Origin of the sequence: Nannocystis sp. RBIL2, assembly GCF_026626745.1 — a bacterium.
In the GTDB taxonomy this organism is placed as follows: domain Bacteria; phylum Myxococcota_A; class Polyangia; order Nannocystales; family Nannocystaceae; genus Nannocystis.
This window is the reverse complement of record NZ_JAPNJW010000001.1, coordinates 2,905,896-2,962,395: the sequence shown is the minus strand read 5'-3', so window position 1 is coordinate 2,962,395 and position 56,500 is coordinate 2,905,896. Positions and strand designations below refer to the sequence as shown.

Annotated in this window: 53 protein-coding genes and 1 pseudogene; 22 read left to right on the top strand and 32 right to left on the bottom strand. The window is 69.3% G+C overall.

From position 1 onward, the window contains the following. Window positions 1-128: 128 nt before the first annotated feature. The 3 genes from OV090_RS11570 to OV090_RS11560 form a co-directional block, all read right to left on the bottom strand. Window positions 129-587 carry a hypothetical protein gene (locus OV090_RS11570; protein WP_267703648.1) on the bottom strand — a complete coding sequence of 153 codons (459 nt, stop codon included), beginning with the start codon at window positions 585-587 and terminating at the stop codon, window positions 129-131. Between the two features lie 442 nt (window positions 588-1,029). After that, window positions 1,030-1,314: a hypothetical protein gene (locus tag OV090_RS11565; protein WP_267703647.1), complete on the bottom strand. Its 285-nt coding sequence runs from the start codon at window positions 1,312-1,314 to the stop codon at window positions 1,030-1,032. Between the two features lie 52 nt (window positions 1,315-1,366). Next, a complete protein-coding gene (locus OV090_RS11560; RefSeq protein ID WP_267703646.1) occupies window positions 1,367-2,782 on the bottom strand; it encodes an inorganic phosphate transporter in 1,416 nt (471 codons plus the stop codon). A 286-nt stretch (window positions 2,783-3,068) separates the two neighbouring features. Between OV090_RS11560 and OV090_RS11555 the strand changes: the two genes are divergently transcribed. Together OV090_RS11555 and OV090_RS11550 are read left to right on the top strand one after the other, a co-directional pair. Continuing rightward, window positions 3,069-3,935, top strand: a complete 867-nt coding sequence (locus OV090_RS11555; protein WP_267703645.1) for a hypothetical protein — start codon at window positions 3,069-3,071, stop codon at window positions 3,933-3,935. Further along, on the top strand, window positions 3,932-4,315 hold the full coding sequence (locus tag OV090_RS11550; RefSeq protein ID WP_267703644.1) for a hypothetical protein: 384 nt from the start codon (window positions 3,932-3,934) through the stop codon (window positions 4,313-4,315). Before OV090_RS11555 ends, OV090_RS11550 begins: the two co-directional genes overlap by 4 nt. A gap of 70 nt (window positions 4,316-4,385) precedes the next feature. Here OV090_RS11550 and OV090_RS11545 read toward each other — a convergent pair whose 3' ends face one another. The 6 genes from OV090_RS11545 to OV090_RS11520 form a co-directional block, all read right to left on the bottom strand. Then, complete coding sequence (locus OV090_RS11545; RefSeq protein WP_267703643.1) at window positions 4,386-6,065, bottom strand: hypothetical protein; 1,680 nt, start codon at window positions 6,063-6,065, stop codon at window positions 4,386-4,388. A gap of 120 nt (window positions 6,066-6,185) precedes the next feature. Beyond that, complete coding sequence (locus OV090_RS11540; RefSeq protein ID WP_267703642.1) at window positions 6,186-7,415, bottom strand: ABC transporter permease; 1,230 nt, start codon at window positions 7,413-7,415, stop codon at window positions 6,186-6,188. Continuing rightward, window positions 7,412-8,146, bottom strand: coding sequence for an ABC transporter ATP-binding protein (locus OV090_RS11535; RefSeq protein WP_276604434.1), 735 nt, complete (start codon window positions 8,144-8,146; stop codon window positions 7,412-7,414). Before OV090_RS11535 ends, OV090_RS11540 begins: the two co-directional genes overlap by 4 nt. A gap of 13 nt (window positions 8,147-8,159) precedes the next feature. Then, window positions 8,160-9,704 carry an efflux RND transporter periplasmic adaptor subunit gene (locus OV090_RS11530; protein WP_267703641.1) on the bottom strand — a complete coding sequence of 515 codons (1,545 nt, stop codon included), beginning with the start codon at window positions 9,702-9,704 and terminating at the stop codon, window positions 8,160-8,162. A gap of 115 nt (window positions 9,705-9,819) precedes the next feature. Continuing rightward, entirely contained in the window at window positions 9,820-10,077 is a 258-nt protein-coding gene (locus tag OV090_RS11525; RefSeq protein WP_267703640.1) for a hypothetical protein, read from the bottom strand. Between the two features lie 39 nt (window positions 10,078-10,116). Continuing rightward, the gene (locus OV090_RS11520; protein ID WP_267703639.1) at window positions 10,117-10,908 is read right to left on the bottom strand and encodes a hypothetical protein; all 792 of its coding nucleotides are present in this window, start codon (window positions 10,906-10,908) and stop codon (window positions 10,117-10,119) included. Between the two features lie 188 nt (window positions 10,909-11,096). Between OV090_RS11520 and OV090_RS11515 the strand changes: the two genes are divergently transcribed. Both OV090_RS11515 and OV090_RS11510 read left to right on the top strand, forming a co-directional pair. Next, window positions 11,097-11,540, top strand: coding sequence for a hypothetical protein (locus OV090_RS11515; RefSeq protein WP_267703638.1), 444 nt, complete (start codon window positions 11,097-11,099; stop codon window positions 11,538-11,540). A 455-nt stretch (window positions 11,541-11,995) separates the two neighbouring features. Further along, entirely contained in the window at window positions 11,996-12,520 is a 525-nt protein-coding gene (locus OV090_RS11510) for a DUF1993 domain-containing protein (protein ID WP_267703637.1), read from the top strand. Window positions 12,521-12,632: 112 nt separating this feature from the next. Here the strand turns inward: OV090_RS11510 and OV090_RS11505 are convergent, their stop codons facing one another. The 3 genes from OV090_RS11505 to OV090_RS11495 form a co-directional block, all read right to left on the bottom strand. Continuing rightward, window positions 12,633-13,241, bottom strand: coding sequence for a hypothetical protein (locus OV090_RS11505; protein WP_267703636.1), 609 nt, complete (start codon window positions 13,239-13,241; stop codon window positions 12,633-12,635). A 430-nt stretch (window positions 13,242-13,671) separates the two neighbouring features. Beyond that, entirely contained in the window at window positions 13,672-14,274 is a 603-nt protein-coding gene (locus OV090_RS11500) for a TetR/AcrR family transcriptional regulator (RefSeq protein WP_267703635.1), read from the bottom strand. Window positions 14,275-14,350: 76 nt separating this feature from the next. After that, window positions 14,351-15,664: a prolyl oligopeptidase family serine peptidase gene (locus OV090_RS11495; RefSeq protein WP_267703634.1), complete on the bottom strand. Its 1,314-nt coding sequence runs from the start codon at window positions 15,662-15,664 to the stop codon at window positions 14,351-14,353. A 907-nt stretch (window positions 15,665-16,571) separates the two neighbouring features. On the opposite strand from OV090_RS11495, the gene OV090_RS11490 reads away from it, so the two are divergent. Beyond that, complete coding sequence (locus tag OV090_RS11490; RefSeq protein WP_267703633.1) at window positions 16,572-17,795, top strand: PAS domain-containing protein; 1,224 nt, start codon at window positions 16,572-16,574, stop codon at window positions 17,793-17,795. A 445-nt stretch (window positions 17,796-18,240) separates the two neighbouring features. Continuing rightward, window positions 18,241-19,488, top strand: coding sequence for an adenylate/guanylate cyclase domain-containing protein (locus OV090_RS11485; RefSeq protein WP_267703632.1), 1,248 nt, complete (start codon window positions 18,241-18,243; stop codon window positions 19,486-19,488). A 103-nt stretch (window positions 19,489-19,591) separates the two neighbouring features. Here the strand turns inward: OV090_RS11485 and OV090_RS11480 are convergent, their stop codons facing one another. The 6 genes from OV090_RS11480 to OV090_RS11455 all read right to left on the bottom strand — a co-directional run bounded on the left by OV090_RS11480 (window position 19,592) and on the right by OV090_RS11455 (window position 27,097). Further along, complete coding sequence (locus OV090_RS11480) at window positions 19,592-20,185, bottom strand: hypothetical protein (RefSeq protein ID WP_267703631.1); 594 nt, start codon at window positions 20,183-20,185, stop codon at window positions 19,592-19,594. Between the two features lie 298 nt (window positions 20,186-20,483). After that, the gene (locus OV090_RS11475; protein ID WP_267703630.1) at window positions 20,484-21,056 is read right to left on the bottom strand and encodes an NAD(P)H-dependent oxidoreductase; all 573 of its coding nucleotides are present in this window, start codon (window positions 21,054-21,056) and stop codon (window positions 20,484-20,486) included. Between the two features lie 119 nt (window positions 21,057-21,175). Then, a complete protein-coding gene (locus OV090_RS11470) occupies window positions 21,176-21,805 on the bottom strand; it encodes a hypothetical protein (protein WP_267703629.1) in 630 nt (209 codons plus the stop codon). Window positions 21,806-22,233: 428 nt separating this feature from the next. Beyond that, the gene (locus tag OV090_RS11465; RefSeq protein ID WP_267703628.1) at window positions 22,234-22,377 is read right to left on the bottom strand and encodes a hypothetical protein; all 144 of its coding nucleotides are present in this window, start codon (window positions 22,375-22,377) and stop codon (window positions 22,234-22,236) included. 369 nt (window positions 22,378-22,746) lie between these two features. After that, on the bottom strand, window positions 22,747-25,215 hold the full coding sequence (locus tag OV090_RS11460) for a VIT domain-containing protein (protein WP_267703627.1): 2,469 nt from the start codon (window positions 25,213-25,215) through the stop codon (window positions 22,747-22,749). A gap of 481 nt (window positions 25,216-25,696) precedes the next feature. Then, entirely contained in the window at window positions 25,697-27,097 is a 1,401-nt protein-coding gene (locus OV090_RS11455; RefSeq protein ID WP_267703626.1) for a hypothetical protein, read from the bottom strand. A gap of 192 nt (window positions 27,098-27,289) precedes the next feature. Here OV090_RS11455 and OV090_RS11450 point away from each other — a divergent pair, with 192 nt between their 5' ends. The 4 genes from OV090_RS11450 to OV090_RS11435 all read left to right on the top strand — a co-directional run bounded on the left by OV090_RS11450 (window position 27,290) and on the right by OV090_RS11435 (window position 30,950). Further along, entirely contained in the window at window positions 27,290-27,850 is a 561-nt protein-coding gene (locus tag OV090_RS11450; RefSeq protein ID WP_267703625.1) for a hypothetical protein, read from the top strand. Window positions 27,851-28,149: 299 nt separating this feature from the next. Then, window positions 28,150-28,839 carry a sigma-70 family RNA polymerase sigma factor gene (locus tag OV090_RS11445; protein ID WP_267703624.1) on the top strand — a complete coding sequence of 230 codons (690 nt, stop codon included), beginning with the start codon at window positions 28,150-28,152 and terminating at the stop codon, window positions 28,837-28,839. Next, entirely contained in the window at window positions 28,836-30,341 is a 1,506-nt protein-coding gene (locus OV090_RS11440) for a protein kinase (protein ID WP_267703623.1), read from the top strand. The genes OV090_RS11445 and OV090_RS11440 overlap by 4 nt, the downstream gene beginning before the upstream one ends. Window positions 30,342-30,398: 57 nt before the next feature. After that, on the top strand, window positions 30,399-30,950 hold the full coding sequence (locus OV090_RS11435; protein ID WP_267703622.1) for a hypothetical protein: 552 nt from the start codon (window positions 30,399-30,401) through the stop codon (window positions 30,948-30,950). On the opposite strand, the gene OV090_RS11430 is transcribed toward OV090_RS11435, so the two are convergent. Continuing rightward, window positions 30,884-31,210 carry a hypothetical protein gene (locus OV090_RS11430; RefSeq protein WP_267703621.1) on the bottom strand — a complete coding sequence of 109 codons (327 nt, stop codon included), beginning with the start codon at window positions 31,208-31,210 and terminating at the stop codon, window positions 30,884-30,886. The genes OV090_RS11435 and OV090_RS11430 overlap by 67 nt on opposite strands. A gap of 160 nt (window positions 31,211-31,370) precedes the next feature. Between OV090_RS11430 and OV090_RS11425 the strand changes: the two genes are divergently transcribed. After that, window positions 31,371-31,493 (top strand): hypothetical protein, encoded by a 123-nt coding sequence (locus tag OV090_RS11425; protein WP_267703620.1) that lies wholly within the window; start codon window positions 31,371-31,373, stop codon window positions 31,491-31,493. 431 nt (window positions 31,494-31,924) lie between these two features. Next, window positions 31,925-32,830 carry a phosphatidylserine decarboxylase gene (locus OV090_RS11420; protein ID WP_267703619.1) on the top strand — a complete coding sequence of 302 codons (906 nt, stop codon included), beginning with the start codon at window positions 31,925-31,927 and terminating at the stop codon, window positions 32,828-32,830. Window positions 32,831-33,102: 272 nt separating this feature from the next. On the opposite strand, the gene OV090_RS11415 is transcribed toward OV090_RS11420, so the two are convergent. Beyond that, window positions 33,103-33,231: a hypothetical protein gene (locus OV090_RS11415; protein ID WP_267703618.1), complete on the bottom strand. Its 129-nt coding sequence runs from the start codon at window positions 33,229-33,231 to the stop codon at window positions 33,103-33,105. Window positions 33,232-33,402: 171 nt separating this feature from the next. On the opposite strand from OV090_RS11415, the gene OV090_RS11410 reads away from it, so the two are divergent. Together OV090_RS11410 and OV090_RS11405 are read left to right on the top strand one after the other, a co-directional pair. Further along, the gene (locus OV090_RS11410; RefSeq protein WP_267703617.1) at window positions 33,403-34,128 is read left to right on the top strand and encodes a hypothetical protein; all 726 of its coding nucleotides are present in this window, start codon (window positions 33,403-33,405) and stop codon (window positions 34,126-34,128) included. 719 nt (window positions 34,129-34,847) lie between these two features. Beyond that, window positions 34,848-35,261: a hypothetical protein gene (locus OV090_RS11405; protein ID WP_267703616.1), complete on the top strand. Its 414-nt coding sequence runs from the start codon at window positions 34,848-34,850 to the stop codon at window positions 35,259-35,261. A gap of 559 nt (window positions 35,262-35,820) precedes the next feature. Here the strand turns inward: OV090_RS11405 and OV090_RS11400 are convergent. The 3 genes from OV090_RS11400 to OV090_RS11390 form a co-directional block, all read right to left on the bottom strand. After that, window positions 35,821-36,342: a hypothetical protein gene (locus OV090_RS11400; RefSeq protein ID WP_267703615.1), complete on the bottom strand. Its 522-nt coding sequence runs from the start codon at window positions 36,340-36,342 to the stop codon at window positions 35,821-35,823. A gap of 215 nt (window positions 36,343-36,557) precedes the next feature. Beyond that, window positions 36,558-37,076, bottom strand: coding sequence for a tyrosine-type recombinase/integrase (locus OV090_RS11395; RefSeq protein ID WP_267703614.1), 519 nt, complete (start codon window positions 37,074-37,076; stop codon window positions 36,558-36,560). Next, entirely contained in the window at window positions 37,042-37,287 is a 246-nt protein-coding gene (locus OV090_RS11390) for a hypothetical protein (RefSeq protein ID WP_267703613.1), read from the bottom strand. Before OV090_RS11390 ends, OV090_RS11395 begins: the two co-directional genes overlap by 35 nt. Window positions 37,288-38,359: 1,072 nt before the next feature. Between OV090_RS11390 and OV090_RS11385 the strand changes: the two genes are divergently transcribed. The 4 genes from OV090_RS11385 (at window position 38,360) to OV090_RS11370 (ending at window position 41,197) form a co-directional block, all read left to right on the top strand. Further along, complete coding sequence (locus OV090_RS11385) at window positions 38,360-38,695, top strand: hypothetical protein (protein WP_267703612.1); 336 nt, start codon at window positions 38,360-38,362, stop codon at window positions 38,693-38,695. 260 nt (window positions 38,696-38,955) lie between these two features. Further along, on the top strand, window positions 38,956-40,212 hold the full coding sequence (locus OV090_RS11380) for an iron-containing redox enzyme family protein (protein WP_267703611.1): 1,257 nt from the start codon (window positions 38,956-38,958) through the stop codon (window positions 40,210-40,212). Beyond that, window positions 40,209-40,637, top strand: coding sequence for a Rieske 2Fe-2S domain-containing protein (locus tag OV090_RS11375; RefSeq protein WP_267703610.1), 429 nt, complete (start codon window positions 40,209-40,211; stop codon window positions 40,635-40,637). Before OV090_RS11380 ends, OV090_RS11375 begins: the two co-directional genes overlap by 4 nt. Further along, on the top strand, window positions 40,634-41,197 hold the full coding sequence (locus OV090_RS11370; protein WP_267703609.1) for a GNAT family N-acetyltransferase: 564 nt from the start codon (window positions 40,634-40,636) through the stop codon (window positions 41,195-41,197). Before OV090_RS11375 ends, OV090_RS11370 begins: the two co-directional genes overlap by 4 nt. 1,503 nt (window positions 41,198-42,700) lie before the next feature. Here OV090_RS11370 and OV090_RS11365 read toward each other — a convergent pair. From OV090_RS11365 to OV090_RS11355, 3 genes are all read right to left on the bottom strand, one after another. Beyond that, window positions 42,701-43,945, bottom strand: a complete 1,245-nt coding sequence (locus tag OV090_RS11365; protein ID WP_267703608.1) for a hypothetical protein — start codon at window positions 43,943-43,945, stop codon at window positions 42,701-42,703. Between the two features lie 96 nt (window positions 43,946-44,041). Further along, window positions 44,042-44,920 (bottom strand): DDE-type integrase/transposase/recombinase, encoded by an 879-nt coding sequence (locus OV090_RS11360; RefSeq protein ID WP_267701424.1) that lies wholly within the window; start codon window positions 44,918-44,920, stop codon window positions 44,042-44,044. A gap of 83 nt (window positions 44,921-45,003) precedes the next feature. Continuing rightward, window positions 45,004-45,327, bottom strand: coding sequence for a transposase (locus tag OV090_RS11355; RefSeq protein ID WP_267701425.1), 324 nt, complete (start codon window positions 45,325-45,327; stop codon window positions 45,004-45,006). A 1,138-nt stretch (window positions 45,328-46,465) separates the two neighbouring features. Here OV090_RS11355 and OV090_RS11350 point away from each other — a divergent pair. Then, window positions 46,466-48,376, top strand: coding sequence for a DUF4215 domain-containing protein (locus tag OV090_RS11350; RefSeq protein WP_267703607.1), 1,911 nt, complete (start codon window positions 46,466-46,468; stop codon window positions 48,374-48,376). Window positions 48,377-48,437: 61 nt separating this feature from the next. On the opposite strand, the pseudogene OV090_RS50630 reads toward OV090_RS11350, so the two are convergent. The 3 genes and pseudogenes from OV090_RS50630 to OV090_RS11325 all read right to left on the bottom strand — a co-directional run. After that, window positions 48,438-49,006: pseudogene (locus OV090_RS50630) on the bottom strand (radical SAM protein); the annotation flags it as partial. Between the two features lie 537 nt (window positions 49,007-49,543). Then, the gene (locus OV090_RS11330; protein ID WP_267703603.1) at window positions 49,544-49,672 is read right to left on the bottom strand and encodes a hypothetical protein; all 129 of its coding nucleotides are present in this window, start codon (window positions 49,670-49,672) and stop codon (window positions 49,544-49,546) included. 803 nt (window positions 49,673-50,475) lie between these two features. Continuing rightward, a complete protein-coding gene (locus OV090_RS11325; RefSeq protein ID WP_267703602.1) occupies window positions 50,476-51,072 on the bottom strand; it encodes a TetR/AcrR family transcriptional regulator in 597 nt (198 codons plus the stop codon). Window positions 51,073-51,311: 239 nt separating this feature from the next. Between OV090_RS11325 and OV090_RS11320 the strand changes: the two genes are divergently transcribed. After that, window positions 51,312-52,328 carry an NAD(P)-dependent alcohol dehydrogenase gene (locus OV090_RS11320; RefSeq protein WP_267703601.1) on the top strand — a complete coding sequence of 339 codons (1,017 nt, stop codon included), beginning with the start codon at window positions 51,312-51,314 and terminating at the stop codon, window positions 52,326-52,328. Between the two features lie 95 nt (window positions 52,329-52,423). Here OV090_RS11320 and OV090_RS11315 read toward each other — a convergent pair whose 3' ends face one another. Then, a complete protein-coding gene (locus tag OV090_RS11315; RefSeq protein WP_267703600.1) occupies window positions 52,424-52,789 on the bottom strand; it encodes a hypothetical protein in 366 nt (121 codons plus the stop codon). 4 nt (window positions 52,790-52,793) lie between these two features. Here OV090_RS11315 and OV090_RS11310 point away from each other — a divergent pair, with 4 nt between their 5' ends. Together OV090_RS11310 and OV090_RS11305 are read left to right on the top strand one after the other, a co-directional pair. Next, window positions 52,794-52,925, top strand: a complete 132-nt coding sequence (locus OV090_RS11310) for a hypothetical protein (protein WP_267703599.1) — start codon at window positions 52,794-52,796, stop codon at window positions 52,923-52,925. Window positions 52,926-54,053: 1,128 nt separating this feature from the next. Further along, window positions 54,054-55,202 (top strand): glutathione-independent formaldehyde dehydrogenase, encoded by a 1,149-nt coding sequence (locus OV090_RS11305; protein ID WP_267703598.1) that lies wholly within the window; start codon window positions 54,054-54,056, stop codon window positions 55,200-55,202. A gap of 104 nt (window positions 55,203-55,306) precedes the next feature. Here OV090_RS11305 and OV090_RS11300 read toward each other — a convergent pair whose 3' ends face one another. Together OV090_RS11300 and OV090_RS11295 are read right to left on the bottom strand one after the other, a co-directional pair. Then, the gene (locus tag OV090_RS11300; RefSeq protein WP_267703597.1) at window positions 55,307-55,852 is read right to left on the bottom strand and encodes a thioredoxin domain-containing protein; all 546 of its coding nucleotides are present in this window, start codon (window positions 55,850-55,852) and stop codon (window positions 55,307-55,309) included. After that, window positions 55,849-56,367 (bottom strand): redoxin domain-containing protein, encoded by a 519-nt coding sequence (locus OV090_RS11295; RefSeq protein ID WP_267703596.1) that lies wholly within the window; start codon window positions 56,365-56,367, stop codon window positions 55,849-55,851. Before OV090_RS11295 ends, OV090_RS11300 begins: the two co-directional genes overlap by 4 nt. Window positions 56,368-56,500 lie beyond the last annotated feature (133 nt).

Below are 56,500 nucleotides of genomic sequence, written 5' to 3'. Positions count from 1 at the left end.
GTGATTCGGGCTCGTGCGGCCCGTCGCACGGGCTGTCGCTCGCTGGACGGGTTAGCCCGAGACGCGCCCGGCGGGCGCGTGACCTGCGTGGCGAGACCGCGTGCGAGCCCGAATCACTGGCCCTCCGCTCAGCCGAGGAACTGACAGCCGCAGCCGCAGCTGTTATAAAAGGGGACCCACCCGACCTCGCAGATGAACAGGATCTGCTCGCACAGGTCCTGGCTGTGCGACACGAACGTGCGGCCCGGCTCGGCGCACAGGATCGGACTGGGGAGCTCGGCGCACACCTGGGGGCAGAGCGGGCCGCCGACGAAGGTCTGGCAGTCGTCGTGCGGGTCGTCGATGCAGGCCTGTCCTTCGGCGCAGGTGAGCCCGAGCGAATCGCCGCACGGGACCGCCTCGCAGCGGCCGGGGCAGGCGGCGCGCAGCGGGTCGCAGTCGTCGTCGGGGTCGTCCTCGCACTGGGTCCCGAACGGGCACGGCGCGTCGTCCGGCGCGCCGCAGGGCGGCGGAGGCGGCGGCGCGGCGGCCAGGTCGCAAGCTGTCCCAATGGCCAGGAGACCGGCCGCGCCCACAGCCAAGCACATGCGTCGCACCATCTCGCTTTTGCCCCCTGGAGCCGCGGCAGCCGCGACGTCCCGGGGGAAGTCTGAAACCAAGTCCGCGTCCGGCTACCGCGGGCGCCTCGCCGCTGTGCCGCGGACCACGCGGCGAGCCGCAGTGACGGGCCGGCGCGCAGCGATCGAGCGTCGGCGCTCCGCGAGATGCAGGCCGATTCGATGCGAGCCCTGCCTGGTGCTCGGCGAGAGAGCGGCACGCGCCGCCTCGTCAGCGGCCTTGGCTGCGGCGGCCGAGGCGGTCGCGCCTCGCAGCCGGGCGGACGACGCATGTCACCGAGCGGGCGACGGGAAGAGTGGTCGCTCGCTCGTCCGCGGTCGGGCGGCCGCGACGAACCGAGTCATCGCGTGCAGTGATGCGGTGCAAGAATCGGTCGTAGCGACCCGCGGCGCGGCGGCCGACGCGACGGCCTCACTCGGCGCGCACGTGTTGCGTCGGCACGATGTAGGTCTCGTCCTCGTCGTCGAGCTTGATCGTCCAGCAGCCGGGGCGGGCGGCGACCAGAGTGAAGCGGGTCTTCTTGCGCAGCTTGCCGTCGCCGAGGCGGTCCTGTTCGCAGCCGCTGTCGAAGAAGGGCGTGTCGCGGGTGACGACGTAGGTGCCGCCGACGTTGGCGTCGGGCGGCGTGGTCGACTTGTCGCAAGCCACAGCCGCGACGGCGAACACGGGCACGAGGAGCGAGGACCTGTTGCGCATCGAAGCGACCTCCGGCGCGCATTGTAGCCGCTCGCCCGGGCGCGGCGCCGCGCTAACAGAGCATCGCGCGGAACACCAGGAACAGCACCCCGGCCAGCAGCATCGAGGCCGGCAGCGTCAGCACCCACGCCGACGCGATCTTCAGCACCGTCGCCGCCTGCAGCCCGGCGCGCTGGGCGACCATGGTGCCTGCGACCCCCGACGACAGCACGTGCGTGGTGCTGACCGGCAGGCCGAGGCCGGCGGAGATCCCGATCGTGCTCATCGCCACCAGCTCGGCCGAGGCGCCCTGCGCGTAGGTCAGGTGCTCCTTGCCGATCTTCTCGCCCACGGTCACGACGATGCGCTTCCAGCCGACCATCGTGCCGATGCCCAGCGACAGCGCGACACAAAAAAGCACCCAGTTGGGTGCGTAGTCGGTCAGCTCGCGCAGGTCGGCGCGCGCCTCTTTGACCTGCTTGGCCTGTTCCTTGGGCAGCACCAGCGCGCCCGACTGGTCGAGCTTCTTCAGCGTCGAGTCGATCAGCAGCACGTCGCGGCGGACCGCGAAGCGCTGCTCGGCCGGCACCTGCTCGGGCCGCGACGCGGTGCCGAGCGTGGCCTTGAGCGACTGCAGCTCGTCCTCGACCTCGTCGAGCTTGGCCCGCACGTCGGGGGCCGAGGTCGCGGCCGAGCCGAGCGCGTCGTGGATCGTCACCACCGCCGCGCTGGCCTCGCGCATCTGCGGCTCGCTCAGCGCCAGGTTGATGGCAAACCCGGCCGGGACGATGCCCATCAGGATCAGCATCACCAGGCCGACGCCCTTCTGGCCGTCGTTGGAGCCGTGGGCGAAGCTGACGCCGGTGCAGGTGAAGATGAGGATGCCGCGGATCCACGGCGGCGGCGGGCGCGAGCCGAGCGGCGCGCGGTACAGCTGCGGGTCGCGGATCAGCCGCTTCGCCGCCAGCAGCAGCAGCGCCGCGAGGGTGAAGCCGATCAGCGGCGACAGCAGCAGCGCCATGCCGACGTCGGACACCTTGGCCCAATTGACGCCGGCGCCGAATTCGTGGCCCGGCAGCATCGAGTTGGCGATGCCGACGCCCAGGATCGCGCCGATCATCGTGTGCGAGCTCGACGACGGCAGGCCGAAGTACCAGGTGCCCAGGTTCCACAGCGTCGCCGCCAGCAGCAGCGACAGGATCATCGCCAGGCCGAGGCCGACCCCGCTCGACACCAGCAGCTCGATCGGCAGGAGGTGGATGATGCTCAGCGCGACCGCGAGCCCGCCGACGAACACCCCGAGGAAGTTGCAGATCCCCGACAGGATGACGGCCGTCCACGGCCGCAGAGAGCGGGTGTAGATCACCGTCGCCACCGCGTTGGCCGTGTCGTGGAAGCCGTTGACGAACTCGAACCCGAACGCGATGAGGAGCGAGACGACGAGCAGGACTCCGGTCGTCGTCGTGAGTCCGTGGAACATCGCCTCCATGGGGGTTCTCCTCGGTCGAGGCCGCCAGAAGGCCGCCTGCGCTCGGAAATCTACGCGGGGTCGAGCGGTCTGTCAGTCACAGGAAGGGCGCAAAAAGGCGAGAGAACGTGACACCTTGGTGACAACCAAGTGACACGGCGGGCGAGCGGCGCCGCGCACGATGCGCGCCCGAAATCCGCGTCGGGGTCGCCCGGCCTCCCCTTGCGGCCGTCTCGCCGCCCGGTCAAGATCGTGAGGCGACGCCGCCGGCGTCGCCGCCTGACCGTTACGACCTGTCCTTAAGCTTATGTCCCAAAGAACATGTTCCTCCTCCCGCCCGCTGCTGCTGGCGGGGCTGCTCGCCCTCGGCGGGTGCCTCGACGACTGCAGCGATGCCCCCTACGACCCCCAGCCCGGCCCGGGCGAGCTCGGCAACGGCGAGTTCCACTGGCGCTGCGTCGGCGAGGACGATCCCGCCTGTCCCGACGGCGAGTCAGTCGGCAACTTCCCGGCCCGCGTGGCCGTCGGCGGCCGCTTCGAGCTCGACTACACCTGGAATGAAGATCTCTCGCGGCCCCCGCCCGACCTCCGCACCGGTTCGGCGGAGCGCCTGGCCCTGAAGGGCGAGATCTTCACCGCCGTCACCGCCGGCTACACCGCAGTGCTGGCGCTGCTGCCCGACAGCGGCATCGGCGACCTGATCCACATCCACGCGACTGCGCCGGCCGAGGTGGCGATCCAGCACCAGCGCGTCGACTACACCGCGTACACGATGGCGCCCGGCAGCGAGCTGCAGTTCGACGCGATCACCCGCGACTCCGACGACTACGTGCTCGCCGGCCTGCTCGACTTCACCTTCGAGCTGGCCGACGACGGCATCCTCGAGGTGGTCGGCACCGGCAACGGCCACGTGATCGTGCGCGCCCGCACCGCCGGCATGACGACCGTCCGCGCCAGCCTCGGGGCGCTCGCCGCCGAGCTAGCGATCACCGTCGAGGGCGATGCGCTCACCACCAGCGGCACGGACAGCGACTCCACCACCGACAGCGACGTGACCACCGACGCGACGACGGACGCGACGACGGACGCCACCACCGACGTGACCACGGACGCCACCACCGACGTGACCACGGACGCGACGAGCACGACCGACACGACGGGAGGTGTGCTGTGACCCGCTTCGCCTCCGCTTTCGCCGCCCTGGCCGCGGCAGCGACCCTGACCGCCTGCGGCCCGCGCTACCAGACGGTCACCTTCGAGCTGCGCAGCCAGCCGCCGGTGCCCGTGCGCCTGACCGGCGAGGAGATCGAGATCCCCGCCGGCATCGCGGTCTCGGTCCACGTCACCATCGAGAGCAGCGCCCGCATCGAGTTCACCAACAAGGACGCGCTGGCGCTCAACAGTCAGGACCGCGACATCCTCCTGTCCGAGGCGACCCCCGGGGCCCACAACTTCGTGCTCGTCGGCGTGGCCGCCGGCGAGACGTGCCTGGCCGTCGAGGTCGAGTACGAAGAGGAGGAGTGCATCCCGGTCCGCGTCGTCGCGGCCGAGTGAGCCCTTCGACCATGTCCTGATGGGCATGTCCGAAGCGACATGCCTATCGGAAAATGTCTGTCAGGACAGGTCAGGAGTCGCCGCCCGGCAGCGACTGGCCGACCGCGGCGAGGCGCTTCTGCAGCGCGTCGGCCTCCTTGTCGCTCGGGATCAGGGCCAGCAGCGACGACTGGGCCTCGGTCTGGGCGGTCGAGACCAGGGCCGACAGCTCGCGCAGGTCCTCGGCGCTGACCTGGACGCCGTCGATGAAGCGCTGCGCGAGCACCAGGTCGACCTGCTGCAGGCGGCGCTGGTAGCCGTTGAACACGGCCAGGCGGGCGGCCGCGCGGGCGCCCGCGACCTCGACCAGGCGGCCCTGGTAGCCGACCTTGCCGAGCAAAGTGAACACGGTGCCGGCGCCGGCCAGCACCACCGCCTGGAACGCGTCGTAGCCCTGGCGGAACGTCAGCAGCAGGCCGGCCGAGATCGCGGAGACGCCGACCATGAACACCACGATCCACATGCCGACCGAGATCCAGGTCGCCACGCCGTCGCCGAGGGCGATCCAGCGGATGTGCTCGCGCTGGCGGTCGTCGAGGTCGGCCACCACCTTGCGCCGGCTCTCGAGGTCCTGGTGGCGGATCTGCAGGCGGTCGAGCGCCACCGAGCCGCCGAGCTCGATCAGCAGCCGGCGCGCGGCTGTCTCTCGGGTCATGTTGCCGCAGCGCAGCCCGGCTGCCAGCGTCTCGACCACCGCCGCGCGCTGCATGCTGCGCAGCGCCGACGCCAGCTTGTCGTCGCGGTCGGCGCTGAGGGTGGCGACGTCGAGGATCCGCTCGACCGCGCGCGGCGTGGTGAGCAGCAGCTCCAGCGCGCCGGCGGCCTCGAACGCGACGCCGGGGCTGGCGCTGTCGAGCTCGGCCATCAGCAGGTCGGTCTGGGCGATGCCGAGGCGGCCGATCGCCCGGACCGCCAGGCCGACCATGTCGTAGTACTCGCGCCGGCGCCGGTTGGTGACGACGAAGCGCGCCAGGGTGTGCGACGCCTCGGGCGCGCGCGAGGTGCCGCCGAAGCGCGCCATCACCGACACCGCGTCCCACGTGTACGAGGCGAACGGCGCGGCGTCGACGATCGCCTGCACGCTGTCGAACGCCTGCGCCAGCGGCGTGGCCCGCAGCGCCCGCAGCGCCGCGCTCTGGGCGTGCGTCGGGTCGACTGGCCCTTCGACCAGGTAGCGATTGCCCGCCGGCATCGGCTGCCGCGCGCCCTCGATGCACCACAGCAGCGCCGCGACCGCGTCGCGGTCCTCGTGGTCGGCCGCCAGCAGCGCCCAGCCGAGGCAGCGCAGCTGCAGGCGCTCGCCGGTGTCCTCGGCCAGCGCCCGCGCGCGCGCCAGCGTCCACGCGTGGTGCTCCTTGCGCTCGTTGGCGGTCACCACGGTCCAGTAGCGGACCCACCGGTTGGGCTCGCGGGCGCGGTCGCTGGCCATGTCCATCAGCGCGCGCGCCTCGGCGTCGTCGCCGGCGACCACCACCAGCGCCGACAGCTGCCACGAGCGGGTCCACGAGCCGGGGTGCTCCTCGTCGTCGACGCGGCCCGCCGAGTCGGCGGAGAGGATCTTGATCAGCGCCGCGCGCAGCGAGAACGCCGCCGGCGAGCCTTGCGACACCAGCGCGCGCAGGTGGTCGAGCAGGTGCTCGCGGGCCTGCTCGCCGCCGTCGGCGAGCACCTGCAACATCTGATCGAGGTCGGTCGGCGGGGCGACGGGCATCACCTCCGACTATACCTGACACCCGCGCCGCACGCCCGCGCCGGGCCTGCCGCGCAAGAGGGCGGGGCGGGCACGTTTTCGCACGATGTCCCGCGGGACATGCCCGAAGGGGCAGGCTTGCTACTCGTAGCGGAGCGCCTGGATCGGGTCGAGGCGCGAGGCCTTGTGGGCCGGGTAGAGGCCGAAGCCGATGCCGACCAGCGCGCTGCTGCCGAGGGCGAGGGCGACGATCTGCGGGTCGATCTTGGTCGCCCAGCCGAACTCGCTCGACAGGTAGGTGGCGACGCCGAAGCCGAGGCCGACGCCGAGGAGGCCGCCGACCGAGGCCAGGACCACCGCCTCGATCACGAACTGGATCAGGATGTCGCCCGGGCGGGCGCCGATCGCCATGCGCAGGCCGATCTCCCGCGTCCGCTCGGTCACGCTGACCAGCATGATGTTCATGATGCCGATGCCGCCGACCAGCAGGCTGACGAGGGCGATGCCGGCGAGCAGGCGCGTCATCGTCTCCGTGCCCTCCTGGCGGGCGCTGGCCGCCTCGGCCAGGCTGCTGACGGTGAAGTCGTCGGCCTCGTCGTCGCGCAGCTTGTGGCGGGCGCGCAGCAGCTGCGTGATCTCGGCCTGGGCCCGGCGGGTGTCGTCGGGCGTGGCGGCGCCGACGTAGATGCTGCCGCCGAGGTACTGCCGCAGGCCGCCCTGGACCTTGGCCGCGAACGTGCCGGCCGGGACCATCACCACGTCGTCGGCGTCCTGGCCGGTGGCCGCCTGGCCCTTGCGCGCCAGCACGCCGATGACCTCGAACGGCACGTTGTTGATCCGCACCGTCGAGCCCACGGCGTCGGCCCCGTTGCCGAACAGGTTGTCGACCACGGTGCCGCCGAGCACCGCGACCTTGGCCTTGGTGGACACGTCTTGCTCGTTGAAGGGGCCGCCGTACTGGAATGTCCAGTTGCGGATCTCGAAGTACTCCGGGGTGGTGCCCTCGGCCGAGGTCGTCCAGTTCTTGCCCTCGCCGAGGATCTGCACGCTCTGGCGCAGGCTCGGCGCGACCTTGGTGACGTACAGCGTCTCCTTGCGGATCGCGTCGACGTCGGTCCACAAGAGCGTCGGCTGCGAGCCGGCCCCGCCGCGCACGCCGCTCGTCTGCGCCGAGCCGGAGCGGATCACCAGCAGGTTGGTGCCCATCTTGTCGAACGCGCGCTGGACCTCGGCCTTGGCGCCCTCGCCGATCGCCACCATCGCGATCACGGAGCCCACGCCGATGATGATGCCGAGCACCGTGAGGAACGAGCGCATCTTGTTGAGCAAGAGCGCGAGCACGGCCACGCGGAAGGTGCTGAAGAGGTTCATTCGCCCTCCTTCAAGTTGGCCAGCGCCTCGCGGGCGTCGACGGGCGTCTGCGTCACGTCGGACAGCACCTTGCCGTCGCGCATCATCACCACGCGATTGGTGAACTCGGCGATGTCGGGCTCGTGGGTGACGAGGACGATGGTGATGCCCGAGCGGCCGAGCTCCTGGAACAGCGCCATGATCTCGATGCTGGTGCGCGAGTCGAGGTTGCCGGTCGGCTCGTCGGCGAGGATGACCTTGGGCCGGTTGACGATCGCGCGGGCGATGGCGACGCGCTGCTGCTGGCCGCCCGACAGCTGCGCCGGCGTGTGGTCGAGCCGCTTGCCGAGGCCGACCTTCTCCAGCGAGGCGATGGCCCGCTCGTGCCGCTCGGCCGCGCCGACGCCGGCGTACACCATCGGCAGCTCGACGTTCTCCTGCGCGCTGGTGCGGGCCAGCAGGTTGAAGCTCTGGAACACGAAGCCCAGCACCTTGTTGCGGACGGTCGCCAGGTCGCCGCGCCCGAGCTTCGACACCTCGCTGCCGGCCAGCTTGTAGCTGCCGGAGGTCGGGCGGTCGAGGCAGCCGAGGATGTTCATCATCGTCGACTTGCCGGACCCCGAGGTGCCCATGATGCTGACGAACTCGCCCGGACGGACCGCCAGCGACACGCCGCGCAGCGCCCGGACCTCGACGTCCTCCATCTTGTAGGTCTTGACCAGATCGGTGGCCTCGAGGATCGGCTCGGACATCGTCGCCCTCCGCTCAGAAGCCACCGCGACGACCACCGCCGCCGCCGCCACCGCCGCCACGACCGCCGCCGCCGCCCATGGTGTTGAACGGCGACCCCGTGGCCGCCTTCGTCACGGTCTCGCCCCCGGTCGCGCCGACGATCACCTGCATGCCCTCGGTCAGCTCGCCGCCGACGATCTCCGTCATCGAGCCGTCGCTGATCCCGATCTGCACCTGCACCGGCTTCGGCTGGCCGTCGACCAGCACCCACACGGTGCGGTTGGTGTTGAGCTCGGAGCTCTGCCCGCGACGCCGCCGCCGCTCGCCCTTGCTCTCGTCGGCCGGCGCCTCGGCCTTGGCGTCCTCGGCCTTGGCGTCGCCGGCCTTGGACTCTTCGGGCTTGGCATCGGCCTTGGTGTCGGCGGCCTTGGCTTCGATCTTGGCGTCGGACTTGGCCTCGGCCTTGGCGTCCGCGGCCTCGGCCTTGGCGTCGACCGTCTCGGTCTTGGCGTCCTCGGCCTTGGCCTCGCCGAAGTCTTCGCCGCGCTTGCCGCCGCGCTTGCCGCTGCGCTCGCCGCCTTCGGGCTTGGGCGCCAGCGCGGCGATCTTCGGGTCCGACGGCGTGAAGCGGAGCGCCGCGTTGGGCACGGCCAGCGCGTCGCGGCGCTCGTCGACGATGAACGTCACGCTCGCGGTCATGCCGGGGCGCAGCTTGAGCGCGTCGTTGTCGACGCGGACCACCGCGTCGTAGGTGACCACGTTCTGCAGCGTCAGCGGCGAGTTGCGGATCTGCGCCACAGTGCCGAAGAAGCGCTCGTTGGGGTAGGCGTCGACGGTGAAGCGGACCTTCATGTCCTGCTTGAGCGCGCCGACGTCGGACTCGGCCACGTTGGTGTGGACCTCCATCGCCTTGAGGTCCTCGGCGATCGAGAACAGCTGCGGCGCCGACAGCGAGGCCGCGACCGTCTGCCCGACCGACACGTCGCGCGAGATCACGACGCCGTCGATCGGCGAGAGGATCGTCGTGTAGAGCAGGTTGACGTCGGCGGTGTCGATCGCCGCCTTGGAGACCGCCTGGGCCGCCTGGGCCGACTCCACGCTGGCCTTGGCGACCTTGTAGGCCGCGTCGGCGGCGTCGACCTCGGCCTGCGGCGCGACCTTGTCGGCGAACAGCTGCTTGGCGCGCTCGAGGTTGATGCGCGCGTTCTCGCGGTCGGCGATCGCCCGCGTCACCGCCGCCTGCGACGACTTGTAGCTCGCCTTGGTCTTCATCAGATCCGACTGGAACAGGCTCGGATCGATGCGAGCGATCACGTCGCCCTTCTTCACCTCGGAGTTGAAGTCGGCGAACAGCTCGACGATCCGCCCCGACACCTGGCTGCCGACGGCGACGGTCTTCACCGGCGACAGCGTGCCGCTCGCGGTGACCGTCGCGGTCAGGCGCGCGCGCTCGGCCGGCTGCGTCCGGTACTCGATCTTCGGCGCCTCGGCGACGGCGAAGCGCTGGTAAGCATAATAACCGCCAGCGCCGAGGAGCACGACGGTCAGGAGCGGCGCCAGGAAGCGAGGCAGAGCCATGCGTTCGTTGTACGTACCTAGCAAACGGCCACGACGCGAGCAACGGGGCCCGCCGCGGAATTACCGCCGGTTTACGTCGCGTTTACAGGCCTCTCTCGGCGCAAGGGCAGCTACGCTACCGTCGCCGCGCTTCGGCGAGGATGTGCGCCTCCGCGCCGGAGGGCTTCTCCAGTATTTCTCCAAACGCGGCCGCTTCGTGGTCGAAATGAAGGTCCGCCAACCTCGAGCGGACCATGCCCGTCGCTTCCACATCGTCGTGGAGGTACTCCTGCAAGATCCGGAAGTCAGCGTGACCCGTGATCTGCCGGATGACGTCGAACTCGTCGACGGCGGCGAAGACATCGAGCTCAGGTTCCTCAAGGCCGAGTACCACGAGGCCTTCCGCGCCGCCCTGACTGCGGCAGTGTGTCCGTCACGGCTCGAGCACGACGCACCGTACGAGGGTAAAAGCTGCGTCGCCGCCGCTGCGTGCGTCGCCGACGCGGGACTCGATGGCGCGGGCGAGTGCGGCAAGCGGTGCATCGACGTGCGCATCGACGAGCGCCAGGAAATCGGTGTCGTCGACGGCGAGAGGACGCGAGGAGGCGAGCAACACATCGCCGGCCGCGAGCGCGGTCTCGAAGCGCTCGACGGCGCGACCGCTCGACGCAAGCATGCCGATCGCGTTGGCGACGACCTCGAACGGCAAGCCTTCCACGAGCTGCGGGCCCACGAGCTCCTCGGGGCGCGTGGAGCCGCGGCGCAGCACCACGGCGCGGCCAGGACCCGCGTGCGCCCCGTACACGCGCACACCGTCGAGCGTGATGGCGATGCACCCGACGGCGAGCGTGAGCGGCGGCCCCGCTGGCATGGGGACGGAGAGCGCCTTGCGAGCGAGGGTCACGAACGCCTCAGCGAGGTCGAGGGGCAGAGCTTCCACCTCGACATTCGCATGCGCACCGAACCACCGGCGCCGGGCCTCGGGGAGGTATCGCTCGCTGGCCGCGCCGACGAAGGTGGGCGGCACCGCTGCATCGCCGCGCGCCGCGACGACCGCGTGGACGACGCGACGCGCGCCGAGCCAGCCACAGCCGTGGCCGCCCATCCCCTCGGCGACGGCGATGATGTTCGTACTCGCGCCCGCCGCGACCTCGACGAGTTCGCGGTCCGGTCGTACGCACTGCCCGAGCTCGACCTGAAGTGGATTGTGGACGCCAGGGTTCACACCCGCGAGCATCGCACGTCCGCCCCCGGCGCGGGCGCCGTGGGGTCGCAGTTCGGCTCACAGCACGACTGCAACCCAGGCTCGCTCGCCGTCTCCGGCCCGCTCCTTGTCGCACGCGACCTCGCCGAAGCACGCGTCGGCAGACTCGGCGGGGGAGAGTGTGCCGGTGCCGACGATGCATCGATTGGATGGAGGTCTTCGTATCCTGGATGGATGGCGAGGTCCTCGCGGGTATTCGGCCTGATGCTCATGGCGGCCTGTGGGCCTGGGACGTCGGACACCTCGGGGACGTCGAGCGCCTCAGGGACGACGAGCACATCGGGGACCTCGAGCCGGCGGCAGCGCTCGGTTCGGTCACGCGGATCACGTTCGGAATCACCTACGGCGCGTGCGGCAAGGGGCTGGCACTCGAGCGGCTTTACCTCGGCAACAACCCCTACAAGCGCCAGGCCATCGTCTGGGCCGGGATCGAATGCGCGCTCGATCCGTGGATCGGCGATCACGTTGTCCAAGGGCTGGCTAGCCGACGACACCCCTTTCACGGCGACGATGACGATCGACAGCCACGCGGGCGACTGGGAGAGTGCGGATCCGGTCGAACCACCGCGGTTATTCGGCAGCTTTTCCGGTGACATCGTCGGGCCATTCGAGGCCACCCACTGTGCGGCGATAGATATATACTACACCAATTGCGCGTGACGATCAGGGCCCGGGATCGTCGATGGCGCTGCGCGGTGCTCACGCGGCGGCGAGCGTCTGACCGCAGACGCGCCGGGCGAACCTCGGCGAGCACGACTGACGGCTCGCCGGGCGCCGACCGGCAATTTTTTAAGGCTTGGCGCCCGGTCGGCTTGTGCCGGCCGACCGTGCCCGGCGCCGGGGGTCGTGCTCGAGCTGTTCGACCCGGAACTCGGGCGTCCCGTTGTACGTCGAGCCGGGAAGCAAGGAGCGAGGAGCTACCAAGCGTTTCGATGTCGCCGGACGACGAGTCCGCGGACGAGCGCGGAGCGCTTGTCTTGCTCGACGAGGACCCGTACCTTATCAGGCGAGCAAGCAACGCCCGGTCCTGCCGGAAGTGGGGAAGCCAATGCCTACATCGCTCTATGACCTCAGCGTGCCGACCTTCCTGCAGACCGTGCGGGCCATCGGCGGGTTTCTCGGCCGTGCGGCCGATCATTTCGCGGAGACGGGTGTCGATGCCGATGCCTTCGTGCACACGCGCCTGTTCGACGACATGGCGCCCTTCCATTTCCAGATCGAAGCGGCCTGGCACCACGCGGTGTGGGGCGTGGAGGCGCTGAAGACCGGAGCGTTCACTCCGCCCGCGCTGGTCGGGCCCGTCCCCTTCGCCGAGCTGCAAGCGATGATGGTCAGGGCAGAGACCGCGCTGGAGGCGTTCCCCCGCGGCGAGGTCGACGGATGGGCGGGCAAGGACCTGGACCTCCCGATCGGCCCCCGCAGGCTGGCCTTCACCTCGGAAACCTTCATCCTCTCGTTCTCGCTGCCGAACTTCCATTTCCACGCCGTCACCGCCTACGACATCCTGCGGTCGCGCGGCGTGCCGATCGGCAAGCGCGACTACGAGGGGCAGCTGCGCACGCGGACGGCCTGAGGCGGGTTCCCGCGCCGACCGGGTCAGCTGACATCGCGTGCGGTGCGAGCTACCACGTCGTGGAGTGCGGTGATCCGATGATTACCCGGTTTTGTCCGGGTTGCGATGCGCGTCAGTCGCGAAGCAGCGGCTGGCCCGCGAGTACGTGCTCGCACAGGGCCAGGCCTCGCCGCGGGTCGAGCGTGGGGGCGAGCCGCGCCGAGAGGGCATCGCCTTCGAGCGGATCGGGGACCGATGCCGGGAGGTAGATCGCGCCGCGGTGACTGGGCCGCAGCCACGCGCCGACCTGCGCCTCGCCGTGGACGACCAGGTGGGTCGCGTCGGTGCCGTCCGTGACGAGGTTGCCCGTCAGCTTGAGGTCGCCCTCGATGAACACCTGAGCGTCGAGGCTGAGCACGAGATCGCGGGCGATCAGCGAGCCCTTGATCCACAGCGGCACGTAGAGGTCGAGGTCGCGGATCACCAGCGGTCCGTCGACGACCAGGTCACCCTCGACGACGCACACCATCGGGTCTTCGTTTTGCACGTAGGTCGGTCCGCTCAGCGTGAGCGTTCCCTGGTGGACCCTGAAGTCGACCTCGCGGCTGCCGAACAGGTCCTCGTAATTGACCGAGTCGTCGCTGACCGCGAGCAGGTTGTAGCGCGCGAGGCCGAGCTCGCGTGCCAGCGGTTGAAACCGCGCGCCGGGGAGGGCGGTATAGGGCTGGGGCTCGAGAGCCATGCGGCGTCATAACGCATCGCCCACGCGCTGGCCAGCGCCCCGCCCCTCCGAAACCGCACAGTTAGCCGGAGGGCGCGTGCGGAGCAAGCGGACCCTCTAGTGCGGCTTTGCGAGCTCCATATATCTGCTCAAATGCAACTGCCATGATATTTTCATGGCAGCGAAGGACCTCGGTGTTATCCAGACAAACCTCGATCCGGCCGGGCTCGGAGTGGTCTGTTTCCAACAGCAGGGGCAACTTGGGGCGAGATGGGATAGTAGAGTGGCAGAGGGCGATGATGCGTAATGACGACAGGTTGATCCCCGGTGATGAACTCTGAGCCTGCAGGTGCTCTGAGCAAAGCGTAGATCTTCGTACCAGTGCTTTGCCCGAGAACCATTCGCATCGCGCCGATCGCTTCGCTGCGTGGCTGGAGCCCGTCGCCCCGGCTCATCCCTTCAGAACGCCCGCCAACAACCGGCGGACCATCTGGCCGAGCCGCGCCGTGTCGAGCGACGGCACGAGCAGCTTCTGGACGCGAGCGCCCTGGTACAGCGCGACCATCGTCCACGCGAGGTACTCGGTGTCGAGCGTCTCGGGCAGGCGACCGCCGGCGACGGCCTCGTCGAGGATGCCGCGGATGGCATGCATCATGTCGACGTGGATCTCGGCGTAGCTGGCCGCCAGCTCGGGGTCGGTCACCGCGTCCGCGTGCATCTGCAAGGACATGCGGTGGTCGGCCTGCAGCTCGGGCGCGTCGAGGAGCTTGAACATGTCGCCCGCCATGTCCTGCAGAGCGGCGAGCGGGTCCGGGGCCGCGCGGATGGCCGCGGGGAACCGCCGGTTCGCCGCGCGCGCCTCGGCGTGGATTGCCTCGCGGATCGCGGCCTTGCTCGGGAAGTGTGTGTAGATGCCTCCCGCGCTGATCCCTGCCTCCGCGCAGATATCCTCGATGGTGGCGGCTCGGGTGCCCTTGCGGGCGAACACTGCGCGAGCGGCGTCGAGGATCAACCGGCGACGCGCAGCAGTGTGCTCGGGGGTGACGCGGGGCACAGCGACCTCCAAGCCTGTCTACCAGAACCGCTCGCGCCGCGGCACCGAGGCCGCGGACGAGCGCTCACCGCCTGGCTCACAGGTTGTCGTCGAGCCAGTCGAACAGCCGATGGGTGAGCATCGCGGTGGCGCCGGGCTGCACGTGGAACTGCGCCGCCTCCTCGGCCGTGAAGCGCAGGTAGTCCTTGGGGCAGGTGAGCGCCGCGTACAGCTCGGCGGCCTGTCCGCGCCCCTCGGCCTCCGCGTCGAACACCAGCGTGCGCGCGCGGATGTCGGCCGCCGAATCTCCGAGTCGGAAGCGATCGACCTCGGCGATGAAGGCCGACGGAGAGTCGACGCCGTGGTGCCAGTACGCGTCGCGAATGCCCCAGCGCACGAAGTCGCTGTGCTCCATGAACTGTATGATGGCAGCGTCGAAGGCGCCGGGGTCCGAGTCGTACAGGTCCGGCAGGCCCGGATCGATGAGCGCGAGCTCGGCCCGGATCGCAGCCCCCCAGTCGAGCACGCCGGGGTTGGCGACCAGCACGGCCAGGCGGTGCTCGTGGGCAGCCGCGCGCGGCGCCAGATAGCCGCCCAGGCTCACGCCGAACAACCCGAGCCGCGCCGGATCGACCTCGGGCATGTCCTCGAGGAAGTCGACCACCGGCGTCACGACGGCCTCCCAGTCGTGGCGAAACGGCAGGCCCTGGAGGCGGATGGTCTTGCCCATGCCAGGGCCGTCGAACAGCAGCACGTTGTACCCGCGGGCCATCGCGGCATCGACGACGAACTTGCCGTCCTCCGCCCAACCATCCTTGCCCTCGTGGAAGATCAGGGTCGGCTGGGCGCCCTCGGCCTCGTGCGCGCGGCAGAAGTACCCGGGCAGCGTGGTCGACTCGTAGGGGATCGCCACCGGAGCGCAGGGCGAGTTGGACAGCAGCAGGTAGCGCGCGTGCAGGTCGACCGCCTCCGCCGCGAGCGCCGCGACCTCGGGGTCCCAGGGATCGGGATGCCGGTGCAGGGCGGCGCGGAGGTAGGTGGCGGCGCGTTGATAGGCCGTCGCGGCGGTCAGTGGGTGCCCGCCTTCCTCGGTCGCCTCAGCCAGCGCTCGCAGGCGCCGTGAGGTCTGCTGGAAGGCCGCCGTCCACCCGCGTTCATCCGCGGGATCGACCCGCGTCAGCGTCTCGAGCACCTCGGAGACGTCGGTCGCTCCCATCCACGCTTGCCCGAGATAATAGAGGGCGACCTCGTTCAGCACCGGATCGGCCATCCCCAGGTCCCACCAGTCCCGCTCGGCGGGCCCGGCCGGCTCCATGCCGGTGTCGCACATCGGCGACGAATCACCGCCCGACGGCGCCGGGTCGCAAGCCGATAGCCACAGGGTCATCCACATCCAGTTCGAAGCTCGCATCGTCATGTTCTCCGGCCGGTTCAACACCTCCTCGCAGCCGGGGTGTCACCAAAAAAACGAATAATCGTTTTTCTTTTTAGGCGACGGCATTTGCAGACCTGCGAGCCCGGGTCGAGGGCGATCACGAGCGCGCCGTCGTCGCCGCCGTATCCGTTCCCCGAACAGCGAGCCACGACTGAACCGCCTCCCGAGGCACCCGAGGTCGTCGCGGCGCAGGACCTCTCGGGCAAGGTCGAGGGCTCGGAAGAGGTGGCGCGTCTCGGTCGGCTCGGCCCGATGGAGCGCGCGAAGGCTGTCATGCGCGCCGATCAGGACATGGGGACGGCGGCGCGAGCATGCTGAGGGCGAGAGCGAAGTGGAGGATCATGATCAGCGCCCGGTCGGCGGTGATGGTCACGTCGAGCGGTCGGGGCTTCATATTCGACTTCCCCGGGCTACGCCTGCCACTCCATTGTCGTCAGTGGCGATTGCCCGCACTCGCCCGTGCCGCGTCCTCGTGCTGTGGGCTCTGCGTCGGCGAGAAGGCAGGGGCGAGCTCGGGGACCTCACTCTCGGGGCGGGACGGCGCCACCGGCGCGCATGGACCAGGCTTTCACGTTCTCGCGCCGTACTACAGGGTTGCCGCGGGCGGCTCCCTCCCATTTCCAAGATTGACGTGACCAGGGCGCAGCAAGCGCCTTACAACCTACAGCGCCGAGTGTCCAATACGCGGGCTCCGAACGGAGCGATACCGCAGTCGGTCTCGGCGCGTGCGAGCACGTCGACGACCTTTGTAACAAGTTTCACTCGCAATGCGCGCAGACGCCCTGTACCCGCATGAGGAGAGCAAGGCGGTCCGGCCGCCGTGTGGCTCAGGTATCGCTGGACAGGCCGTCCGTGGGTCTCGTAACTTCGGCCAGGGTTTTTCATGGCTCTCACCTCGTCGACAGCAACCGATACGATCACGCCAGAGCTCGCCGTGTGGGCGATGGAGCTCGCCGGGGATGGAGTTTGGGAATTCGCGGATCTCGACCCCGCCGACCCGCTCGGGGATGACGCGCCCGCCAACTACTCGCCGCGACTGCAGGCAATGCTGGCCGCGGGGGCGCAGCCCACCGTCGGCGCCTGGCTCGCGGCGATTCACCCCGACGACCGCGCCGAGGTCGAAGCCGCGCGAAGGCGACAGATGGCGGCCCCGGACGCGGTCGTCGAACTGGAATACCGCTTGTCGGTGGCAGGCGAGACGCGGTGGTTGCACGAGCGCAGCCATGCTCGCCCCGCAGCTCATCCCGGTCGATGGCGGCTCCTGGGCGTCGTCCGCGACATCACGGAGCAACGGCGGGTGATGGAGCGAGCGCAGCGTGACACCGATCTGATGCTGCAGACGCAGTCGGCCGCGCAGGTCGGCGGCTGGGAAATCGATCTGGTCGTCAACAAGCTGTACTGGACCGAGGAGACGCACCGCATCCATGAGGTCCCGCCGGGCTTTGTGCCGGACCTCGCGCAAGCGATCAATTTTTACGCCCCCGAGCACGTCCCCGTCATCAGCGAAGCGGTCGCCCGCTGCCAGGCCGGCCAGACGTTCGATGTCGAGCTCGACCTCATTACGTACACCGGCCGGCGGATCAACGTCCACGCGACCGGACGCCCCTACTACGAGGACGGCAAGCTCACGCGGATCTACGGGGCGTTTCGCAACATCACCGACATCAAGCAGCGCGAGAACGATCTGCGCGAGAAGCTAGCCCGCATCGCCCAACAGGATGAGGCCATTCGCGTCCTCTCCACCCCGATCATTCAGCTATGGGATGACATCATCACCTTGCCGGTGGTGGGTGCGCTCGATCCGGAGCGTGCGACGCAGATCATGGACCGCCTCCTCCACGAGGTCAGCGATCTCGGCGCTCGCTTCGCCATCCTCGATCTCACCGGGGTCGACGCGATTGACACGACGACGGCCGACCAGATCCTGCGGATCACCCGCGCGGTCAGCCTGCTCGGCGCGCGGGGCCTGCTGTGCGGGGTCCGGCCCGGCATCGCCCAGACGCTCACCGAACTGGGCGTCGACATGGCGGGCCTGCTCGTGTATCGAAACCTTCAGGAGGCCCTGCGTGGCTGTCTGGGCTCGCTCTCCAAGTCGCCGCGCCGCTGAGCGCCCGTCATGTCCCGCTCGACGGGGCGCGCATCATGGGCGGCATGCGGGCGCTCGGCGCCGCGGACCAGACCGGCCGGGTCACGGTCATTGATGATCGCGCACGCCTGAAACCCGCCGCCGCCAGGCCAGGAGACGTACGCCGGAACGTCGGCGAGGCGGAGGCGAGCGCGGGGTTCGCCGCCGCGGGCGAGCGCGAGCGGCTCAATCCGGGAAGACGCGCGCAAGCACGGTCATCAGGCGGGCCTCGACGTCGGTCAAGGGCATGGGGGCGGGCGTCGGGACCCGCGAGTCAGCGCGGAGGTCGGTGGACGAGCAGCAGGCGTCGCGGGCCGCGACGAGCGCGCTGGCAGCCCCGCGCCGACCGCGGCGAGTCGACGACGCGCGGGCCTGCCCTCGCTTGTCCGCGAACGCACCGTGCTGCCAAGATGGTTCGCCGGAGCCGATGACCACCAACTTACACGCGCGCGAGAGCCTGCTGCTCGAGCTGTCGCGCAGTATCACCGAGGACACTCTCGCCGGCGTGCCCGAGCTCGCGGTCGTGCAAGGCGTGTGCGACCGGCTGGTCGCCGGCGGGGTGCCGCTGTCACGAATGATCGTCGGCGTCGACACGCTGCACCCGCTCGTCGGCGGTCGGCTGTACACCTGGCGGCGCGACGTCGGCATCGAGTGCGACGAGATCACCCGCGAGGCGTCGCTGCCGACCGCGCCGATGTGGGTGGCGAGCCCGTTCCACCATCTGCTCGCCGGGGGCGAGTCGCTGTACCGCTTCCGGTGCCCGCCGGCGGACGGCCGCTACCCGTTCCCGGTGCTCGCGGAGCTCGCGGCGACCGGGATCACCGACTACATCGCGTGCGTCCATCGGCTCGGCGACGCCGTGAAGATGGGCGAGTTCGACTGCGTGTATTCGTCGTGGGGCAGCGACGCGCCCGTCGGCTTCGCCGAGGCCGATGTCGACCTCGTCGCCGCGCTCGGCCCGTTCCTCGCCGCGGCGATGCTGTCATGCACGGTCCGCCAGATCACCCGTACCGTGGTCGAGACCTACCTCGGCGGCGACGCCGGTGGACGCGTGCTGCGCGGGGCGATCGCTCGCGGCGTCGCGGAACGCATCCGCGCAGTCGTGTGGTTCAGCGATCTCAAGGGCTTCACGAGCATGGTCGACTCGACCGACGCCGAACTCGTCCTCCCGCTGCTCAACGACTACGCGGACCCGCAGGTGGAGGCGATCCACGGCCACGGCGGCACTGTCCTGAAGTTCATCGGCGACGGCCTGCTCGGCATGTTCCCCGTCGGCGACAGCACCGCCGAGGCCGCCAGCCGCGCGCTCGCGGCTGCTGACTCGGTGCTCACCGCGCTCGCCGAGGTCAGCGCCCGTCGCGTCGCCGTCGGCCTGCCCGCGACCGGGGCCTACCTCGCGCTGCACCTCGGCGACGTGTTCTACGGCAACATCGGCGGCGCCGCCCGTCTCGACTTCACCGTCATCGGCCCGGCCGTCAACGAGGCCGCGCGGATATCGGCGATGTGCCGCCCGCTTGCGCAGGACGTCCTTGTCTCGCAGGCGTTCGCCGACGCCCTGCCCGCGGCCCGCATGCGCCTGGTCGCGCTCGGTAGTCACCGCCTGCGCGGCGTGGCCCAAGCCCAGGCCCTCTACGCGGTCGTCCCCGCCGTATCCGTTCCGCGAACCGCGTCGTGACATGATCGCCCGCCGAGGCGATACCGAGCCTCGAGGTTTTGGCCGTCGGCCCGTGCCTCGCTTGGGCGGCGGGCCCGACCCCGCGTCTCCCTTCACGCGGGCCTCACCAGAACTTCCACCACGGCTTGCGCGCCGGCGGCTGCTCGGGCAGCGCCGCGGCATTTTCGACGAGCGCGAGCAGCATCGTCCCACCGCACGGGCAGAACGCGCTGAAGGCCACCGGCACCGATCCGGCGGGCGCGTCGGGGAAGCGGGTATGGGCCATGATCGTCGGCGGATCGAGCGCCTGGTCGGCGCCGCAGCGGTTGCACGGCTGGATCGACCAGCTGCTGCGCTCGCCGACGTACGCCTCCGTCACCCGTACCGGATGCGGGATCCCCGGGCTCGTCACGAACAGCAGCGAGTCGCCCTTGTGCGCCGTCATGAGCTGCTGCGGCTCGTTGAGGAGGATCCCCTCGTACACGGGTCGCTCGACCCATCGGACCGCGTCGGCCAGCAGCGGCGGGCTGGTGCCCTCCGGCGCGATCGGGATCCGCAGTGTCTGCCGCACGCCTCGTACAGTCACCCAGCAACCCTCGGGCGTGCGTCCGCAGCGGCGCGGCTCGCCGTCATGTAAGAGCACCTGGAGGTCGTCCGGGTGGTCCGGGTGGAAACGGTCGCGGAGGGCGGGATCGTTGTGCCAGGGCGCGCTCGTCATCGGTCGCATGATACTGCGTCGCGGGCCAGCGTCGCAGCCCCTCTTTTCCTGGCCAGATGGGCGTTCTCGGAAGGGTTCGTCAGGCCGGCGCTGTGCATCGGAGGTGCTCGAAGGCTGTCGACGAGTAACCACGACTTGCGGGCCAGGGTTCAACTGGGCGGGGTCGCCGACGCACCGCTGCCGCGCCGCCGTTCGGGGCGCGACAGGCGGACTCGCGTCCGCTCCAACGTCAACTTCGAGGTGCCGCGCATGGGCATGCACCTCGCCATGGAGTTGCAGGCGCGCCTCGGCTGGTGACTCACTCGCGCCGCAGCCAGCGCTCGCCCGGGTCGCCGCGGTCGACCGGCCAGGCCTGAAACTCGCGCTCGCCGCGGACGCACGCTCGCAGGTTGTGGCACACGACCGCGACATCGTCGACGCTCCAGATGTCCTCGCAGCCAGGTCCACCATGCGCCCGCGCGAGCTCGCCGACGCGCGTGATAGCGAGCCCGCCCATCGGCGGGATCAGGGCCCCGAACGTCGCCAACACCCCCTGCAGCCGCGACAGCACGCCCTTGCCGCCGACCGCGTGCGCCGTCACCAGCACCGCCGCCGGCTTGCCGAGCCACAATGGCGTGCCCTCGCTCGGCGTCGCCTGCTCGAGGAATTGCTGGAGAAGACTCGACCACGAGTCCCAGTACGTACCCGTAGCGATCACCAGCGCGTCGGCGGCCGCGAGCGCCGCGCGGTGCGCCTCGAACCCCGGCGCGCTCGCCAGTGCGGCGCGCTCGACCGCCGCGTGCGGACGCAGTTGCTCGACCGCCACGTCGATCATCGCCGAGGAGTTGCCGCCGTCACCGGCGAGCGAGCCGTCGAGCGCGAAGATCCGCATGGCCCTCGATACATGTCCCGCGCTCCACAGGCAAGCCCCGCGCCGGCGTTGCGCCGCCCGAACCCCGTCGCCTCGCGCTCGCGGCCGCGCGGGCTGCCGGACCCGGGCGCTCGGTGGGCTCAATCGCCCAGCTCGAACGGCTCCCAGCCGCAGCACTCGCCCGCGGCGATCGCCATGAGAGCGCCGCCCTGGTCCAGGCTCCCACAGATCTTCGCCTGGGCCTGGCAACCGCCCACGTCCTCGCCGTTCACTTCACAGATGCAGGTACCGCCGACGCAGTGGACTTTGCGGGAGACGACCCCACATTCCTCCTCGTAGGTACATTCGCTTCCGTCGATGGCGCCCCCGGCCGTTCGCCCGCAGCTACACTTCTCCTCGATCGCCACGTCGAGCCCCGAACACGGGTCGCGCTCGAAGCACATGGGCTCCTCGGCGACGCACTCGAGAAAGCCCTGGACGAGAGCGGCACACCCGGGGAAGACGTGAGGGTCGCTCACCTCCTCTGCCAGCGGATCGCACCACGAGAGACACTCAGGCACGTTCTCCTCGAGCTCGCAGGAGACCAGCTTGTCGCAGGCGTCCTGGCAGAGCGACGCGTCTCCGGAGTCTCCCGTGGTGCCGTCGCTGCCGGTGGTGCTGCCAGTGGTGCCGTCGCTGCCGGTGCTGCCCCCGGTCGTGCCGCCCCCGGTCGTGCTGTCGCTGTCGGCGCTGCCCCCGGTGCCCCCTTCGGTCGGGCTCCCCTCGGTCATGCTATTTCCGGTCGTGTCTTCGCCGCTCGTGCTGCCACTTGCGCTCTCTCCACCCTTATTGTCGTCGCATCCCGACAAGAGCGGCAGCATGAACAGACTGGAGATGATCATCCCTCGAAATCGCAGTGTCACTGTTTTTTCCTTTGAAAGCGCCCGCATGCGCGGACGAGGCGCTGAACAAGGCCGCGACGCAGTCTATTCCGCGCGACTGTTTTTGCGTCGACGACCCGACGCGCCCGATCTCTCGAGCAGAGGCCGTAGCCAGCGGAGATCGCAGATCTCTCCCGGATCGGACGTCACTCGTCCTCGCGCAGGACTCGGCCCGTGCGGTCGATTGGAGGCCTCATCCCCCATGAGGTCCACGCTCCCCGCTCGCCTGGCAAGTTGTCGCTCTCTGATGTCCCGAAGGACAGGTGAAACGCGCGGCCTCAGCGGGCCGCGCGCGCCCGGTCGCCGCGCAACCAGCCGGCGAGCATACCGACCATTTCGTCGACGAGGGCGCCCGAGCGGGTGTCGTCGGGGCGCTCGAGCACGCCGTGGTAGACGACCGACCTGCAGAGCGTCGCCAGCATCCAGCCGGCCAGCTCGAGCCGCGGCGAGCGGAGGCCGCCCGGACCAGCTCGACGATCAAATCCTGCTCCTGCTGGCCCGTCCGTCGCGCGGCCCCTCCACCATGCGGCCGCGGCTCCACGGAGCCGGTCTCCCGAGCCAGCCGCAGCATTCGATCGACGGTGGCTCGCCCCACGCCGAAGCGTTCGGCGAGCTGCTCGTAGGTCTGCCTTTCCTGAGCACGGGCGTCGACAATGCGAATTCGAAGATCGTTGGAGATGGGATGGGCATGCTCAGGAAGAGCACATGGGCGTTTCCGCGCAATCTGGCTCAGCCATGTGCCTGCGTGGCTTGATCCATGCTTCACGGATCAAGCCGCGGCATACTTGCTGTCAGCCGAGGCTGACCTTGTGCGTCTCGCGGGATGGCCAGTCGCCGTTCGGAAGCACCAATTGCCAGGCCGCCTCGACGAGACACTCGCCCATGCCTTTGCCGTGGGGGCTCGTCGCCTGGACGTCGACGATCTCGACGCCGGTTGTCTCGAGCTCGAGCTCGACCTTCCAGCCGCTCGCCGGTTTGTGCGCGGCGACGCAGCGATCGACGGCGGGGGCCAGGAGGCTCTCGAACGACGGCAACGGCGCCGCGCCGGACCCGCCCCCGCCCGCGCCGGCACCGGCCAGGCCGAGCCCGGCGAGGCCGAGCGACTCGCCGATCTCCTCGTCGAGCAGGCCCTCGGTCGATGGACGGACGCCGGGCTCGGTGGCGAGGTACGAGGTGACCGGCGAGACCGCGCGGCCGGCGAACGCGACGCGCAGCATCTCCTCCTTCGTCAGCTCATCATGCTCGTCCTCGGAGAACACGAACGCGGCGGTGGCGGCGTCGAAGCCCGGCTCGTGGCGGACGACCCTGCGGAACGGGGTCGCCCAGATCTTGCCGGTGATGACGACGCTGCGCGTCGGATCTTTCGCGGCGATCATCGCCCGGTAGCCCGCGCCCTCGCGCAGCGTCTCGGGAACCGCCTGCGCCTCGGACAGGTCGACGCCGCGGATCGCGAAGTGGTCGATGGCGATCGGCCGCACGAGCCCGAGCACCGTCTTCGCCAGCGCTTTGTCGCCCTCGGGGGCCGACACCGCGAACAGCACGCCCCGGTGGCCATCGACGATCGGCGCCAGGTCGTGCGCGTCGTCGCGGCGGATCCACGCCTCGCTGTCCTGCTCGGGGATCACGAGGTGAGTGACCGTCGCGCCCGGCGCCCGCGCGAGCGCCGGGTCGGCGAGCGCGTTGCGGAAGCGGGAGCGCAGCAGCGCGTCGGTCAGCGCGACGATCCGCGTCGGCCCGTGGCGGCCCTGCAATACGGTCGCGGCGAGCCCCAGACCCTCCTCGAGCGCGCTGCCGTTGCCGCCGGTCAACGTCCCGGCCGCGCGCGCCTTGGCCAGCGCGGCCGCGATGTCCTTCGCCGCGACGAATTGCCCGAACGCGCGGCGGGCCGTCCGGTCGAACACGACGAGCTCGACCGACGCGTCGGGCACGTGCGACAGGTAGGCGTCGACGATCCGCAGCTGCGCCGCGGTCTCCGCCTCGGGCACCGAGCGCGACACGTCGAGCACGAACACGACCGACGCGCGGCGCGGCAGCTCGCGCAGGCGCGGCGCGGCGTCGATCTCGAGGCGCGTGAAGCCGCGCTCGGCCGAGGCGACGACGCGGCCGAGGCGAGCGGCCAGGGTGGCGAGCGGCGGCGGCTCGACCTCGATCACGACGTGGTCGCCGTCGCCGTCGCCGTCGGGCGCGTCGGGGATGAAGCGCGGCAGGTCGACCGCGGCCGCGCGGATCGGCGCCGCGCCGGCCTTCGCCGGGGTCAGCGTCAGCGACCACGCGTCGAGGCTGCCGACGTCGAAGCCGGCGTGATCGGAGACGACCAGGTGCCACGCGCCGAGCGATGACATGCCCTTCGGGACAGGGTCTTTGGGACTCTTCGCCTGCGGCGCGGGCAGGTCGAGCTTGAACGCGCCGCGGATGTCGTTGCTGCCGCTGGCGCCGCGGGTGACCTCGACGTGCTCGCCGGCGGGCGTGACGAGGTGGACCTGCAGGTCGCCGGAGAAGGTGTGGTCGATCTCGAGGTCGACCTCGGCGGCGAGCACCGGTTCGTCGCGCTCGATGTCGAGGCGGCTGAATACGTATCCCGCTCCCGGATCGGGCGCGCCGTCGCCGACCCACTCGAGCTTCGGCGGCGGTGCGAGCACGACCGCGGCGTCCGGCGCGACGCGGTTGCCGGCGACGCGGACGACCGTGCGCGCGTCGCCGTGGCCGGGGTCGACGCGCAAGATCGGCGCCGCCAGCGGCAGCGTGCCTTCAGTGCTCGCGTCGGGCCGCGGGTACGTGATCACGTAGCGGCCATCGCGGTACTCGAGCGGGGCGGTCAGCGTGTACTCGACGGTGTGGACGGTGCCCGCCAGCACCGGAAACACCCGCAGGTGGGCCGAGTCGGCCCACACCCACTGCAGCAGCGCCGGGTCCTTCGCCTCCGACGCGCCGATGCCAGTCAGCTCGCGGTACTTGGCGAGCGCCTCCTCGGCCTCCATCAATTCGCCGCTGTACCAGCGGTCGCGGGCGCGGATCCGCAGGCCGGTCACCGCCGCGCCGTGGGCGAGGTCGATGCGCAGCGCCGCCTCCTCGGCCTGCGTGCCGGCGTTGGCGAAGGTCCGGCGCACGCGGTAACGAGCGATCCCGTCCTCGATCCGCACCGTCGCCTCGTGCGACACCTCGGTCAGCGGCTGCCCGCGGGCGGACGCCAGCCGGTCGGCTGCGGCCGGCGCGGGCGAGAGGGTCGCGAGCACGGCGAGGAGCAGGGCGGTACGCTGCATGGGCGCTGAGACAATCCGCGCGTCGCTAAGTTCTCCGGCCGCACAAGCGCGTGCGGCGGGCTCGGGAATCCCAGCGACAGCGCGAGCGCTTCCGGCAACGTCACGACCGCAGCCCCGCCGTGGACGGGAACGGAGTCGAGCAGCGGCTCGACGGACGGCGGCACCACACCGGCGCGCCGACGACGAGTACCGGCACCGGCGGCGACAGTCAGACGTCGGATCCGACCCCCCCGATGGCGTGGAAGTATCAAGCACGATAGCTCTGGTCATCCTGTCGGGAAACGGTGCGACCAGTGACACGTGGGATTGGAACAACACTGCGATGTTTAATTATATATATAATGGTCAGTCAGCCTCGCCCACGTGTCAGAGGACGAGACGCTCGACTACGTCGACAACGACGCGCCCGAGGACGGCGTATGGGCGGTGCCGATGCCTCCGAAGTGATTGTCGCGGTGGGGACCTCGCGGCTGCGAGTCTCTCAGAACGGCACATCTGCCGCGGGGCCGGAGCCGGTCGACGCGGGCCCTGAGCGCTCGAAGGACGCGCCGGTGCAGTAGCCTTCCGTCTTGACCCGGCGCAGCCCTTGCCGTTCCCAGCAAGCTCCGACCCACTCGTCCCGGGGACAGGGCCCCTGGGCCAAGTCACCGAGGAAGCAAGCCGCCTTCGCGTCGGTGGCGGTGGTAGCGAACAGGTCGACGCAGTGATAGGGCTGCTTGCAGTGCCATTTGCCGCCCGACGCGACGAACGCTCGCGCGCGCGCCTTCGCCTCGACGATGCCCGCGGGGTTCTCGATGAATCGGCCGGGGCACTCGTCCTGGATGAAGGTATGCGGCTCTTTCCAGCGACCGCTGTCGAGGGGCTCGTAGCGGTAGAAGACCTGCTGGTCGGTCCGCTCGGCGCAGATGCCGAGCAGGCGCGTCCGACTGCAGGGTTGGTCGGAGTAGCCCGCGCTGCACAACTCCTTGAGGGGTGTGATGTCACGGCCGAACTGCTCGAAGCAATAGTCCTTCTGCGTGCACGACCCGCCAGCGAGCAGCGGCGGCAGCGGCTTCGCGGCGCTCGGCACGAAGGGGGTGCTCAGCCCGTGCTCGCGGAGGAACGCCTGGTCCTTCTCGCGCTCGCGCGCGAGGTATTGCGAAACGAGGAGGCTCGTGCCGTCGGCCTCCCGCGCATAGTCCTTCGGAATGCGCAGGAGGGCGGGCGCGATCCGTTCGGAGCGAGCCTCGACGAGGAGGTTGTCGATCACCAGCGTCGTGTTGTTCGCGGTCGCCGTCGTGCGCACCCGAACCGGGTAGCCCGGCAGGGCGGCCCATGCGGCGAGGAATCGTTCGGCGCCTGGATCGGTCTTCCCGCCGAGGCGGCGACGCAGCGCGCCGACCCAGTCGGCGTTCGACAACGCGGTGTTGTTCGCCACCCACACCTCGACCCGGAGCGTCTTCGATCCGGTCTCGAGTAGGTAGCGCGCCGCCTGGGCGCCCGCGATGGTCTCGGAGTCGCCCATCGCGCGAAACGAGGATGTCGTGATGATCGCTCCGGTCGCGTCCACCTCGAGCCCGTAGTCGGCGGCCAGGAGGACGAGCCCCGCTTGCGGCTCGACCATCAAGGGCGCGGCCTTCTTTTGCGCCTCGTCGAGCACCCACGTCTCCCCCGTGCGCGCGTCGTGGAGCGTCGTCCCCACCTGCACGAACGCGTTGCCCTCTTGCCTGGAGCGCTCGCGCAGCCCTTCGCGCCAGGTGGTGGTCCGCGATTGGGTCTCTTCGACGACCTTCGGAGGCGCGCCCGAGACCACCTTGGTGCGCATCTCCTTGACGAAGACGACGCCGGCGTGCGCGGAGGTGGCCGCCAGACACAGGGCGACGGCGAGCAGCGTCTTCTTCACGGGGCCCAAGATACACGCACGCTCGAGGCCTTCCATCAGGGGTTCGCTGGCGGCCGCCATGGCTGGCGGGCCCTGGTGATCATGGCCGACCTCGCCACCTTGTGTTCGGTGTCGGGGCGCAGCGTTGCCAACCGACGCAAAACGAGAGGACCCCGCGCGAGCTAGCCCCGCCGGTAGTGGCCGTCGGGGAGGGTGATGCCGGCGCTCGGGCGCTGCCGGGACTGTGATGCGGCATGCCTGCTCGACACCGAGCGATCAACGGGCTCGACGTCGGGCGAGGTCCGGCCCGATTACTCACCCCCCGGTTGGAACTGTTCCGGCCGCTCGGGATCACCGAGCGAACGCATTGCGTCGAACGCCCCAGGCGGCTGCAACGACGGCTTTCTGCGGGAGGACGCGCTCTTGATGGTGACGCTCATCTCGAACACCTACGACACCGTAGGCGACTCCAAGGGCACCCCGGGATCGTGGGCGGCATCGGCGTTCGCGGCGAAGCATGACGATCCGGAGTCGATCGTGCTCCTGAACATCGGCGATACGATGGTCCCCGGCTGCCATGACGCCGACAGGCTCTGTCAGCTCGTCAAGCAGTTCCCTTACGAGCTCAACACCGAGGTCTGGGCCGACGGCACGAAGTCGGCACAGGCGACGTCCACGAGGCCCGTCGCCTGCTCGAAAAACGGCTACAGGTCGAGCAACATCCGGTCCTCGGCGCACGCGAGGCGGTGTAGCCGCCGCGATCACCCGGCGTGACGCCGCGCGCCTCGTGACCCGCTCGCGTTCGACATGCGCCGCCGAACGAATGGGCGATGGCACCCGCGAAGAAGAACTGGAACGGCGACAGAGGATACGGTTCCACTTGGAACGCGCAGTGGGCCTTCGTGTGCCCGGCTAGCGACAGCCGCGCTCCCCGAACTCGGGCGCGGGAACTAGGTACAGGGCGACGAGCGAACGCTGCACACGGGCGGCCCGCGTGGGGTCAACCTCGAGCAGTCGGCCGCCGGGACCGTCGGTCGACTTCCTCGTGCGCGGGTCCTAAGCTCGCGGCGACCGTGGGAGCGACGGACATACACGCGATCGACCTCGCGCTGGCGAGTGAGTGCGCCGCCGGTGACGCCAGGGCGATAGCGACCTTTGAGCAGCGATTCGGCCCCGTGCTGCGGACGGTGACGGCGCGCTTCGCCACCGATCCGCAGCACGCCGACGAGCTGCGTCAGCTGGTCCGCGTGCGCCTCCTGACCGGGACGCCGCCGCGGATCTCCCAGTACACCGGTCGAGGTCACTTCGAGAACTGGCTGCGCGTCGCGGCATTGCGGGTCTGCCTGAACGCGCAGCGCGGCCAAGACCCGGCGCGCCCCAACGCCTCGACCGGCGGCCTGGCCGACCTCGTGGATCGCGACGACGACGTCGAGCTGAACTTCCTCAAGGCCCAGTACCGCGATGCGTTTCGCGCCGCCATCACCGCGGCCGTGCGCGGGCTCGAGAGCTCCGAGCGCGCGGTGCTCCGGCTCGGGGTCGTCCACCGGCTGTCGATCGATCAGCTCTGCGTGGCACTGGGCATCCATCGCGCCACCGCGGCTCGCCGCCTGGCCAAGGCCCGCGAGCGCCTCGTCGAGCGCACCCTCGCCGGCCTTAAGGCCTCGCTCGCGCTCGACGACGGCGAGCTCGCGTCGTTGCAGCGGGATATCGACGGCCAGGTCGAGATCACGCTGTCGCGCCTGCTCGCGGAGACCGAACCGTGACGACGTGCCCGAGCGACGAGACGATCGCGGCCCTCGTCGAGGGGGCGCTCGCGGAGGACGATCGCGTCGAGCTCGAGCGGCACCTGGCCGGCTGTCCCTCGTGCGCCGCGATCGTGGCCGAGGTGGCGAAGCTCGTGGCCCCGGGCGACGCCGTCGCGGGCGCGGAGATCGGCCGCTACGAGATCGCCGAGCCGCTCGGGCGGGGAGGCATGGGCGTCGTCCTGGAGGCGTTCGATCCGCTCCTGTCGCGCCGCGTCGCGATCAAGATCGTCCGACCCGACAAGCCGCTCGCGCGCGACCGTTTACTGGCCGAGGCCCGCGCCCTCGCGCTCGTCGCCGATCCGCACGTCCTCGCCATCCACGACGTGCTCGACGGCGAGCGCGGAATCTGCCTCGTCACCGAGCTCGTCGACGGTGACTCCGCCGACGTCTGGTGCCGACGCGTGCGACCGACCTGGCCGCAAGTCCGCGACCTCTATCTGCAAGTCGCGCGCGGGCTCATGGCGGTTCACGCTCGCGGGCTCATGCACCGCGACGTCAAGCCCGCCAACGTGCTCGTCGGCCGCGACGGGCGCGCCCGGCTCGGCGACTTCGGCCTCGTCGGCGACGGCACCGCGGCGCTCGGCGGCACGCCCGGATTCATGGCTCCCGAGCAGGCCGCCGGCGTGGCCATCGACGTCCGCGCCGACCAGTTCGGGCTGGCGATGGCGATGATCCACGCGGTGGCCGGGGCGGTCGTGCCCGCCGGCACCTCTGCCGCCGCGCTGCCGAGAGAGATACCCGCGGGCGCGCGCGACGTGCTGGCTCGCGCCATCGCCGTGCGGCCGGACGACCGCTTCGCTCGCGTGGCCGAGCTGGTGGCGGCCTTGGAGGCGCGACCGCGCCGCCGCTGGGGCTTCGCCGCGGCTGCTGTAGGGCTCGTCGTCGCTGCGCTCGCCGTGTGGGTGTGGCCGGGCGCGCCGCCGAGCGTCGTTCCCCCGGTCCCGGCCACGCCGAGCTCGACGGCCGATGCGGAGGCGCTCGAGAAGGCGCTGAAGGACGCGTTGGGGGAGAAGGACGCCGACAAGTGCGCCGACAACCTCGCCAGCCTCGTCGCTATCGACGCGCGCCACGAGGAGTACCGCCCGTTCTGTGAGCTGCTCGCCGGGCGCTGCCAGGCGGCGGTCGCCGCAATGCGGCCCAGGCTCGGGGCCGCGGCCGACGGCGTCGCCAAAGACTTCTGCCCGGCCGACGGCGACATCGTCGAGGGGCGGGCCGAGCGAGCCCTCACGCAAGGGTCCCGCGGCCGCTCGCCAGCGGCCTGCGCGCATCGGGCGACATGGGTCACGACCCTCGCCACCACCCGCGCGGAGATGCAGAAGTACGCCATCAACGCGATCGAGTGTTTCGAGGGCATCGGCCGCTGCGACGCTGCGCTGGCCCAGGCCGGCGTGCTGGCGGAGCTCCGCGCCACCGCGCCGGAGCTCGAACTCGCGCGCGTGGCCCCCAAGTGCCGTAGGTGATGCGACATTTCCGGGCTGCCCGTGTCCGGTCCCTGCGAACCCAGGAGACCGACCGACATGACTCGAATGGTGTGTTTCGCCGTGTGCCTGCTGACCGCGTGCTACCCCGCCCAAAAATTCACGATGGGGCCGCCCGTCGCGCCCACCGTCCCGCGGCCCACCGACATCGCCGCCGCCCTCCCCGAGTCCCTCCGGCCCGGGCCCGTCGACCAGCCCGTGATGGGCTCCGACGGCGTGCCCGAGTTCGTCGGCCGCGACTTCCGCCACGCCGCCGACACCCCGTTCTACTGCTTCGAGCACGTCTCGCCGAAAGGCACCGAGGTCAGCGCATGCCACGCGCTGCAGGAGTGGTGCGCGCGCGACCTCGCCGAGACGAAGGAGCGCGGCCTGGTCGTCCTCGGCGGCTGCAAGGCGCTGCAGAAGGTCGCGTGCCTCACGTTCTACCGCGGCGATGCGACCAAGACCTCCTGCTACGCGACGCCCGCCCATTGCGAGGTGGCTTATGGGCTGTACCTGGACCCGTCCTACGGGGCGCGGCGCGATCAGGTCACCGCCTGCACGACGATCGACCAGTCGTGGCAGCCACCCGCGAGATCGGCGGCGCGGTGAGCGAAAGTCTCGGTGATGCCGGCCGAACGATCGGCCGCCAAGCGCGGCGTGCCGACAAACAGGATCGTCGGCTTGCGCTCGGTGTTCGCGCCGACGAGCCAGCCGTACTCGGGGCAGCTCTTGAGCCAATAGCGGCGCCCGGGGTCGACGAACGCTGCGACCGCCTCTCGCGGCAGGCCGACCCGCGCGGCGATGGCGGCCGCGTCGTACGCCTGCAGGTCGACCGCTTCGAGGAATTGCTTGTCGAGGAACCAGGTCACGCGCGCCCAGCATACCCGCGGGGCGTGCGCGCTCGCAACTTCGACCGGTTCGATGGCAACGCCGTGGCAAAGCCCGGCAACCCGACCTGAATTCGCCGTAGGCAGTCACAGGGTAGCAACCGGAGCGCCTCTCCGACTGGGATCGGGAGACGACTTCCTGGTGGGCTGGGGCGACGGCGACGGGGCGTTCGTGCGGCGCTGGAAGACGGGTGAGCTGACGCGGCTGCCGACCGGCAGCTCGGCGACGGCGCTGTGGGGCGTCGACGGCATCCGTCTGCCGTGACTCGATAGTATGATCTTTAGGACATGTGACATGTTCGTCGGGACAGGCTGCCATGAGACTGGGCGCCTGTCCTGAAGAACCTATAGAACAGACCTGCGAGCACGAGGACGCTCAGCCCGCGCTTCGGCGCGAGCGTGGCGGTCCGATCCGTCCGCTCGCGCCGGGCCTGCCGCGGCCGCGTTCGTTATCGAGCGAGGTGGCGCGGCCTCGCTCGATCGCAGCGGCCGACCATCACGCAGTCGCGGTCGATCCCGCCGCCGTGCGCCGCCCTCGCTCGGGTCCGAGGTGCCACGAATGGGCGAACGAAGTTCGTGATGATTGTTCTGAACAATGTCCATTTAACATGGTAAACATCCGTGTCGCCGTCGTGATTGCGGCGCGCCGGGCCTTCCGCTAGGGTGCCCGAGCGGCTCACGTCTGGTCAGCCATCGATGCGCGAGCTGCAGAACCCGATCGTGCCGGCCGAGCGCGCGGCGCCGCTGACCCCGCTGTCCAAGTGGATGGTCGACTACGCCGACGCCTGGGGCACCTTCCTCGACACCGCCGAATCGATCGACGAGGAGACGCTGCGCACGTTCTCCAACTCGCCCAAGTTCAACCTCGAGGAGTATATGCCGCCGCCGAGCGGCTACAAGACGTTCAACCAGCTGTTCGCGCGCCACGTGAAGCCGGGCATGCGTCCGATCGCGGCCATGAGCGACCCGCGCGTGATCGTGTCGGCGGCCGATTCGGAGTTCGTCGGTTGGTGGCAGATCAACGGCAAGTCCAAGATCGTGGTGAAATCGCTGGAGTGGTCGATCCACGAGCTCCTCGAGGGGAGCCCCTACCGCGATCGGTTCCAGGGCGGCGTCTTCATGCACGCCTTCCTCAACACCACCGACTACCATCGATTGCATGTCCCGGTCGGCGGCCGGGTCCTGGAGTCGCGGGCGATCCACGGCCAGGTCTACCTGAACGTCGTGGCCCAGCCGGTCGAGGGCAGCGCGGATGGCGAGCATCGCCTGGTGCCCCTCCGGCACAAGCGCGCCTATGAGAAATTCGACGCGCTGGACGAGACCGGCTACCAGTTCGCGCAGGCCCGCGGCCTCATCGTCCTCGACTCGCCGATCGGGCTGGTCGCCGTGCTCCCCATCGGCATGGCCCAGGTCTCGTCGGTGGTGATGACCGCGGACGTCGGCAAGACGCTGTACAAGGGCGAGGAGTTCGCGTACTTCCAGTTCGGCGGCTCGGACCACATCGTCCTGTTCGAGGCCGCGTGCAACGTCAACCTCACCGCCCAGCCCCAGGTCCACCACAACCAGGGCCAGGCGATCGGTCTGGCGTATCCCAACCGGTGAGGCCGGGAAGCGAGCAGTTCGGCGCTTCAGGCCGGTACCGGCCTCACCGACGAAGATTTAGAGCCCAAAGAGCGCCGAGACCGCCATGAAGCCGGCGAAGGTCGGCGCGGAACTCCACCTTCAGCGCGAGGGACATCCGCGCGTCACCGTGAGCCGCAGTCGGCTGCCCATCTCGAAGGCCTGGCACGTTGTCTTCACGGGCGTGACGCTCCTGCCGCGGAGCTGATTGGCAGGACGACCGAGGCTGCGAGCGGCAGGCCGGCGGCCTGCGTTCATGTCCCCGCGAGGGATTCGCCCCATCGATTCGACTCCACGATCTCGCGCAGCACTCGGTTGCGCTCGAACAAAAGGCCGCGCAGGTAGCGAGTGAAAACCAAGGCGGCGCCGTCTGCGATCCGCATGGCCGCTGTCTCGTGCCCGAGTCGAGCCAGCCTCTCGCCATGCGACCGAACCTCCCCGCGATTCAGATGAGTTCGTCCAGTACAGAATGAATCTCACACATCGACTGGCCTGGCGAACTCGCCGCTGGTTCCCGTTGACAGGGGTCGGACTCCGACGCTATCATGACCGCCATGACACTGAGCACAATGCATGATCGCTATAGCGACCTGAGTCGAACGATTCCGTCCGAGGGAATTCGGATGCGCAATCCTCCCGTGGTGGTGGCGCCGAATGAGGAGAATCTCGCATTCGAGATCGCGGATTGGTCGATTCGCCTGACCGACGGTCTTCACGCGTTCTTGTCGAGCCTGTCGATGGTGAAAATCTCATGGCATCTTGCGCCTAGTTCGGCTCTGGCTCGCGCGCTGGAAGCCGACGCGTGGATCCGGTCGAACTATCTCGACCAGGGCTACAGCTTCAGCTTTTTGGAAGAGCTCTTCAGTGGAGACATGGCCTATCTGGACCTCGGGTCGATGATTCTCGAAAACCGCGCGCCAGACGCTGGCTACAAGGGTGCGCTGCAATACTGCAAGATCGATGGGCAGCCGGTCGACGTCGGCGCGTTCTACCCCTTTGAGTACCATTGGGGCGTCGTCGCCCTGGTCCGCAAGGGTGCTTCGGGCGCGTTGAGCGACCGGGTATGGCTCCTTCAGCAAGAGCAAGACCCGTGGATCGTCGATATGAACGTGACACTCGCGCAGTACGTCGAGCTCGCCTACCGGGCACGGGGCTTCCACCACTGGCAGCTCGCCTACCTGAACCGCAACGACCCGACGTTTGCGCGGATGAAGTTCGCGTTGCCGAAGATGTTCCCGACAGCGACCTTCGGGGAGTCCATCTTCGAATCGAGTCCATGATCCCGCTGTAGAACATCGATAATGCGGGCGATTCGACAACGTCGCTGACGCGCGTCCGGCCGCCGCACTTGCGGCATAGGGTGACGTCGACGCGGTTCGTCGCACGCCTACGAAGATACGACGGGCAGCCTTGTCCGCCCTTCTGGGCGTCAGCGCTTGCATCCAGATGCCCTCGACGAGGAGGCCGCCGACAGACTGGAGGTTCTCGAGCCCGGCGAGCGCCAGCAGCTTGCTGTTCGGATGTATCCGGCCGTCGATCGTGAGGCGCCCGCCGACGTGTTTCAGGCTCGACAGCGGGGTGAGGTCGGTGATCGGACCGATGATCGCGCGAACGCGCGGAAGCCGTCGAAGCACTGGGTATGGAGACAGGCAGACCGACCCGTGCGGGGCTCAGAGCCGGAGCTGCAGACCACCGAGCGCGAGATCAGTCGGTCCAGCGCTCGGTCTGCAACAGCAGCGGCGACCCGTGCCCCCCGCGCTCGTCGTCGGCGTCGCCGCGTTCTACCTCAAGGGCACCTTCGCCCATTCGAAGGTCCCGCGTGCGCGACCAAGCCGATCGGCGCGTCCGCCGAGACCCCGGGTTACGCCGACTTCGCGATCCTCCACGAGATCATGCACACGCTTGGCGGCGTCCCGACCTGCGCGCCGCGTTATGTCCTGTCGGGTTTGACGAACTGCCCGCTGGATCGCCGGCCGTGCGCTCCTCTACACTCGACGCGATGCGTGACGCACTCGTCCTGTCGCTGCTGCTCGCGTGCAACTCCTCCGCGCCGCCGTCGCCCGTCCCGGCTCCCGCCCCTCCGACGGACGTCGCCGCCGCCGCTCCAGCCGCCGTCGCAGCTCCACCCGCCGGGCCGCTCGAGTTGAAGGCCATCGCGCGCGAGCCGACCCGCCTGTCTGATGGGACAGAGATCGAGGTCATCTCCGCCGGCTACGCCCACGGCAAGGACGACCGCAACATGCAGGACTGTCGGCTCGAGGTCCGCCGCGGGGCCGAGCGCGTGACCCTGTCACTTGAGCGCGACGACGCCCCCGCGCCGCAGGTCGCGCTCGGCTGGCGCTTCACGCTCGAGACCGTCTCCGCCTACAACCCGCCCACGAAGTGTGTCCTGCAGGTCGAGCCCGCCCCCTGAACCCGGCGGCGCCGCCCGTGAGGCGCGTCGATTTTTTCGCAACGCACTCGAGCCCGGAGCCGACGCACCCGCGAGCATGATCGTGGGTTTTCTTGAAAAGGTCCTGTGAGTGGCGTCGAGGTCGGTGTCAGGGGGCGTCATGGCACGAATCTTCACCTGCGCCGGGTGTCACGCCGCGCTGACGGGTCCGCTGCGAGCGCTGCCCGCGGCGCTCGGTCCGGGCAGCCGCTGCGACCGCTGCAACGAGGTGGCGGGTGGTTGTTTCGTCGTCGACCGCGCGCGAGACCGACCCGATCATTCCGTGACGATCAACCCCGGCGACGCCCACGGCCTGCGTCTCCACCCCGACCTCGGCCGCTCGCAGGGCTGCTGCGGCCTCGCCTTCACCGGGAGCGCCAGGAATAGTGGAGAGAGCGCCCAGGGCCGCTCGAGTGCCCTGGTAGCGCCGAGCGCGAGGTCGCGCAAACGGTCAGAGAGCCCCTTCAGAGGACCGAGGTGACGTGCTCCGCTCGCGCTGTTAATCAGTAACCGCCCCGCGAGTGCGCCCGGAGCGGGAGAGTCACTGGACTTCGGTCTTCTCGAAAGCACGCAAGAGTGCGGCGACCAGGCGGCCAGGCGGATCCGACCCCTCGCTCTGCCGTTGCACGCGCAGATGCTCCACGTGCGGCTCGTCCGCGGAGCGGATCGTGACCACACATGCCGTGCCGCCCAATTCTGCTGCCTCGGTCGTGTAGGGCGCCGAAGCAAGAACGTCGCGGGTCAGTGACTCGAGTTCGCTCGCCGTCTGGGGTGAGAGCGCGGCCGTCGTGGTCTCAGACGGAAGGCCGACGACGTTGTTGGCTCCCTCCCGCGCGGTGAACATCCTCCGCTGCGCGCCGAGATCGATGAGCCACTCCTTCGACCAGAAGAGGCCGTGGTTCTCGGCGCCGCAGACGTACACGATGTGCCAGGGACCCGGCGGCACAGGTCGGGTTCGTGGCGGCTCGACCAGCCGAGCTGGCTCCGCGGATCGGGCCGGCTCGGTGCACCCCGCACACACGACGAAAATGAGGAACAGGCGGGTCACCTTCACGAGCGCCATTCTGCCAGGCCATGAGGCCGGCATGGGAGCTATTTACGCGCGGTCGTGGCGTGGAGGAGCTGGTGATCGACGCCCAGCCCGCCGCGAAGGCGGCTTGCAGCGGTGACGACGTACACGACGCTCGTGCACGGCCACGGCCAGCGCTGCGAGCCAGCGGTGACACGGCGCCCCCCGTGCCGAGCACCGGGGGCGGTCGCGGGGACACACGAGCGCGATTAGCCCGAGGCCGCCGCCTCGACCGCCGTGACCATCGCCTCGATCGTCTTCCACCGCGCGTCGCGCATCGGCTCGAACGGCGCCGGTGGCAGGGCGGCGATCGGCTGCACCGCCTCCACGATCCGATCCGTCGCGGTCTCGAGCGCGTTGCGGACGTAGTCGTCGGCCAGGTGGGTGTAGCGCTTCGTGGTCCGCTCCTGCTTGCGGCCCAGCAGCTTGCCGACCGTGCTGAGCGACGCGCCGCTCATGATCGCGTCGCTGGCGCAGGAGTGCCGGAGGTCGTGCAGCCGGACGTCGGGGATCCCGGCGGCGGCGCGGATGTTCTCCCATGTGCGATTGATGCTCCGCAGGCGCTTGCCACTCGACGTGCGCAGCACGTACCCGTGCTGGGGTTGCCGGTCTGTTCGTGAACGTGCTTCAGGAGCGCGAGCACGCGGCCGGACACGGGCGCCTTGAGCTGTCCCGTCTTGGTGTCGGGGAGGTTCAAGAGGGAGTGTTGCCAGTCGACCATCGGCCACGTAGCGTCAGGATCTCGTCGCGTCGCCGGCCGGTGAGCGCGAGCAGATCGATCGCCCACACGCTGGCGATCTTCAGGTGCCCCTTGCGCCCGGCGGGGATCTTGAGCTCGGCGAGGAGCACCGCCTGCACGCGCTGCCGTTCCTCGGGGGTCAGGAAGCGCTCGCGCTCGGGGATGGCGAATCGGTTGACCTTGTGGGCCGGGTTGCGCACGTCCGCCAGCTCCCATCTTCGATGTTGCGGGAGTAGAGGCTCCCGACCCCGCAGAGGACGTAATTCGCCACGGAGGCGCCGCGCTTCCTCTTGAGCTTGGCATGCAGCGCGCCGACCTCGGCCTTCTTCACGCTGCGGAAGTATCATGTAATCCCATTACACCTGCCGACGCGATCGCAGCAGTACTGATCATATTGACGATAATAGTCAAACGCGGGCAGTGAAGGGCGGTTTAGCCGCCGGCGTCCTCGGCGCAGCTTCGCAGCTCCGACATTTCGGCGCTCGGTAGTAGCGATAGCCCGGACCCGGACGAGCGCAAAAATGAAGCGCGCGAGTCGCTTTCCAGGTAGGCCGTGGCGAGCTTTGCGCCGCGTCGCGGCCGTGCAGAGGGATGCCGCGGGCTGTGCGAGCGGCGTGTGGTCGCACGGGCAAGGCCATGTGCTGACCCTGCAGTCGTGGGAATTTACATTCGCCATGCCCTCGGCGCTGTCCGCTGCTGGCGGGAGATCGACTTTGAACGGGCGAACGAGGAGCGGGGGGTATGCGATTCGCTTGGCCGCCCCGGCGGCCGCGCCGCCGAATCAGTCGAGCGCGAGGGTCTTGCGATCGCGGCTTGACCGCCGATCCGCTTGGTTGTCCCGACCGTGATCCATTACCGCGTTGCCTGACGCATTCCCATGGGCCGCTGGAATTTACCGAACGGACCCGCGCATCTCGCGCGATTCGTCGATCGCGCCGGATGTTGGATTCGGCCGCCGGCCACAGCTTTTGAAGAAGCTCGTGATCGATTGCGAGGTTCCTTGCACTCCAAGACCGAGACTGCGAGCACAACGAAGCCGCTCCCGAGTAACTCGGGAGGGTTGTTTCATTGTTTCGTGGGCCGATCACTGTCCTCACCTTGCTGCACGCACCCTCACGACAACCGTCAGAAATAACCGTGTTCCGTATCACTAACAAATATCCGTGTGACTCGATGACGGGTCCGGGCATGGCGTCGCGGCAAATGCGACTGGCTGCGGGTGCGGCGCTTATCTACGGGTCATGGGCCCTTCTCTGCAACAGAGGGACTGACTTGATGCTCCAGGCCGGGCTCGCCCAGGCCCTTACGAGTTTTGTGCTCACCCTGGGTCTGACGGCGGTTCTCGAACGACTATTCGCATTGTCCAGCGACAAGAACGTAGGTTGCGTCGTCGCGGCCGGCGGAACGACGACCCTCGGCGCGCTGGTGACCGCCGGAGCGCACTGGTTTGCGGGCACGCCGCAGATCGCCCTCACGATTGGACCGTCGGTGGTCTTAGGGGCATTCGTGTTCAGCATCTACGCCTGGCGGCTTCGTCGTGAGCCGCCGCGTGCCCCTGGGGCGCCCAGCCCAGTCTCGAAAAGCGGAACGAGCAATTCGGGCCCGTGAGCGCGATGGCCGCGGACTTCAGGAACGAGGACGAGGTCCTCGTGGCGCACCGTGGCTGGACATATGCAACGCGTCGATCCGTTCCCCCCGCGAGACACTTTTCATTGATGAGGGCCGCGCCTGACGGCCCCTTGACCCCCGCCGTGTTACGCCCGGCGGCTAGCCCCCAATCCGTCATGACTGCACTACTCTCTTTTGCGAGCGCTCCCGCGTTCCTTCCATCGTCGAGGCTCCGCCCCGACTCCCCCTGGCACAGGCCCATGCGTGTCTCGGACCTCGGGTCGATCGGCGACCTCGAGTCGCCGATCGACCCAGGCGCCATCGCAACGGCGCGCGGCCTCACCCTGCATCGGCTACTCTTCAACGCGTACGAGCAGTCGATGCTCTTCTTGCCCGAGCGCCCGCTCAGCGAAGCGGACTATCGAGCGATGGCGGCCTTCTACGACCCGGCGCTCGTCGCAATGGGTCAACAGGTGCGCCCCGCGCTCGAGCGCGCGGCGTTCGGGGCGCTCGACGCGTACATCGAGGCGAGCGGCCCCTGGGACCTCGGGTCGCTCATCGAGTACCTCCAGAGCGCCATCCATGAGTACGAGCAGTCGCCGAGCTCGCTGGTCGCTGCGATCGAGGCGACGCCCCGGCCGCGTGCGGCGCTGCTCTACCTGCTCGTCCAGCAGGCGCCGGACTTCCTCAGCGAGGCCTCGGCGATGGCACGTGCGATGCTCGGGCGCTTCGGGCCCGCCCAGTCCGAGCTCATGAAGGTCTTCATCGATGAGTACGGTTACGGCGTCCACGAGAGGAAGCACTCGACGTTGTTCGCGGCGTGCATGCGCTCGGTGGGCTTGTCGGACGGCGTACACGACTACTACTTCCACTACCTCGCCAGCTCGCTCGCACTCGTGAACTACTTCCACTGCGTCTGCGCCAACAAGCAGGCGTGGTTCCGATACCTCGGGGCGCTGTACTTCACCGAGGCGTCCATTCCGCACTTCAACCGTCAGCTCAGCCGCGCACTCCGGCGCGCCTTCGGGGCAACGGTCGATACATCGTACTTCGACGAACACGTGCATATCGACAAGCACCACCGTTCGATGGTGCTGGAGGCGCTGCTCGCGCCCGCCGTACGGCTGTATGGGCCGACGATCATCCCCGAGGTCCTCGCCGGCTTCGAGGCGTTCCGTCACCTCCAAGAGGTGGCTGACCTCGACTACCTCGAGCAGGTCGCCTTCGCCGACGGCCTGGCCGCGGAGGCCACGAGCGGGCCGGCCCTGCGCGGACGTCGCCCCGCCGACGAGCCGCTGACGTTCGAGGAGCCCGAGGGCGAGCTCTCTTATTCGCACGTCCACGACGCCGACGAGCTCTTCACAGTGGAACGGGGTCGGCTCGAGATGTACGCGGGCCTCGAGCCCGTCGTCCTCGAAGCCGGCGCGTCCATCGTCATCCCGGCGGGCCGCCTCCACGGAACGCGCGTGGTGGATGGTGCGTGCACCTACCGCGTGCAGGAGCTCGCGTCGCCATGAGTGCGCGCGAGGTCGGGCGGGACGCCCGCACTACCAGTTCGCACGAGGTCTCGGTCCGCGCTGGCGACTACCGCGTGCGGCGCGAGACGGCCTCGCGCGTCGGCGTCGTCCAGGCGTCGCGCAAGGGACCTTTCTTCCACAGCGGTACGCGGCTGTTCCTCCTCCGTTGCGGCGGTGGCCTGCGCGTCGTCCCCGACGCCTGCAAGCACCGCGGCGGCCCTCTGAGCCTTGGCGTGTCCGACGAGCGCGGCACCGGCATCGTGTGCCCCTGGCACGGCTACACGCAATGCATGCGCCGGCTCGCGGACACGGCCCTTCCGACCGTGCGCGTCGGCGAACGCGTGTTCTTTGTCCTCCCCGCGCAGCCTTCGGCAGCCCGGCAGCCCTCACCCGCTTCATCCGATCCCGCCCCAGGAGCCCCATGACCCTCGTCCACGTCGTTATCGCCAAGTCCGTCGAGGAGCTGCGCCAGGCGCGTTCCATCCGATACCACGCCTACGTCGACGCGGGACACGTCGAGCCGTCGACAGATCCGTACCTCGGAGATCACCGCGACGCCTCCGCGACGTGCTTCGTCGCCTACGTGGACGGCCACGCCGAGGCCGTCGGCACCGTCCGGGCGCTCGTGCACGACACAAGCCTCTTCGAGGCCGGCGACATCGTCGAGCAGGTCATGCGGCCGGGCGAACGCGTTTGCGAGCTCACCAAGCTGGCCGTGCTGCCTGCCTTCCAGAAGCGGAAGGACGAGGCGAACGTTTTCGTCCACCTGTCGCGTGCAGTCTCCCGGTGGCTCATCGAGCGCGCCGACATCGATGCGGCGTATGTCGTCACAATCGAGAAGAACGCGCAGCTCTACGAGCGGCTCGGCTTCCGGAGGGTGCGCGGGCCGTTCGACTACCCGCCGTACCCGCGGCCGCACTTCGCCCTCCGGCTAGGGACCGAGGAGGCGCTGCCGCTCCGGTGGAGGAAGCGCTCGGGTGAGTGACGAGGTGCTCGGCAAGCTGGTGCTGGTGCCGTGAGGTCTTGCGGCGGGCACGGGGGAGGCGGCGGCCTGACCGTAGCGCCGTACCGAGCCACGGGCCGTGCCGCGCCTCGTTGCGCCGTGCCGAGCTACGGGCCGCGCGGCGGCCCGTTGCCTGGCCCGAGCTGGCAGATCGGGGGCCTGCCGTGTCACACTGTCGTTCGACGACGCATGACGGCCCGGCTCCGCCTCCTGCAGGTCTGCGAGCAGTCCTTCGACCGCCTCGACGGCGATGACGTCCTGCGGCGCCGCTGTCGGCGCTGCGATGTCGCGGTCCACAACTACGACCTGCTGCCGCAACGCGAGCGCGACGAGCTGCTCCGGCGCTCCGACCAGGAGCGGACAGCGTGCGTGGGGACTGCGATGCCGGTGGCTGCCGCGCCGAGTTGCCGCGCGGGCCCGGCGGAGGACGAGGCGCAGCCGTTCACGCAGGCGGTAGCGATCCGCGAGGAGATGGTGCTGGCCCCGCAGTGGTGGCGCGTGCTGTCCCTGCCGACGCCGGCGGTCGTCGCGGCGATCCACGAGCTGGCCGGTGATTACGGTCTCCGCGATCACTCGCACGCAGGCGCCGCGGGCTGGGACCTGCACGACCGGGAGCGCGCGCTGTCGCTGATGGTCCGCGTGCAGTCGCGGGGCGATCGCACGGAGATCGGCGTGCGCGTGTACCCGCTCGAAGCCGCAAAGACGGAGTCGGACCCGTCCGCCCGCGCCATCGTCATCCTTGTCCTCATCTCCCGGCCCGCAGCGTGGCTCGTGATGGTCGTAGCGATATTGGTCGGGGCCGCCGTCCGCGCGCTCGCAGAGGCGCGAGCTGGCGGCGCTACAGGAGCGCACGGGGGTTCTCAAGGAATGGGGCGAGACCTGGCAGCACGGTTTCTTCACTGCTCTCGAGGCCCGCCTCGGCCCGTCGCAGCTCTACCGCTGACCGGTGTCTCACGCTGGGCGAGTACTCGATCGTGGTCGACGTCGACAACGACGGGTTGGCCGAGATCCTGCTGACCTCGCGCACGGGCCAGCCGGCCCTGCAGGTCCTGCGCGACGCCGAGGACCGGTGATCCAGGCGCGCCGGATCTGGAACCAGCACGCCTACGACGTCACCAAAGCCCGGCCTCGGCGTCCGCCAGAACGGCGTTCAAGCCTCGCCCCTGCTCACTCCTCTCGGAAGTGGAATCGGCCGGTTTCAGATCAGACCCGGCGCGGCAGGCCCACAGCGAATGGTCTTTGGGACAAACCGCCACCGATGATGGCGACGAGCAGGCATGCCGCGTCACAGTCCCGGCAGCGCGGCGTTGTGACACCGTCTTGCGTTCTGTGGTTAGCCGCCGAAGGATCGTCTTGGGCTTTTCGACGCTCACGCGTTCGGCAGGCTAGCCGCCTCTTCATGGTGACCGCCGCTCGGATCGTCGACGCCCGTGTACCATCACACGATGGGACAGCAGACGGCGCCTCCGCTCACGTCGAGCGAGCTCAGCGCGCGTCGCCCTCGGAGCTTCCCAGCTGAATGCGCCGCACCGCGGCGCGCGCTGCTCGTACATCGAGCTCCCCGTCGATCGCAGCGCGAACGACAGGATCCAGCTCCACGAACATGCGAGCGAGCCGGAGCACGGCGGCCTTCGACGCTTCCATCCACGCTCCGTCCGTGGCTTCAAAGACCTCACTCAAGCTCAACACGACCGGCTCGCTCTGGTCGTCCGAGTACTGCCAATCAAAGTCCACGGTGGTCCCGTCCCCTCGGGCCCCACACAGATCCGTGCCCAGCACGTCGACGAGCTCCTTCGTCGCCGGTGCGACGGGCGTCATCCAGGCGAACATCGTCACGATGAGCAGCGTGCCTTCACTGCGCATCTCCATCTCGATCGACCGATCGAGCTGATCCACGGGCCAGTCGAAGACCAGTCGAGACGAACCGGAGACTCGCACCTGCGCGCCTGCCGAGGTCATGAACGCTTCGGCATTCGCGCCCCACCCGCGCCGCATGAAGTGGGCAGCCGGGTTGTACTTCTGGATGAATCGAGCGAGCGCTGCGCCGTCGACCTCGAGCGCGTCGCTCGTCTCGTCCTCGATGACCGCCAAGATCAGAGACGGCTCGCGAAGGTCGAAGCCGATCAGTCGGCTCACGAGCTTCGAGTTGAAATACGGATCGTTCTCGCGATGGCTCGCCAGCATCCCGAGCCCGACGGCTTCGACCTGCGCTTCGAATCGCGAGTCGCTCCGCGCGAACGCGGTCAGGACATCGAGGGCGATGAGCTTGAAGTTCCAGTCGACATCGGCGCGGGCAGCAAAGGCCTCTATCGCCGGAATCGCTTCAGGGCCGATCGACGCGAGCACCGTCGGGATCTCGGAGGAGGCCTCGAAGGCTTCAGCGTTCTTCTCTTCGAGCAGGGCCTCGAGCAACGGCGTGACGGCAGAGACCGCGCGGAGCTGTCCCAGGGCTCGCCACGCATGATGCGCCGCGCTCTCCTCGACCGGAAATCCCGAGTTGACGTGAGAGAGGTCCGAACGAACGACGACGTCGATGAGCTCCGCGACATGCTCGGCTCGCAGGCCGAGCTCTTCGACGTAGTTGGGCCATTTGGTTCGCGACGAAGCGTGCCCGTACGAGAACAACTTGGCGACCGGCGCCGAGAAAGTGGTCGAGGACATCGCGCTCGTCGCCTTCTTCTTCGCAGACGTCGCCTTCTTCTTCGCGGGCGCCTTCATCTTCGCGGGCATCGGGTGCAGCTCCTGTTGTATTGGCTCAGCGTGAACGGGACAGAGGGTGGGTTGACGAACGGAGACGCTGAGGGTGAAGTGGAGGGTCGAGAGAAGTTACGCGGCGGTGCCGAGGTGGTCCAATTCTCGGCGCTTGCGTCGGAGCTCTCGGGCTGCCTCGAGCTTGCGATCGCGGCCGGCCCAGATCTCGGTCTCGCGTCCGAGGAGTTTGTCGCGCGGGCTGACGTAGCCGATCGCGCTGTGAAGGCGGTGGTTGTTGTAGTGGTCGATGCGGGTGGCGATGGTGGCGTGGGCGCCGTCGGGCGTGACGGCGTGGATGGTGTTCTTGTCGAGGGTCCGGTGATACCGCTCGATCTTGCCGTTGGCCTGCGGGTAGTTCACCGAGGTCCGGACGTGGGTCAGGCCGGCGAGGTCGATGAAGCGGCGGAAGTCGCCGGCGATGAACTGCGAGCCGTTATCGGAGATGACCCGCGGGTGAGCGCCAGGGTGGGCCTCGAGGGCACGCTGGAGGATGAGCTCGACGTCGGCCTCGGTCATGCGATCGAGGAACTCCCAGTGCACGACGTATCGGCTGTAGCCGTCGAGGACGGAGCACAGGTAGTAGTAGACGCGGGCAATGGTGATGACGGCGATGTCGATGTGCCAGTGCACGTGCGGGCCGAGGGGCTGGACGAAGCCGGTGCCCTTCTTGCTCGGCTTCGGTCGATGACGATCGAGGCGACCGGCCGCCCGCAGGACGCGGTAGGCGGTCGCAGGGCTGACGGCGACGACGTCGTCGTCGAGCATCATGAAGGTCAGCCGGCGGTAGCCCTCGAGCGGGTGCGCATCGAAGTAGTCGACAATCGCCTGGCGCTCCCACGGCTCGATCCAGTGGTCGCGCGGGGTCTTGCCGTTGTGCTCGTTGAGCTTGCCGTATCGCCGGCGCCACTCGTAGAACTTGGCGCGGGCGATGCCCAGCCACCCCACAAACTTCACGAGCGGCACCTCTGTCTTTTCGGACAGCCGATGCACGAAGTCGACGACCTGGTCGCGCTCGTCGTGGGGAACCCAGCGGTCCGTCAGGGCTCCCCAACAGATTTTTTTGTGCGGACGAGCTCCTCGGTCACCTCGGCGATCACCTCGTCCTTGCGGGCCAGACGGGCCCTTAGCCGCTCGTTCTCCGCGAGCAGCTCCTGCTCCCGGCTGGTCTCGACGCGCTTGCGAGATTCCCCGAAGGCCGCCGCGCCGTGCTCGAACAGGTGGCGCTGCCAGCCGTAGAAGACGCTCGGCTGCAGCTCGGCGCCCTCGCAGACCTCCGACACCGGCACCTTCTCGAGGTGGTGTCGACGCAGCAGGTTGATTTTCTGGTCAGGGGTGTGGTGACGACGTGTCTTCTTGCTCATGGGCGGTCCTTGCCCCGGCTCCTTCTACCAGGCCGGGGCGTGTCCCATTCCAGCTGAGCCAAAACACTGTCTTGCATCGCGGCCCACTCTGCGGCGATCTCGCGCCCGGATCTACGACGAAAAGCAGAACCAAGTTTCCCTACGCAGATCCGTTCGCCGCGGTGCGGCCATCGGCGTATGCCCCGGCATCGCGCTTAAGAAGTTTCAAGCCACAATTCTCGCGCCGGGTCCAGTACCTGAGTCGCGGATAGTCCGCGGATGAGGGTCGCATCGTCGTCCAGGGCGCTCGCTATCGAACCCGACTACAGCGCGAACTGGACGTCATGGCGTGAGCCGGCGCGACAGGCGAGCGAAATTGCTCACTTCGGCGGGTCGGGGACGTGCGGGTCGGAGCGCGACGCCAGGGGCGCGCGGTCAGCAGGCGAACAACAACACCTGGCCCGGGGGATGGGCTGGGCGGAGCGTGCTCGGTGCGCCGGCTGGTCGACGCGGGCGATGGCGCGCGAGCCGCGGATGCTGTGGATGCTCCACGCGGCGGGCCTGATCGACAGGGTGCTGCCATGCCGGCCTGGTGCCGCGGGTGGGGTCCGGACGACGCGGACCTCGGCCACGCGCGCGGCGGCGTCGTAGAGCGGGTCTCGTGGCGCTTGCTAGGGCGTCGACGTCGCGGCGGGCAAAAAGCGCACGTCGGCGCCGGCCTCCTCGAAGGCGTCGTCGGTGCGGAGACGTCGCTTCCTCGCCCTCGCGCTCAAATCGCCGCCGTGACGGGGGATGGGCGGAATGCGCGGAAGTGCGCATGGCGGGCTGTGCTGCGATTGCGCCGGTGGGATTTTGTCCTAGCGACGTGGCGCATGGGCGCGGGTCAGTAGCCTCGATGCCAGGCATGCAGAAGATTCGCAGCTTCCTCGCCCTCCCTCTCGCTCGCGCGCCACAAGGAGACCTGCGACACCCTGCAGAAGAAGGGTTGAGGAGCGTCTCGGCGCGAGATCCGACCCCTAGAGTCGCGTGCGGAGAGAATTTGACGATGAAGCGGAACTGGCTCGGTGCGGTGGGGGTGTTTGTCCTCATTGCGGTGGGGTGTGGTGAAACGGACCCAACGACCACGGAGACGTCCAACGGGACGTCGACGTCCACGTCGATGGGGACCGGGACGACGGCGCCCGATCCGACGACGGGGGCGCCGACGACGGGGGTGCCGACGACCGGAACGCCGATGACGGGGACGTCGACGACCGGTGACGTCGTGCCGGAATGTGGCGATGGAATCGTGGGCGAGGGCGAGGCGTGCGATGACGGTGCCGACAATGGACCGGGCAAGAGCTGCAACGCCGATTGTGCGCTCAATGTCTGCGGGGACGGCGATCAGGGCCCCGACGAGGCGTGCGACAACGGGGCGATGAACGGCGACATGAACAGCTGCAAGTCGGATTGCTCGGCGGCGGCCTGCGGCGACGGGCTGATCGGGCCGGGGGAGGGCTGCGACGACGGCAATCAGGTCGACGACGACGACTGCACCAACAGCTGCGCGCTCGCCAGCTGCGGCGACGGCCTGGTCGCGCCGACCGAGGCGTGCGACGACGGCAATCAGGACAACACCGACGAGTGTACCAACAATTGCACGGCGGCGGCCTGCGGCGACGGATTCGTCGGTCCGGGCGAGGGCTGCGACGCCGGGCCCGACAACAGCAACAGCGGCGCCTGCACCCTCGAATGCAAGGAGAACGTGTGCGGCGACGGGTTCGCCCAGGCGGGCGTCGAGGAGTGCGACGAGGGGGCGAACAACGGGCCGGGGGCGGTGTGCAACGCGATGTGCGTGCTCAACGTGTGCGGCGACGTCGACAAGGGCCCGGACGAGGAGTGCGACGACGGCAACATGATGGCCGGCGACGGCTGCTCGGCGGGGTGCAAGCTCGAGGGCTGCGGCAATTCGATCGTCGATCCCAACGAGGACTGCGACGACGGCAAGGACGGCGACAACGACGACGGCTGCACCGACGTGTGCAAGTTGCCCGCCTGCGGCGACGGCTTCGAGTCGCCGAGCGTCGGCGAGCAGTGCGACCTCGGGCCGGGCAACAGCGACGCCGCGGCCTGCACGGCGGGCTGCAAGGACGCGGCGTGCGGCGACGGGCTGATCCACGCCAACGTCGAGCAGTGCGACGACGGGCCCAACAACGCCAACGACAAGGCGTGCAAGGCCGACTGCAGCAAGAACGTGTGCGGCGACGGCTTCGTCGGCCCCGGCGAGGGCTGCGACGACGGCAACATGAGCAATGCCGACATGTGCACCAACGTCTGCAAGCTGGCCGGCTGCGGCGACGGCTTCGTGCAGGCCGGCGAGCAGTGCGACCTCGGGCTGCTCAACAGCAACTCCGGGCTGTGCACGCTGGCGTGCAAGAACGCGGTCTGCGGCGACACATTCGTGCAGCCGGGCGAGCAGTGCGACGACGGCAACCAGGTGAACCAGGACGCGTGCACCAACACGTGCAAGAGCGCGGCCTGCGGCGACGGCTTCGTGCAGCCGGGCGAGCCGTGCGACGACGGCAACCCGAGCAACACCGACGGGTGCACCAACATGTGCGTGCCGGCGAAGTGCGGCGACGGCTTCGTCCAGCCGGGCATCGGCGAGACCTGCGACGACGGCAACAACGTGCCCAACGACGGCTGCAACCCGGGCTGCGGCACGACCTGCAGGAACGTCAACGGGCTCAACTGGTGCTACAACCCGACCGCGTGCGGGCAGGCGTGCAACGCGGTGTGCTCGTTCTACGGGCTCACGCCGGTGCCCGATCCGAACGTGTGGTTCGCGGCGCAGGACTCCGCGGAGGAGTGCCAGGCGTTGAGCACGGCGTTCGGCTTGAACGGGATCGCCATGAACGGCTGGACGCACGCCTGCCTCGAGGACGATGCTGGCGATCACGTCAACAACGCGCTGGTCGGGAAGATGTACTGCTCGCAATACGCCGGGTGCCCGAACGAGCACCTCAACAACATGGACGCGCTCGGGGTCGGCTGCGCCAACGGCCGGCGCTCGATCTGCCCGTGCCAGTGAGCGCGTGAGGCGGATGTCCCGGAGGACAGGATGTCCGCCGGGCGTCCGGAAGCCTGGCTCATCACGACCTCCTGAGCTGCACGAGGCCCTCGGCCTTGTCGTCGCGGTAGAACATGTTCATGGTCTCGAAGGGGATGATCTTGAGGTCTTTGCTGACGATGTGCACGCACGAGCGCTTGATCGCGCGCACATCGAAGTTGTAGGCGTCGATGAACTACATCACGATGACGCGGAAGATGTTCTCGTAGCTGAGCCCGAGCGCGGCCACCTGCGGCAGGCAGCACAGCAGCGCCTGCAGCTCGGGGGCGACGCCGTCGACCGTATTGCCGGTCGAGCGGATCGGCCGGCGCTTCGCCGCGTCGAGGATCTCGAAGAACTGCGGGTGGATCGTCGGCTCGCCTCCGCTGATCTGCACCACGTCCGGGCGACCCTCGCTGGCGACGATCACGTCGAGCATCGCCTCCACCTCCGCGAGCGTGCGGTGGCGGCCGCGGCTCGGCGACGACTCGGCGTAGCAGGTCGGCAGGTCAAGTTGCAGCGGTCCGTCACCTCGATCAGCGTCAGGCACGAGTGCTGCTCGTGGTCCGGGCACAGCCCGCAGTCGTAGGGGCAGCCGTAATGCGTCGGCGTGCCCGCGTGCAGCGGCGCCTCGCCCGGCGGCTCCGGCTTGAGCAGCTCGATGCCCAGGCGATAGCCGAGGTAGGCGAGCGGCAGCGGGTGCCTGGCCACACCGTCGCCGAGGTCGATCGCCCAGGGCAGGCTCGACGCGACCCCGTGGGTGCCGTCCTCGAGCCCGGCCATGAAGCAGCCGACGCGACCGATCGATCGGGAACTGCACCCGTGACGAGAACGTCGCGTCGCAGGAGGAGATGGCGGCCGCGTTCGCGGCGGTGGTCCGCGTGCTCAATCCGCGGATCCACTCGTCGGAGTCGATCGACTGCGCGACCTGTCACATCGCCCCTGATGTCGCCGCGTTCGCCCTGTCGACGCAGGGCCTCGACGCAGCAGACTATCCCGAGCGATTCGCCTCGAGCCAGCCGCTGGATTTCGCGGCGAAGAGCGAGACGGAGTCGATCGGCTTCGAGAATATGCACATGATGTCGTACCTCGGCACCTCGCTGAGCGTCACGGACCGCGTGGCCAACGAGACCGCGGCGACCCTGGAGATCATTCAGGGCGAGCGTGGTTGGCGGCGGAGATCTGGACGGCCTTGCCGCCGAGGGCGATCGGCGGGATGCTGGTCGGGAGCTCGTCGTCGCCGATGTTCTGCAGCGACGCGAGCGTGCGCGACGGCAACGCGAGCAACGGGCCCACAGGCTGCTTGAAAAGACAGGTGACTGTGCGCGCTCCCGCAGGTCGCCGGCGGCATGAAGGAAACTGCCTGTCCTCTGGTACACGTCGAGCGCTTGACCGGCGAGCGTGATGTCGCCCGTCGCTCGAACTTGCCCGTCTCCGTCCCCCCTCTACTCGTCTCGACGGCCCGACGACCGGCGGCCCGAAAGCTTGGCCCGATGGATAGTCCAGGTCGGCGTGGACGCCCTGATGCGCGGGAGCGCGATCTCCCGGTTGTCTCGAAATTTCGTCTCGATTTCGTCGCGAATTTGGCTCTTTTCGAGTCGGTCCGCCGTAAACGGGCCCGTAGGTGGGTCTAGCGCTGCCCGTGCATGATTTCACCAAAGTCTCGCGCAGCGCTGCACTGCAACAGCGTTTAGGACGGTCTCGAGCGGCCCCAAGTGGAACCGTTCCAGATGCGGGCAACGCGCTCCCGCGACGGCGGCCGCTGCTCGCCACGGCCGCAGGTGGTGTCCTGCCCCCGGCACACAGGACCCCCACCGCGACTCACTCTGTACGTCGGCTGCCGGTCTCCGCGCCAGTCCACCGAGGAGCCGCCGGGGAAGGCTCCTGACACAGGGTTGTCAGTCGTGGGGCATTCCTACGGCGGCGTGGTGATCATCGAGGCCAGCAACGATCCGAAAGTCCTCGACCGCGCAAGTTCCACCCCGCCTTCGCGGCCCCGCCGGTTCGCAGGCGGCAGCGTTCGGATCGGGCGCAGGCCGGCCCTGAGCCCGACGCCGAAAGCCGCCTGCTCGGGCAGCGCGCTAGCCTCGCGTGCGCAGTGGCAGGCACATCGCGCGCACAGCGGCTCCGAAGTGGCGCGAGAACTCTTCCGGCGAGCTGCAGCGGTGCTTGAAGCCGCGGGCGGTCGCATAAAGGATGTCGGCGAGCTGGCGCGCGGTCAGCCCGGCCGGCTTGTACGCCGCGGCCAGGCCGGCTGCGCGGATCGCCCTGGTGACGGTGTCGCTGAAGCGCTCGTCGTACTCGGAGACCATCGGCGCGACGAGCAGGTCGCGGGCCTCCTCGAGGTCGGTCACGTCGGTGCCAAGGAAACCGACGTGACGCCCGACCCAGACGTCGAACGCACCCGAGAGCCGGTCCTCGCACGTCCGCGCGCAGTCCTGCAGAAGCGCGGACGCGCGCTCGAGGCCGGTCGCCAGGGTGTGGCGGACCGCGTCTCGAAACAGGCCCTCCTTGGTCGAGAAGTGCAGATACAGCGCCTGGCGCGACACCTGCGCGGCGCGGGCGACCTCCTCCATCGACGTCTTGCGGTAGCCAAAGTGCATGAAGGTCGTCAGCGCGGCCTCGAGCAGCCGGGCGCGGCGTGGGTCGGCGGCGGTGTCGTCTTGGACCCTCGTCATGCCGGCGGTTTTGACAGCCACTGATTTTTTGTCAAGTGGTCGAGACCGGCGAGCCCGCCCGGCGCGTGCCGGCGGCGCACTCGTTCGTTCGAACTTTACAATTTTAACTAAAGTTGTACAATACGTATAAGGCGAGGCGAGCCCGTCGTCTCGCACGGCGTCCGCTGTCCGGACGCCGTGCGATACGACGCACCGGTCGCTCGCACCATCAGCGCCTTCACTGCATCGAGAGGTCCACCATGAGAGTCACCGCCCACGCCGCCAGATTCGCCAGAGGTCCGCTTGCACCGCTCGAGTACGAGGCACCGCCGCTCGGCCCCGACGAGGTCGACGTCGCCGTCACGCACTGCGGCATCTGCCTGACGGACGTCGACATGGTCGACAACAAGTGGGGTATCTCGAACTTCCCGGTGGTCGCCGGCCACGAGATTGTCGGCACCGTCGCGGCGATGGGTCCGGGCGTCGATACGAAGCGACTCCGGGTCGGCCAGCGCGTCGGCGTCGGGGCGATCTGCGGGTCGTGCATGCGCTGCGAGTGGTGCGAGGGCGGCAAACAAAACGTCTGCTCGGGCCGGGTCGACACGGTCATGCGCGGCCATCTCGGCGGTTTCGCCAGCCACGTGCGCGCGAGCCACTGGCAGTTCGTCCAGCCGATCCCCGAGGCGATCGCGTCGGAGCACGCCGGGCCGCTGCTGTGCGCGGGCGCGACGGTGTTCACGCCGCTGCTGCGCCACGGTGTGCGGCCGACCGACCGCGTCGCGGTCGTCGGCATCGGCGGGCTCGGGCACCTCGCGCTGCAATACCTGGCGCACTGGGGCTGCGACGTAACGGCGATCTCGTCGTCGCGCGACAAGGAGGCGCAGTCCCGCGAGTTCGGGGCGCGGCACTTCATCGCCACCCACGACGCCGACGAGCTGAAGCAGGCGGCCGGGCGCTTCGACTTCATCCTGAGCACGGTGTCGGCCGATCTGCCGTGGGACGACTATATCGCGGCGCTCAGGCCCCGGAGCACGCTGTGCATCGTCGGCGTGCCGGAGAAGCCGATCTCGATCCACGCGATCGGCTTGCTGGCGAACGAAAAGGTGGTGGCGGGCGGGATTCCGGGGTCACTGATCGAGACCCGGCAAATGCTCGAGTTCACCGCCCGCCACGGCATCAAGCCGGTGGTCGAGACGTTCCCAATGGCCGAGGCCACGCGGGCGCTTGAGCACGTCCGTCAGGGCAAGGCCCGCTTCCGGGCCGTGCTGGTAGCCTGATCTGTTCGAGATGTTGGGATCCCGCTCCATCTCGTGCGCAGCGCGTCGCCGTCCGAAGAAGTCATTTCAGACTACCAAGATCTCGAGAACAACCTTCAAGCCGCCAAGCGTCCGGCGATAGTGTCTTTAAGGCGCCAGCGGTCGAGAGAACCATGGCATTCGCGCGGAAGACCTTGTCCGGGCGGCCGCGGACGAAGCCGCCGCCGCCACCCATCGACCAGGCCGCGCTGGCGCGGCTGCGACGCGAAGCGGTCGGCGCCACGCACGGGCGCGAGGCGGCCGCGGCGGCGCTGAAGCACGTGAAGGGGACGGATTACGCCCTGCGCGAGCAGATCGACGCGCTCGACCGGGTGCAGATCGAGCGACGCACAGCGTGGCAGGAGCACCGGCGGGGTCGGTACCTGGGACCACGACGGCTTCTTCGGCTTGTACACGGAGGACGGCGAGTTGCTATCCAGCATGACGATGGATGGCGGCTTCAACAAACTGGACAGCTTCAACGGCATCGCCGTGGATCCATCCGGCGTCGCCCTGGTCGGCGGCGCGACGACGGCCGACACCGTGCGGGACGCGTGGGTCGTCAAGCTGGCGCCCTGAGGCCGCAGCGCCGCAACTGGCGCGGCCCCTGCGGGTGCTGGGACACGGCCGGGCTGTTGGACGGCAGGCGATCGCCTGTGCCTGCCGACCTCCTGGGACTCGGTCGAAGTGACCGCTTTCGCCGACCCCGAGCCGCGGCGCGTCGCTGACGGCGCGGAGTCCGAGGCATCCCAGCACGACTAAGGCCGCTGCGTATGGACACGACGACGCGGCCATTTCGTCTCGCTCGAGCTCGAACACTTCCCACGAAAGTGAACTCCAGAGCGGTCGGGGGTCGTCGAGCTGCTGCGCGCGGGGCCGACCGCGTGATCGCTCACCGCCGGCAGACGAGGCGGACCACAACCTTCATGCGGTCGCGGTACTCGGCCGGCGTGGCGACGCGGTGCTTGATCCCGGACGACACGTCGTACAGGTGCTCGGAGAGGTCGTTCGCCGACGTGCCGATGTCCTTCCAGCGCGCGCGCCGCGCAGGGCGCGGGCGAGGTCGGCGACGAAGTCGGCCTCCATCTCGGCGTACACCGGCCCGATGAATTGCAATGTCAAGGAGCGCTCGGACGCGCGGGCGGACGGGCCCCCGCCGCGCCGACGCTCACGCGCAGGCCCGCCCGGGCGCCCCGGCGACAGTTGGGCTGCGCGCTCCTAAACAGGGGTTCTGAGCGGTTCCGTGAATCCCCACTCGGGACCGATGCGCGGAGATGGCTTGGAGAAGCGCGGGACGAGCTACTCGGCAGCCGCGTGGTCGGGCAGAATTCGAGACATGTTTATGCGCCATCTCGGCGCGGTCACGACATGTCCGCCGCACACGTCACGGAGGGTCACTGGGCGCGCCGGCGCTGCCTGCGCATTAAAGTGTCGAGCCACACGAGACAGTGATGAGCAGTGGTGTGCATATTCGCCCGGGAACGCATCATGACGTATCTCGGCGGGAGGATGCGCAGCGGGAAGAGCGGCTGCGCTTATCTGCCGACGCGCGGCTCTGTCGACGACGGCGCGCGCGGAACGGCCGTGCGCACCATCCAGAATCCCGCCGAGCCCCACGTACGATTTCGCGCGGCGATACGGGAGGACGCTGCGATGGCGCCCAGACCCGCCTGGTCCAGAGTGCCCGGGTACACCACAGGAGAAGCCATGAAAGCGCTCGTATACCGCGGCCCACGCGACGTCAAGGTGCAGAACGTGCCCGATCCCAAGATCGAAGATCCGAAAGACGTCATCATCAAAGTCCATACTACCAACATTTGCGGCTCCGACCTGCACATGTACGAAGGCCGGACGACGCTCGAGGAGGGTCGGGTCCTCGGGCACGAGAACGTCGGCGAGGTGATCGAGGTCGGCAAGAACGTCTGGAAGCTGAAGAAGGGCGACTGGGTGTGCGTGCCGTTCAACGTCTCATGCGGCACGTGTGAGAACTGCGAGCGCGGCCTCACCGGTTTCTGCCTCGTCACCAACACCACCGACCCGCACACCGCAGGGGCGGCGCTCGGCTTCGCGGCCATGGGGCCGTATAATGGCGGGCAGGCCGAGTATCTGCGCGTGCCGTTCGGCGACTTCAACTGCCTGCGATTGCCGGAGGACGCGCCGGAGCGGCAGAGCGACTACGTCATGCTCGCCGACATCTTCCCGACCGGTTATCACGCGACGGAGCTGGCGCGGATGCGGCCCGGCGACTCCGTCGTCATCTACGGCGCCGGGCCGGTCGGCCTGATGGCGGCGTACTCGGCGGTCATCAAGGGCGCCAGCAAGGTCATGGTCGTCGATCGTCACTCCGACCGGCTCGCGCTCGCCGAGAAGATCGGCGCGATCCCGATCGACTTCTCCAAGGTCGATCCGGTCGAGGAGGTCCTGAAGCTCACCGGGGGCAGGGGCGCCGACAGCGGCTGCGAGTGCGTCGGCTACCAGGCGCAGGACGCGGCGGGCAACGAGCAGGCCAACATCACGCTGAACAACCTCGTCCACTCGGTGAAGTTCACCGGCGGGATCGGCGTGGTCGGAGTCTTCGTTCCGGAAGATCCGAGGGCCAAGGACGAGCTGGGCAAGCAGGGGAAGCTCGTCTTCGACTACGGCATGCACTGGTTCAAGGGCCAGTCCATGGCGACCGGCCAGACCAATGTGAAGGCGTACAACCGCCAGCTCCTCCGGCTCATCACGTCCGGCAAGGCACTGCCGTCGTTCGTGGTCTCGCAGGAGCTGCCGCTTTCGTCCGCGCCGGAGGCGTACAAGCACTTCGACCGGCGCGACCACGGCTGGACCAAGGTCTGTCTCAAACCTCACCTGTAGCTGCGGGAGGGCGACCTGCAAAGGCGGCTGTGGATTCGAGCCGTGTTCCGACGCCGGTGACCCCGGGCCGACGTGCGGCTCGGTCCGGGCCAATCGCCGTCTCGTCACCCGTGCGCCTGGAGGCGCTCGGTCGGGTCCAACGTCAGCGCCGCGAGCAGCGAGTCGAAGTCGTGGGCGCCGTCGTGTCGGCGCCCGTTGATGAAGAACGTCGGCGTCCCGCCGACCCCGCTGATCGCCCCGCTATGAACATCGGCGCGGATCTTGCCGAGGTGACGGTGGGAGCGCAGATCGTCGGCGAAGCGCTGCATGTCGAGCCCGAGCGCGCGCGCGTGTCGCTCGAGGTGCGGCAGGCTCAGCGCGCGTTGGTCGCCGTACAGCAGATCGTGCATGTCCCAGAACTTCCCCTGCGCGCCCGCAGCCTCGGCGGCCTCGGCGGCGAGCTCGGCGTGGGGGTGCGCGCCGACCAGCGGGAAGTGGCGGAACGCGAAGCCCAATCGGTCGCCGAGCGCGGCCCTCAGCGCCGCAATGGTCCGGTGGGCCTGGCCACAGTACGGACATTCGTAATCGCCGAACTCGACTAGCTGGATCGGCGCCGACGACGGCCCGCGCAGGTGATCGTCGCGATCGAGGGGTGGCTTGAGCGTGCTCATGGGTGTGTCTCCTGTTGTCGGGGTCGCGTCTGGCGCGGCTCGTCCGGACGCAGCCGCTCGAGCGCCGCGAGGATCCCGTCGGCGCCGGGGTTGACGCCGCTCGGCGACAGGTAGCTCCACGCGATCCGGCCGTCGCCGTCGATCACGAACAGCGCCCGCTCGCAGACCCCTTCCTTGTCGTCGTAGGCGCCATACGCCCGGCCGACCGCCCCCTTGGGCTCGAAGTCGGCGAGCAACGGAAAGCCGAGCCGGCGGTCGCGCGCGAACGCGAGGTGGCACCACACGCCGTCGGTCGAGATTGCGAGCAGCTGCGCGTCGTGGGTGCGGAACTCGTCGAGGATCTGGTTGTAGACGCTCATCTGATCGCCGCAGACCGGGCTCCAGTCGGCCGGGTAGAACGCGAGGACGATCGGCCGGCCGCGGAAGTCGGACAGCGAGACGGCCTGATCCGGCGTCGCCTTGAGCGTGAAATCGGGGGCCTCGACGCCGGGCTGTAGAATGGTCGATCGTTGCACGCGACAAAGCTTGATCCCCCCACGCCGGATGTCAATGCGTAATGGTCGCCGCCGCGCCGGTCCGCCCGCTGCTCAGCGCTGTCCCCCCGGCGAATGGCATCAACCGGCGATTTGAGCGCCGGTCCGATCGGGC

Coding starts and splice junctions, on each gene's coding strand:
- OV090_RS11570 (WP_267703648.1), bottom strand. CDS start 587: ATGTGCTTGGCTGTGGGCGCGGCCGGTCTCCTGGCCATTGGGACAGCT.
- OV090_RS11565 (WP_267703647.1), bottom strand. CDS start 1,314: ATGCGCAACAGGTCCTCGCTCCTCGTGCCCGTGTTCGCCGTCGCGGCT.
- OV090_RS11560 (WP_267703646.1), bottom strand. CDS start 2,782: ATGGAGGCGATGTTCCACGGACTCACGACGACGACCGGAGTCCTGCTC.
- OV090_RS11555 (WP_267703645.1), top strand. CDS start 3,069: ATGTCCCAAAGAACATGTTCCTCCTCCCGCCCGCTGCTGCTGGCGGGG.
- OV090_RS11545 (WP_267703643.1), bottom strand. CDS start 6,065: ATGCCCGTCGCCCCGCCGACCGACCTCGATCAGATGTTGCAGGTGCTC.
- OV090_RS11540 (WP_267703642.1), bottom strand. CDS start 7,415: ATGAACCTCTTCAGCACCTTCCGCGTGGCCGTGCTCGCGCTCTTGCTC.
- OV090_RS11535 (WP_276604434.1), bottom strand. CDS start 8,146: ATGTCCGAGCCGATCCTCGAGGCCACCGATCTGGTCAAGACCTACAAG.
- OV090_RS11530 (WP_267703641.1), bottom strand. CDS start 9,704: ATGGCTCTGCCTCGCTTCCTGGCGCCGCTCCTGACCGTCGTGCTCCTC.
- OV090_RS11515 (WP_267703638.1), top strand. CDS start 11,097: ATGGAGGTCTTCGTATCCTGGATGGATGGCGAGGTCCTCGCGGGTATT.
- OV090_RS11510 (WP_267703637.1), top strand. CDS start 11,996: ATGCCTACATCGCTCTATGACCTCAGCGTGCCGACCTTCCTGCAGACC.
- OV090_RS11505 (WP_267703636.1), bottom strand. CDS start 13,241: ATGGCTCTCGAGCCCCAGCCCTATACCGCCCTCCCCGGCGCGCGGTTT.
- OV090_RS11495 (WP_267703634.1), bottom strand. CDS start 15,664: ATGCGAGCTTCGAACTGGATGTGGATGACCCTGTGGCTATCGGCTTGC.
- OV090_RS11490 (WP_267703633.1), top strand. CDS start 16,572: ATGGCTCTCACCTCGTCGACAGCAACCGATACGATCACGCCAGAGCTC.
- OV090_RS11485 (WP_267703632.1), top strand. CDS start 18,241: ATGACCACCAACTTACACGCGCGCGAGAGCCTGCTGCTCGAGCTGTCG.
- OV090_RS11480 (WP_267703631.1), bottom strand. CDS start 20,185: ATGACGAGCGCGCCCTGGCACAACGATCCCGCCCTCCGCGACCGTTTC.
- OV090_RS11475 (WP_267703630.1), bottom strand. CDS start 21,056: ATGCGGATCTTCGCGCTCGACGGCTCGCTCGCCGGTGACGGCGGCAAC.
- OV090_RS11470 (WP_267703629.1), bottom strand. CDS start 21,805: ATGACCGAGGGGAGCCCGACCGAAGGGGGCACCGGGGGCAGCGCCGAC.
- OV090_RS11465 (WP_267703628.1), bottom strand. CDS start 22,377: ATGCTGGCGACGCTCTGCAGGTCGGTCGTCTACCACGGCGTGCTCGAG.
- OV090_RS11460 (WP_267703627.1), bottom strand. CDS start 25,215: ATGCAGCGTACCGCCCTGCTCCTCGCCGTGCTCGCGACCCTCTCGCCC.
- OV090_RS11435 (WP_267703622.1), top strand. CDS start 30,399: ATGACTCGAATGGTGTGTTTCGCCGTGTGCCTGCTGACCGCGTGCTAC.
- OV090_RS11420 (WP_267703619.1), top strand. CDS start 31,925: ATGCGCGAGCTGCAGAACCCGATCGTGCCGGCCGAGCGCGCGGCGCCG.
- OV090_RS11415 (WP_267703618.1), bottom strand. CDS start 33,231: ATGCGGATCGCAGACGGCGCCGCCTTGGTTTTCACTCGCTACCTGCGC.
- OV090_RS11410 (WP_267703617.1), top strand. CDS start 33,403: ATGACACTGAGCACAATGCATGATCGCTATAGCGACCTGAGTCGAACG.
- OV090_RS11405 (WP_267703616.1), top strand. CDS start 34,848: ATGCGTGACGCACTCGTCCTGTCGCTGCTGCTCGCGTGCAACTCCTCC.
- OV090_RS11400 (WP_267703615.1), bottom strand. CDS start 36,342: ATGGCGCTCGTGAAGGTGACCCGCCTGTTCCTCATTTTCGTCGTGTGT.
- OV090_RS11380 (WP_267703611.1), top strand. CDS start 38,956: ATGCGTGTCTCGGACCTCGGGTCGATCGGCGACCTCGAGTCGCCGATC.
- OV090_RS11375 (WP_267703610.1), top strand. CDS start 40,209: ATGAGTGCGCGCGAGGTCGGGCGGGACGCCCGCACTACCAGTTCGCAC.
- OV090_RS11370 (WP_267703609.1), top strand. CDS start 40,634: ATGACCCTCGTCCACGTCGTTATCGCCAAGTCCGTCGAGGAGCTGCGC.
- OV090_RS11365 (WP_267703608.1), bottom strand. CDS start 43,945: ATGCCCGCGAAGATGAAGGCGCCCGCGAAGAAGAAGGCGACGTCTGCG.
- OV090_RS11355 (WP_267701425.1), bottom strand. CDS start 45,327: ATGAGCAAGAAGACACGTCGTCACCACACCCCTGACCAGAAAATCAAC.
- OV090_RS11350 (WP_267703607.1), top strand. CDS start 46,466: ATGGGGACCGGGACGACGGCGCCCGATCCGACGACGGGGGCGCCGACG.
- OV090_RS11325 (WP_267703602.1), bottom strand. CDS start 51,072: ATGACGAGGGTCCAAGACGACACCGCCGCCGACCCACGCCGCGCCCGG.
- OV090_RS11320 (WP_267703601.1), top strand. CDS start 51,312: ATGAGAGTCACCGCCCACGCCGCCAGATTCGCCAGAGGTCCGCTTGCA.
- OV090_RS11315 (WP_267703600.1), bottom strand. CDS start 52,789: ATGCTGGATAGCAACTCGCCGTCCTCCGTGTACAAGCCGAAGAAGCCG.
- OV090_RS11310 (WP_267703599.1), top strand. CDS start 52,794: ATGGATGGCGGCTTCAACAAACTGGACAGCTTCAACGGCATCGCCGTG.
- OV090_RS11305 (WP_267703598.1), top strand. CDS start 54,054: ATGAAAGCGCTCGTATACCGCGGCCCACGCGACGTCAAGGTGCAGAAC.
- OV090_RS11300 (WP_267703597.1), bottom strand. CDS start 55,852: ATGAGCACGCTCAAGCCACCCCTCGATCGCGACGATCACCTGCGCGGG.